The sequence below is a fragment of the Streptomyces sp. NPDC050485 genome (assembly GCF_044458185.1).
In the GTDB taxonomy this organism is placed as follows: Bacteria; Actinomycetota; Actinomycetes; order Streptomycetales; family Streptomycetaceae; genus Streptomyces.
This window is the reverse complement of record NZ_JBITHR010000011.1, coordinates 111,978-169,648: the sequence shown is the minus strand read 5'-3', so window position 1 is coordinate 169,648 and position 57,671 is coordinate 111,978. Positions and strand designations below refer to the sequence as shown.

General features: G+C 70.7%; 37 protein-coding genes and 1 pseudogene (2 of these 38 cut by a window edge). 20 read left to right on the top strand and 18 right to left on the bottom strand.

The genetic code is table 11. The features are described 5' to 3' along the window. From asnB to ACIBK6_RS23005, 16 genes are all read left to right on the top strand, one after another. A protein-coding gene (gene asnB, locus ACIBK6_RS23080; protein WP_399053189.1) for an asparagine synthase (glutamine-hydrolyzing) crosses the window boundary here: on the top strand, positions 1-1,504 show its 3' portion. Its footprint begins 431 nt before the window's first position; 1,504 of the gene's 1,935 nt are visible here — the last part of the coding sequence; the start codon falls outside the window, past its left edge; the stop codon is at positions 1,502-1,504. Positions 1,505-1,523: 19 nt separating this feature from the next. Further along, on the top strand, positions 1,524-3,740 hold the full coding sequence (locus ACIBK6_RS23075) for a bi-domain-containing oxidoreductase (protein ID WP_399053188.1): 2,217 nt from the start codon (positions 1,524-1,526) through the stop codon (positions 3,738-3,740). Beyond that, positions 3,737-5,704 carry an alginate lyase family protein gene (locus ACIBK6_RS23070; RefSeq protein WP_399053187.1) on the top strand — a complete coding sequence of 656 codons (1,968 nt, stop codon included), beginning with the start codon at positions 3,737-3,739 and terminating at the stop codon, positions 5,702-5,704. The genes ACIBK6_RS23075 and ACIBK6_RS23070 overlap by 4 nt, the downstream gene beginning before the upstream one ends. 8 nt (positions 5,705-5,712) lie before the next feature. Further along, on the top strand, positions 5,713-7,251 hold the full coding sequence (locus tag ACIBK6_RS23065) for a right-handed parallel beta-helix repeat-containing protein (protein ID WP_399053186.1): 1,539 nt from the start codon (positions 5,713-5,715) through the stop codon (positions 7,249-7,251). A 1-nt stretch (position 7,252) separates the two neighbouring features. Beyond that, positions 7,253-8,557, top strand: coding sequence for an O-antigen ligase domain-containing protein (locus ACIBK6_RS23060; protein WP_399053290.1), 1,305 nt, complete (start codon positions 7,253-7,255; stop codon positions 8,555-8,557). Between the two features lie 2 nt (positions 8,558-8,559). Then, positions 8,560-9,834 (top strand): glycosyltransferase, encoded by a 1,275-nt coding sequence (locus ACIBK6_RS23055; RefSeq protein ID WP_399053185.1) that lies wholly within the window; start codon positions 8,560-8,562, stop codon positions 9,832-9,834. Continuing rightward, positions 9,831-11,066, top strand: coding sequence for a class I SAM-dependent methyltransferase (locus tag ACIBK6_RS23050; RefSeq protein WP_399053184.1), 1,236 nt, complete (start codon positions 9,831-9,833; stop codon positions 11,064-11,066). The genes ACIBK6_RS23055 and ACIBK6_RS23050 overlap by 4 nt, the downstream gene beginning before the upstream one ends. A 13-nt stretch (positions 11,067-11,079) precedes the next feature. After that, positions 11,080-11,886, top strand: coding sequence for a glucose-1-phosphate cytidylyltransferase (locus ACIBK6_RS23045; protein WP_399053183.1), 807 nt, complete (start codon positions 11,080-11,082; stop codon positions 11,884-11,886). Then, positions 11,883-12,530, top strand: coding sequence for a PIG-L deacetylase family protein (locus ACIBK6_RS23040; RefSeq protein WP_399053182.1), 648 nt, complete (start codon positions 11,883-11,885; stop codon positions 12,528-12,530). The genes ACIBK6_RS23045 and ACIBK6_RS23040 overlap by 4 nt, the downstream gene beginning before the upstream one ends. Positions 12,531-12,533: 3 nt before the next feature. Beyond that, entirely contained in the window at positions 12,534-13,559 is a 1,026-nt protein-coding gene (locus ACIBK6_RS23035) for an NAD-dependent epimerase/dehydratase family protein (RefSeq protein WP_399053181.1), read from the top strand. After that, positions 13,547-14,830, top strand: a complete 1,284-nt coding sequence (locus ACIBK6_RS23030) for a DUF4910 domain-containing protein (RefSeq protein ID WP_399053180.1) — start codon at positions 13,547-13,549, stop codon at positions 14,828-14,830. The genes ACIBK6_RS23035 and ACIBK6_RS23030 overlap by 13 nt, the downstream gene beginning before the upstream one ends. Before the next feature lie 5 nt (positions 14,831-14,835). After that, entirely contained in the window at positions 14,836-16,146 is a 1,311-nt protein-coding gene (locus ACIBK6_RS23025) for a hypothetical protein (RefSeq protein ID WP_399053179.1), read from the top strand. Next, a complete protein-coding gene (locus ACIBK6_RS23020; RefSeq protein WP_399053178.1) occupies positions 16,143-17,084 on the top strand; it encodes a glycosyltransferase family 2 protein in 942 nt (313 codons plus the stop codon). The genes ACIBK6_RS23025 and ACIBK6_RS23020 overlap by 4 nt, the downstream gene beginning before the upstream one ends. Positions 17,085-17,086: 2 nt before the next feature. Then, positions 17,087-18,364, top strand: a complete 1,278-nt coding sequence (locus ACIBK6_RS23015; protein ID WP_399053177.1) for a polysaccharide pyruvyl transferase family protein — start codon at positions 17,087-17,089, stop codon at positions 18,362-18,364. After that, entirely contained in the window at positions 18,361-18,912 is a 552-nt protein-coding gene (gene rfbC, locus ACIBK6_RS23010; RefSeq protein ID WP_399053176.1) for a dTDP-4-dehydrorhamnose 3,5-epimerase, read from the top strand. Before ACIBK6_RS23015 ends, rfbC begins: the two co-directional genes overlap by 4 nt. A gap of 76 nt (positions 18,913-18,988) precedes the next feature. Then, positions 18,989-20,320, top strand: coding sequence for a glutamate-1-semialdehyde 2,1-aminomutase (locus ACIBK6_RS23005; protein WP_399053289.1), 1,332 nt, complete (start codon positions 18,989-18,991; stop codon positions 20,318-20,320). 7 nt (positions 20,321-20,327) lie between these two features. On the opposite strand, the gene ACIBK6_RS23000 is transcribed toward ACIBK6_RS23005, so the two are convergent. From ACIBK6_RS23000 to ACIBK6_RS22990, 3 genes are all read right to left on the bottom strand, one after another. Further along, positions 20,328-20,981, bottom strand: a complete 654-nt coding sequence (locus tag ACIBK6_RS23000) for a phosphatase PAP2 family protein (protein ID WP_399053175.1) — start codon at positions 20,979-20,981, stop codon at positions 20,328-20,330. A gap of 1,241 nt (positions 20,982-22,222) precedes the next feature. Continuing rightward, positions 22,223-23,359: a hypothetical protein gene (locus tag ACIBK6_RS22995; protein WP_399053174.1), complete on the bottom strand. Its 1,137-nt coding sequence runs from the start codon at positions 23,357-23,359 to the stop codon at positions 22,223-22,225. 403 nt (positions 23,360-23,762) lie between these two features. Further along, positions 23,763-23,987, bottom strand: coding sequence for a hypothetical protein (locus ACIBK6_RS22990; protein ID WP_399053173.1), 225 nt, complete (start codon positions 23,985-23,987; stop codon positions 23,763-23,765). Positions 23,988-24,429: 442 nt separating this feature from the next. Between ACIBK6_RS22990 and ACIBK6_RS22985 the strand changes: the two genes are divergently transcribed. Together ACIBK6_RS22985 and ACIBK6_RS22980 are read left to right on the top strand one after the other, a co-directional pair. After that, positions 24,430-26,439 carry a PIG-L family deacetylase gene (locus tag ACIBK6_RS22985; protein ID WP_399053172.1) on the top strand — a complete coding sequence of 670 codons (2,010 nt, stop codon included), beginning with the start codon at positions 24,430-24,432 and terminating at the stop codon, positions 26,437-26,439. Further along, complete coding sequence (locus ACIBK6_RS22980; protein ID WP_399053171.1) at positions 26,436-27,668, top strand: glycosyltransferase; 1,233 nt, start codon at positions 26,436-26,438, stop codon at positions 27,666-27,668. Before ACIBK6_RS22985 ends, ACIBK6_RS22980 begins: the two co-directional genes overlap by 4 nt. A 72-nt stretch (positions 27,669-27,740) precedes the next feature. On the opposite strand, the gene ACIBK6_RS22975 is transcribed toward ACIBK6_RS22980, so the two are convergent. The 10 genes from ACIBK6_RS22975 to ACIBK6_RS22930 form a co-directional block, all read right to left on the bottom strand. After that, complete coding sequence (locus tag ACIBK6_RS22975) at positions 27,741-29,030, bottom strand: tryptophan 2,3-dioxygenase (protein WP_399053170.1); 1,290 nt, start codon at positions 29,028-29,030, stop codon at positions 27,741-27,743. A gap of 2 nt (positions 29,031-29,032) precedes the next feature. Continuing rightward, a complete protein-coding gene (locus ACIBK6_RS22970) occupies positions 29,033-29,971 on the bottom strand; it encodes an LLM class F420-dependent oxidoreductase (protein ID WP_399053169.1) in 939 nt (312 codons plus the stop codon). Between the two features lie 25 nt (positions 29,972-29,996). After that, a complete protein-coding gene (locus tag ACIBK6_RS22965) occupies positions 29,997-31,184 on the bottom strand; it encodes a Gfo/Idh/MocA family protein (protein ID WP_399053168.1) in 1,188 nt (395 codons plus the stop codon). An 8-nt stretch (positions 31,185-31,192) separates the two neighbouring features. Next, positions 31,193-34,795 (bottom strand): amino acid adenylation domain-containing protein, encoded by a 3,603-nt coding sequence (locus tag ACIBK6_RS22960; RefSeq protein ID WP_399053167.1) that lies wholly within the window; start codon positions 34,793-34,795, stop codon positions 31,193-31,195. A 175-nt stretch (positions 34,796-34,970) separates the two neighbouring features. After that, positions 34,971-39,680, bottom strand: a complete 4,710-nt coding sequence (locus tag ACIBK6_RS22955) for an AMP-binding protein (RefSeq protein WP_399053166.1) — start codon at positions 39,678-39,680, stop codon at positions 34,971-34,973. Between the two features lie 106 nt (positions 39,681-39,786). Beyond that, positions 39,787-45,096, bottom strand: a complete 5,310-nt coding sequence (locus tag ACIBK6_RS22950) for an amino acid adenylation domain-containing protein (protein ID WP_399053165.1) — start codon at positions 45,094-45,096, stop codon at positions 39,787-39,789. 59 nt (positions 45,097-45,155) lie between these two features. After that, positions 45,156-46,190 (bottom strand): TauD/TfdA family dioxygenase, encoded by a 1,035-nt coding sequence (locus tag ACIBK6_RS22945; protein ID WP_399053164.1) that lies wholly within the window; start codon positions 46,188-46,190, stop codon positions 45,156-45,158. After that, positions 46,187-47,206, bottom strand: a complete 1,020-nt coding sequence (locus ACIBK6_RS22940) for a UDP-glucuronic acid decarboxylase family protein (RefSeq protein WP_399053288.1) — start codon at positions 47,204-47,206, stop codon at positions 46,187-46,189. Before ACIBK6_RS22940 ends, ACIBK6_RS22945 begins: the two co-directional genes overlap by 4 nt. 50 nt (positions 47,207-47,256) lie before the next feature. Continuing rightward, complete coding sequence (locus tag ACIBK6_RS22935) at positions 47,257-48,105, bottom strand: hypothetical protein (protein ID WP_399053163.1); 849 nt, start codon at positions 48,103-48,105, stop codon at positions 47,257-47,259. A 557-nt stretch (positions 48,106-48,662) separates the two neighbouring features. Continuing rightward, a complete protein-coding gene (locus tag ACIBK6_RS22930) occupies positions 48,663-49,163 on the bottom strand; it encodes a hypothetical protein (protein ID WP_399053162.1) in 501 nt (166 codons plus the stop codon). A 229-nt stretch (positions 49,164-49,392) separates the two neighbouring features. On the opposite strand from ACIBK6_RS22930, the gene ACIBK6_RS22925 reads away from it, so the two are divergent. After that, complete coding sequence (locus tag ACIBK6_RS22925; RefSeq protein WP_399053161.1) at positions 49,393-51,081, top strand: BTAD domain-containing putative transcriptional regulator; 1,689 nt, start codon at positions 49,393-49,395, stop codon at positions 51,079-51,081. Between the two features lie 93 nt (positions 51,082-51,174). Further along, complete coding sequence (locus ACIBK6_RS22920) at positions 51,175-51,717, top strand: ester cyclase (protein ID WP_399053160.1); 543 nt, start codon at positions 51,175-51,177, stop codon at positions 51,715-51,717. On the opposite strand, the gene ACIBK6_RS22915 is transcribed toward ACIBK6_RS22920, so the two are convergent. The 5 genes and pseudogenes from ACIBK6_RS22915 to ACIBK6_RS22895 all read right to left on the bottom strand — a co-directional run. Then, complete coding sequence (locus ACIBK6_RS22915) at positions 51,642-53,120, bottom strand: amino acid permease (protein ID WP_399053159.1); 1,479 nt, start codon at positions 53,118-53,120, stop codon at positions 51,642-51,644. The two genes, ACIBK6_RS22920 and ACIBK6_RS22915, sit on opposite strands and share 76 nt — an antisense overlap. Positions 53,121-53,244: 124 nt before the next feature. After that, positions 53,245-53,331, bottom strand: a pseudogene (locus ACIBK6_RS22910) (hypothetical protein); the annotation flags it as partial. A 348-nt stretch (positions 53,332-53,679) separates the two neighbouring features. Continuing rightward, entirely contained in the window at positions 53,680-54,912 is a 1,233-nt protein-coding gene (locus ACIBK6_RS22905) for an MFS transporter (protein ID WP_399053158.1), read from the bottom strand. Continuing rightward, on the bottom strand, positions 54,909-56,234 hold the full coding sequence (locus ACIBK6_RS22900) for an acetyl-CoA carboxylase biotin carboxylase subunit family protein (RefSeq protein WP_399053156.1): 1,326 nt from the start codon (positions 56,232-56,234) through the stop codon (positions 54,909-54,911). Before ACIBK6_RS22900 ends, ACIBK6_RS22905 begins: the two co-directional genes overlap by 4 nt. Beyond that, positions 56,227-57,671 carry the 3' portion of an amino acid adenylation domain-containing protein gene (locus tag ACIBK6_RS22895; RefSeq protein ID WP_399053155.1) on the bottom strand. The gene runs 82 nt beyond the window's last position, so the window shows 1,445 of its 1,527 coding nt (coding positions 83-1,527); the start codon falls outside the window, past its right edge; its stop codon occupies positions 56,227-56,229. Before ACIBK6_RS22895 ends, ACIBK6_RS22900 begins: the two co-directional genes overlap by 8 nt.

Here is a 57,671-nt window from a genome sequence, read left to right as displayed (position 1 = left end):
GCCGCTGTTCCTGCTCCGGCGCGGCGCGGGCCTGGTCTTCGCCTCCGAGCTCAAGGCGCTCGCCGCCGCCACCGGCGGGTCGCTCCAGGTGGACCATGCGGCGCTGGTGGCCTCGCTGCTGTACTACTGGGTGCCGGACTCACGGTGCGCGTTCCGCGAAGCGGAGAAACTGCCGCCGGGGAGCTGGCTGAGGTGCCGGCCCGACGGCCGGGTGGAGCGCGGCCGGTTCTGGCACCTGAAGGACGTCGCCGCCGAGGGCCGGGAGCGGGCCCGGGGCGGCGAGCGGCCGGACCTGGCCGCCATCGTCGAGGAGTCGACCCGGCAGCACCTGCTCTCCGACGTACCCGTGGCGACCTTCCTCTCCGGCGGCCTCGACTCCAGCTACCTGACCGCGCTGGCGGCCCGCCACCAACCCGGGATCTCCGCCTACACGATCGGGTTCCGCGCCGAGGACGCCAAGTTCGAGGCGATGCCGGACGACCTGCGCTATGCCCGGCGGGTTGCCGAGCGGTTCGGCGTCGACCTGCATGAGATCGAGATCGCTCCGAACGTGCTCGACCTGCTGCCGCGGATGACGTACCACCTGGACGAGCCGATCGGTGACCCCGCCGCGATCAACACGTTCCTGATCTGCGAGGCCGCCCGGGAGGCCGGGGTCAAGGTGATGCTCTCGGGGATGGGCGCCGACGAGCTGTTCGCCGGGTACCGCAAGCACCTGGCCAACCTGATCGCGCTGCGCTACCAGCGCATCCCGCGGCCCCTGCGGCGCGGCCTGTCCAGGGCCGTGGACCGGCTGCCGGTCGCCACGGCCCGCCGGGGGTACCGGTCGGTGCGCTTCGCGAAGCGGTTCCTCTCCTTCGCCGATCTGCCGGAGGAGACCGCGTTCCGGCGCAGCTACACGATGTACGACCAGGACGAGCTGCTCGCTTTGATCGATCCGGACCTGGCCGGGACGGTCGAGGACGTGCTGACCGAGCACGCGGACATCTACCAGGACAACGACCTCGACGACTTCGTCAACCGCATGTGCCTGGGCGACGCCCGGATGTTCCTGCCGGGCCTGAACCTCACGTACACGGACCGGGCGAGCATGGCCGCGTCGACCGAGGTGCGGGTGCCGTACGTGGACGTCGAGGTGGTCAAGGCGGCGTTCGCCGTGCCCGGCGATCGCAAGATCGTCGGACGACAGGGCAAGGCCGTCCTCAAGGAGGCGGCCACCTCGATCCTGCCCCGGGAGATCGTGTACCGGCCCAAGGGCTTGTTCAGCGCCCCGCTGCGCGCCTGGATGAGCCGGGATCTGGCACCGCTGGTGCGCGAGGTGGTGCACGACGGCGTGCTCGTCCGTTCCGGGTTCCTGCGCCGCGACGCGCTGGCGCGGATGGTCGCCGAGGACGCCGCCGGGCAGCGGGACTTCTCCAAGCATCTGTGGCATGTGCTGACCCTCGAGTACTGGTACCGCGACGCGACCTCCGGGTCCGGTCAGAGCACTCGGTCAACGGCTTAGGAATTTCAGAGGAGTTCGGGTGAAGCAGGTTGTGCAGAACTACAAGAGCGGCGAGCTGGCGGTGCTCGACGTGCCGGTGCCGGGATGCAAGCCGGGCGGTGTGCTGGTCCGCAGCGCCTACTCGCTGATATCCACCGGGACCGAGCTCATGAAGGTGTCCGAGGCCGGCATGTCGATGCTGGGCAAGGCCCGCTCCCGTCCGGACCAGGTGGCCAAGGTCATGCAGAGCGTGGCCACCAACGGAGTGCCCGCCACCTACCGCAAGGTGATGGGCAAGCTGGACTCGTACACGCCGCTGGGCTACTCGCTGTGCGGGGTGGTCGAGCAGGTCGGCACCGGGATCGACGATGTGAAGGTCGGCGACCTCGTGGCCTGCGCCGGCAATGAGCACGCGTTGCATGCCGAGTTGAACTGGGTGCCGAAGAACCTCTACGCCCGGGTGCCGGACGGCCTCGCGCCGCGGCACGCGGCCTTCGGCACCGTCGGGTCGATCGCGATGCAAGGCGTACGCCGCGGCGAGCCACAACTCGGCGACGTGGCGCTGGTCATCGGCCTCGGGCTGATCGGGCAGTTGGTGGTGCAACTGCTTGCCGCCTCAGGAATCCGCGTCGTCGGGGTCGACCCCGACCCGGTGCGCTGCGAGCTCGCCGAGCGCCTGGGTGCGGCGGCCTGCGGCGATCCCGCCTCCGCGGCCGTGGAGAGCTCGGTCGCCGAACTCACCGGCGGTCACGGCGTGGACCAGGTGTATTTGGCCGCCGGCGGCGGCAGCAACCAACCCGTCGAACTGGCCGCCAAGTTGAGCCGGGACCGCGGCCGGGTCGTCGACATCGGCAAGTGCCGCCTGGACCTGCCGTGGAACGCGTACTACGAGAAAGAGCTCGACGTCCGGTTCTCCCGCAGTTACGGCCCCGGGCGCTACGACCCGGAGTACGAGCTCGGGGGGCGGGATTACCCGATCGGCTACGTGCGCTGGACCGAGCGCCGCAACCTGGCGTGTTTCCTCGATCTCCTCGCCCGCGGCCGCGTCGACGTGGAGCCCCTGGTCTCCCACGTGGCCGACTTCGATGACGCCGTCGAGACGTACCAGCGCCTGAAGGAAGGCGACTTGAAGGCCGTGGCTGTGCTGTTCCGCTACCCCGGCCCCGTTGAACACACAGCGGAAGCGGGGGAAGAGGGGGGCCCGGCGATGGCCGTGCCCGCGGTGAAGCGACGCAGCGGCGGAGTGTCCATCCCGGCCCGGGCTGCCAAGGCGCCGGTGCGGGTGGCGTTCGTCGGCGCGGGTAACTACGCGACGTCGATGCTGCTGCCGCACCTGGCACGGCGCGACGGCGTCGAGTTGTCGACCGTCGTCACCACGACGTCACTGTCCGCGGCCAACGCGAAGCGGAAGTTCGGCTTCTCCGAGGCGACCACCGATCTCGACGCCGTGCTCGGCGACAAGTCCATCGACGCGGTGTTCGTGGTCACCCGGCACAGCTCGCACGCCGAACTGACCCGGAGGGCGCTGCTTGCCGGCAAGACGGTGTTCGTGGAGAAGCCCCTGGCCCTCACCGAGGACGAGCTGGCCGGCGTACTCGCGGCAGTGGAGGAGTCCGGCAACGACCGGCTGCAGGTGGGCTTCAACCGCCGGTTCGCGCCGCTACTGCGGGAGGCTCGGCAGCGGTTCGGCGCCCGGAGCGGTCCGGCGAGCCTCCGCTACCTGGTCAACGCGGGCCGGCTGCAGCACGGCAGCTGGTACCTCCAACAGGGCACCGAGGGCTCGCGGTTCGCCGGCGAGGGCGGACACTTCATCGACATCGCGAGCTGGCTGCTTGAGGCCGACCCGGTATCGGTGTACGCGGTCGGAACGTCCGGCAACGAGGACCTCCAGGTCGTGCTGCGCTACCCGGACGGGTCCACCGCCACCATCAGCTACGTCACCACCGGCCCGGCCACCTTCCCCAAGGAGACGTTGGACCTGGTCGCGGACGGCAAGGTGCTGCGGCTCGACGACTTCGTCCGCGCCTCCGTGTATTTCGAAAGCACAGCCGGCCGCAAGCGGTGGGTCAGTTCGCGACTGCCCAAGGCCCGGGACAAGGGCCAGTCCGCCGAGCTGGCCGCGTTCATCAAGGCAGTGCGGACCGGCGGGCCGATGCCGGTGCCGCTGGAGTCGCTGGTCGCCACCACGGCGGCCACCCTCGCCGTGCAGACCGGCCTGGCCGGCGGCGCGCCGGTGACCTTGGCGAGGGCGCGATGACTGTGATCTCGGGGAGTGCGGGCTGGTACCTGCGGCGACTGTCCCGGATGGGACCGCGGGAGGTCGGCGGCCGGATGGGCGACGCGGTGCGCAGGCGGCGGTGGCGGTCGGCGCGGCCGGACTGCCCGAGCGTGACCGGCACCCGGTTCACCGCGGTGCTGCCCGCAGGGACGATCGCCACGGTGCCGTCGGACGCCGCGAAACGTCTCATCGCCGAGGCGGACCGGCTGATGGCCGGGCACGCCGAGTATTTCGGGGTGGACCGCGACGACCTGGCCGACCCGGACTGGTGGTACGACCCGAAGACCGGGCGCCGGGCTCCGTGGGGCTACGCCTTCGACGTGCCGTACCGGAACGAGGACGCGGTCGGGGACATCAAGCAGATCTGGGAGCTGTCCCGGCATCAGTACCTCACCGTGCTCGCCGCCGCCTACGCGATCACCGGGGACGAACAGTACGCCGAGCGAGTGGCCGAGCACCTGCGGTCGTGGTGGGCGGCCAACGCGCCGCTGCGCGGAGTGCACTGGACCAGTGGCATCGAGCTGGGGATCCGGCTGCTTTCCTGGGTGTGGATCCGCCGGCTGCTCGACGGCTGGCCGGGCGTGGCCGGGCTGTTCGAGGACAACCCGGTGGCGCGGAACCAGATCTGGCACCACCAGCGCTGGCTGGCCGCCTTCCCCAGCCGGGGGTCTTCGGCGAACAACCACGTCATCGCCGAGGCCGCCGGGCAGTTCGCGGCGGCCTGCGCGTTCGGGTGGTTCCCCTCCTCGGCGCGTTGGCGAGCCGACGCGCTGCGGTCGCTGGAGCGGCATCTGCGAAGCAACACCTTCGACTCCGGCCTCAATCGCGAGCTGGCCACCGAGTATCACGGACTCGTGCTGGAGCTCGGCCTGGCCGCGGTGGCCGAGGCGGATGCCGCCGGTGTGCCGGTCCCCGCGTCGATCCGGCTGGTGCTGCTGCGGATGACCGACGCGCTCGCGGCCATCGTGGACAGCCGGTTACGGCCGCCGCGCCAGGGGGACGCGGACGACGGGCACGGTCTGGTCGTGGACGGCGCGGGCACCGACCGCTGGGCCTCGCTGCTGGCTACCGGGGACGCCGTGTTCGGTCGGCTCGCCTGGTGGCCGACGGTGACCGGCACCGATGTGCGCACCCCGCTCCTTGCCGCGCTCATCCGGCCGTACTCGAAAAATGGAACCGCACCGGCCGTGACCCGCCCGGCAAGCCGACCAGGCCACTTCGCGGACGCCGGCATGACCATCCTGCGCGGTCCGGCAGAGATCTGGTGCCGCTGCGACGGTGGTCCGCACGGCTTCCTGTCCATCGCCGCGCATGCCCACGCGGACGCGCTGTCCGTGGAGGTCCGGCACGACGGGGTCGACGTGCTCGCCGATCCGGGGACGTTCTGCTACCACGGGCAGCCCGAGTGGCGGCAGTACTTCCGGTCGACCCTCGGCCACAACACCCTGCGATTGGACGGCGGTGACCAGTCCGTCTCCGGCGGCCCGTTCCTCTGGACCCGGCATGCCCACAGCCGAGTCCTGGTCGCGGACGCATCCGACGAGGGCGTGGCCCGCTGGTGCGCCGAGCACGACGGATACCAGCGCTCCGTGCACCGCCGCCGGGTAGAACTCACCGCCACGAGCCGGGAGTTGAGGGTGGTCGACGAGGTGCGCGGCCCGCGCCGGGCCGTGCACCTGGCGTTCCACCTCGGCCCGGCGATCGCCGCGGACCTGGTGGGGAACCGGGCAGTGCTCACCTGGACCAAGGACGGCGAGGACCGCTCCGCGGCGCTCGACCTGCCCGGGCAGCTGTGCTGGCGGGCGCATCGCGGCGAGAGTGACCCGCCGCTGGGCTGGTACTCCGCCGGCTTCGGGCGCAAGGAACCCACCACAGCGCTGGTCGGCACCGGTGTCGCCGACAGCGTGGAGGGGTTCACCACCGTACTCAGGTTCCGCGGCTAGGGGGGCGGGTGGGAATCAAGAGGTGGCACTGGACGTTGGCGACGGCACCGCTGGCCCTTGCCCTGCTGGCGGCGACCGGCTGTACGAGCACGTCGGATGCCCCGGCGAAGCCGACCGATAGGCCATCCACGTCCGGGGCGCCCGCCACGTCCGTGGCCCGGGTGTGCGCCAAGCCCGCAGCCGGGCCGGAGAAGGCGCCGGCGGGCGCGGTGACGGTCGACCCCGCGGTGGTCGGTGACCTGGCTGCGAAGACCAAGAGCAGTCCCCCGAACACCACGTTCTGGCTTCGACCGGGGACGCACAGGCTCGAATCGGACCGTTACGCCCAGATCATCCCCAAGGAGGGGGACAGCTACCTCGGCGCGCCGGGCGCGGTGCTCGACGGCCGGAAGACCAACCAGTACGCGTTCGGCGGTACCGCCGGCAACGTCACCATCCGCTACCTGAGCGTGCAGGGCTTCGTCGCGCCGCAGAACGAGGGCGTGGTCAACCATGACTCGGCCGACGGGTGGGTGATCGAGCACGCGACGATCCAGAACAACTCCGGCGCCGGGCTGATGGCCGGTGCCCGCCAGCGGGTCCGCGCCAGCTGCCTGCGCGGCAACGGACAGTACGGTATGAACGCGTACAAGAACGGCGGCCCCATCAGCGACCTGGTGGTCGAGGGCAACGAGATCGCGGCCAACAACACCGACGACTGGGAGCGGCGGCAGTCGGGATGCGGCTGCACCGGAGGCGTCAAGTTCTGGGCCGTCAACGGCGCCGACGTACGCGGCAACTGGGTGCACGACAACCGCGGAACCGGGTTGTGGGCGGACACCAACAACAACGACTTCCGCATCGAGGACAACGTGCTCGAGGCCAACGACGGTGCCGCGCTGATCTACGAGACCAGCTACAACGCGGTCGTCCGGAACAACACGATCCGGCGGAACAACTGGGTCGAGGGCCGCAAGTACGCCGACCGCGGCGACAGCTTCCCGTTCGGGACCGTCTACCTTTCCGAGTCCGGCGGCGAACCACGGATCCGAGCCCGCACGGACAAGATCGAGATCTACCGGAACGTGCTGGAGAACAACTGGTCCGGGATCACCCTGTGGGAGAACGCCGACCGGTTCTGCAACAGCCCGGCCAACACCTCGTCCGGTGACTGCACGTTGCTGGTGAAGAACACCGCCCGCTGCGCACAGCCGGCGATAGCCACCGCACCGCTCTACGCCGACTGCCGGTGGAAGACCCAGCGGGTGGACATCCACGACAACCGCTTCGTGCTGGACAAGTCCGTCGTCGAGTGCACGGTGAAGTGCGACCGCATGGCGGTGCTTGCCAACTACGGCACCTATCCGGACTGGTCGCCGTACAAGGGCGAACCGGTGGCTCAGGCGATCACCGACAAGCAGCAGAACCGCTGGCACGACAACGTCTACCTCGGACCATGGAGCTTCGTCGCCCACGACCCGAGCCGGATGCTCGACTTCGGGCAGTGGCAGGGCACGCCGTACCAGCAGGACGCGGGCAGCACCTTCCAGCCACAGGCCGGTGGTTGAGATGGGCCGGGACCTGACGCGCGATGGGCTGCCGGTCGGACCGGATACCGCGGGCACGCAACCCGGCGCCGAACCGCGCCCTGCCGGCACACCGAAGACCGTCGGGATGGTCTGGGGGTCGCTGGTCCTCAACACGCTCGGCTCCGCCGGGGCGAACACCATCATCCCGCTGCCCCGCTCCCTCATCCAGATGGTCACCATGGGCGCGCTGGTCGCCGCGTTCGCGCTGGCGCTGGCACTCAATCTCCGGCTGCGCATCCAAGCCGGCGCCTTCTTGTTCCTGCTCACCCTGCTGCTGGTGCTGAGCGTGATCTCCAGTGCGCACCTGGAGTCCGGGTTCGGCGCGCTGTTCCGGTGCGGTCGGCTGGCTCTCTTCGTGGGCACGCTGTGGCTGCTCAGCCGCTGGTGGGACGGCGGCCTGACGTTCGTGCGGCACCACATCCGGATGTACTTCGCGGTGCTCGCGTCGGTGGCCGTCGGCCTGGTCGTCTCACCGGGCGCGGCCATGCCCGGGCTCTACGGCGGTCGGCTGGTCGGCGCGTTGTGGCCGCTCACTCCGCCGCAGATCGGACAGTACGCCGCGGTGATCATCGGGCTCACCGTGCTGCTCGTACTGGGCCGCCGGACCGACAGTGCCAGCGCGGCGGTGGTCATCGTGCCGTCACTCGTCCTGCTCGCGCTGACCCATACCCGGACGGCCACGCTCGGCCTGCTCATCGGCCTTGCACTGGCGATCGGCTCACTCATCCTGACCAGCGCCGCCGCCCGCCGGTTCTTCACCTGGACGGTGCTGTGCGCCACGGTGGCCGCGGTGGGGTTCAGCTCAGCGCTCCAGGCATGGTTCCTGCGCGGACAGAACAAGGAGAACTTCTCCAACCTCACCGGTCGAGCCAAGGTCTGGGACGCCCTGCTGGCAGCGCCCCGGACGACCTCGGAGCAGTTGTTCGGCGTGGGCCTGGGCGACAAGTCGTTCGGCGGGCTGCCGATCGACAACAGCTGGCTGGCCGTTTACAACGAGCAGGGTCTGACCGGCGCCGCCATCGTGGCGGCGATCATCATCGTGCTTGCCGGCGTCGCGTTGCTGCGGCCACCGTCGCTGTCGAGGGCCTGCGCGATCTTCCTGGTCAGCTACTGCGCGATCGCGTCGTACACCGAGGCCGGGCTTGGCGACGCCTCGCCGTATCTGCTGCATCTGACCGTGGCCGCCTCGCTGCTTGCGGCACCTGCCGCGGCCACTCCCCTCCCGACGCCCGAAGTCCCTGGACGACGCATACCGCGATGGGCCCGAAGACCGGAGGTGACCTGAGCATGCGCATCCTCGTGGTGCACAACCGCTACTCCTCGGCGCAGCCGAGCGGGGAGAACAAGGTCGTCGACCAGGAGGTGGAGCTGCTGCGCGCGGCCGGCCACCGGGTCGAGGTGTTCGAGCGGCGCAGCGACGACATCGCCGCCCGGTCGCTGCTTGCCAAGGCCGCGGTGCCGCTCCTTGTGCCGTGGAATCCGGCGGTCCGCACGGAGCTCGCCGCCCGGCTTCGCACCGAGCGGCCGGACGTGGTGCACGTCCACAACGTCTTCCCGCTCCTGTCGCCCGCGGTGCTTGCCGCCTGCGCCGACGCCGGCGTGCCCGCCGTCGCCACGCTGCACAACTACACCCAGGTCTGCCCGCCCGGCACGCTGCAGCGGGAAGGCCGGCCGTGCACCGAGTGCGTCGGCTCTGCACCACTGCCCGCCGTCCGGCACGGCTGCTACCGGAACTCCCGGCTTGCGACGGTGCCGCTCGCGGTCAGCCTGTCGGTCAACCGGCGGCGGTGGTGGTCCGGCGTGGAGCGGTTCTTCTGCATCTCCGCGGCGCAGCGCGACGTCCTGGCGCGGTCCGGCATGCCACCCGAGCGGCTGGCGGTGAAGCACAACTTCGTTCCAGACCCCGGCACTTGCCGAACAGGCGGCGGCGAGCATCTGCTCTATCTCGGCCGGCTCGCGGAGGCCAAGGGCGTGCGGCTGCTCATGGCCACGTGGGACGAGATCGCAGCGAGCGGCGGTGTGGGCGTGCCGCTCGTGATCGCCGGCGCGGGGCCACTGGAGCGCGAGGTGACCGCCTGGTCGGCGGGCCGGGAGGACGTGCGGTACGTCGGCCTGTACGACCCGGCCCAGTGCCAGGAGGCCATCGCGCGGTCGGTAGCCGTGGTGGCTCCCTCGACGTGGCTGGAGGCGTTCGGCCTGGTGGTAGTGGAAGCGATGGCGGCCGGGGTCCCGGCCGTCGCCGCCGGTCACGGCGCCTTCGTCGAACTCGTCGAGGACGGGGTGACCGGGCTGCTGCACCGGCCGGGCGAGCCCGCCTCGCTCGCGTCCTGCCTGCGCCGGATCACGGCGGAGCCGGCCGCCAACCAGGAGATGGGACAGGCGGCCCGGCGCCGTTACGAGCAGGGGTTCAGCCCGGCCGTCGGCCTTGAGCGCCTGGTGGAGGGGTACCGCACCGCGATCGCGGGTCGGTCCGGCGGCGGGGGCAGCCCGTCGCCGGTAGGGGACAAAAGCACTGGCTCGCGGCGGGGACACCCGCGCGAGCGGGATGGGGGCAGTAGATGACACGATGCCGACTCTGCGGCTCGGCGGCGCTGGCGAGCGTCGTCGATCTCGGGGCGACCCCGCCGTGTGAGAGTTTTCTCGCCGCGGACCAACTGGACAAGGCGGAGCCGGCGTACCCGCTGCACCTGCGGGTCTGCACCGACTGCTGGCTCGCGCAGATCCCGCCGCTGATCACGCCGGAGGAGACGTTCACGCAGTACGCGTACTTCTCCTCCTACTCGACCTCCTGGGTGGAGCACGCGCGCACGTTCGTCGCCGACGCCGTACAGCGCCTTGCTCTCGGCACCGACGCCTTCGTGGTCGAGGTCGCGAGCAACGACGGGTACCTGCTGAAGCACATGGTGGACCGCGGGATCCGCTGCCTCGGCATCGAGCCGTCGGTGAACGTCGGTGCCGCGGCGCGGGACGCGGGTGTGCCCACGCTCACGGAATTCCTGGACCCGGCCACCGGCTCGGCCGTCCGCGCCGAGCACGGCCCGGCGGACCTGGTCGTGGCCAACAACGTGTACGCGCACATCCCCGACGTGGTCGGGTTCACCCAGGGGCTGCGCGCCCTGGTCGCCGACGACGGCTGGGTCTCCATCGAGGTGCAGCACCTGCTGACCCTGATCGAGGAGAACCAGTACGACACGATCTACCACGAGCACTTCCAGTACTACACGGTCGCGTCCGCGAGCCGGGCGCTGGCGAGCGGCGGACTCGCGCTCGTGGACGTCGAGTTGCTGCCCACGCACGGCGGCTCCATCCGGCTGTGGGCCCGGCCGGCCGAGGTGGCCGGCGAGCCGACCCGCCGAGTGGCCGACGTGCTGGACCGGGAGAAGGCCGCCGGACTGCAGGAGCTGTCCGGGTACACCGAGTTCTCCTCCCGGGTGGCCAAGGTGCGCCGGGACCTCCTGCGGTTCCTCATCGAGGCGGCCGAGCGTGGCGAGACGGTGGTCGGCTACGGCGCCCCGGGCAAGGGCAACACCCTGCTCAACCACTGCGGCATCCGGCCCGACCTGCTCTCGTACACGGTCGACCGCAACCCCTACAAGCACGGCAGGTTCACCCCGGGCACCCGCATCCCGATCCTGCCGCCCGAGCAGATAGCCGCCGACAGGCCGGACTACGTCCTCGTCCTCCCGTGGAACCTGCGGGCCGAGCTGGTCGAGCAGTTGTCCTTCGTGCACGCCTGGGGCGGCCGGCTGGTCTTTCCCATCCCGGAACTGAGCATTGTCGAGGTCACGTCGTGAAAGAGGTAGCAGCATGAAGGTCGTTCTGTTCTGCGGCGGTTATGGGCTGCGTATGCGCAACGGAGCCTCCGACGACATGCCCAAGCCGATGGCGATGGTCGGCCCGCGGCCGCTGATCTGGCACGTCATGCGCTACTACGCGTACTTCGGGCACACGGAGTTCATCCTGTGTCTCGGGTACGGGGCCCACCACATCAAGAACTTCTTCCTCAACTACGAGGAGACGACGTCCAACGACTTCGTGCTGCGGGGCGGGCAGACCGAGCTGCTGTCCACCGACATCGCCTCCTGGACGATCACGTTCGTGCAGACCGGCATCGAGTCACCGATCGGAGAGAGGCTGCGCCGGGTGCGGCACCACCTGGACGGCGAGGAGATGTTCCTCGCCAACTACGCCGACGTGCTGACCGACGCCCCGCTGCCGCAGATGATCGACCGGTTCGCCCGGCGCGACGCCGGTGCGTCGATGATGGTGGTGCCGCCGCAGTCCTCGTTCCACTGCGTGGACCTGGGCGAGGACGGCCTGGTGGGGGGCATCACCGCGGTGAGCGAACTGCCGCTGTGGGAGAACGGCGGCTACTTCGTGCTCCGCCAGGAGGTCTTCGACCACATACCGGAGAACGGGGACCTGGTCGCCGACGGATGTGCCCAACTGGCCAAGCGCGGCCGGTTGTTGGCCCACCAGCACCGCGGCTTCTGGAAGCCGACCGACACCGTGAAGGAGCGGGCCGCGCTCGACGACGCGTACGCCCGGGGCGACCGCCCGTGGGCCGTGTGGGAACGGGACGGCGCGGGGGCGAACGCCGGAGTGAGGGCGTGATCCAGCTCGGGGCCGGGCGCTTGGACCGGATCGTCGCGGTGGGCGCGCACTGCGACGACATCGCCATCGGCGCGGGCGGCACGCTGTTGACGATGTGCCTCGCGCGGCCGGGCATCCGCATTGACGCGCTGGTGCTCTCCGGCGGTGGCAGCGAACGGGAGCAGGAGGAGCAGGCCGCGCTCGCCGCCTTCTGCCCGGGCGCCGAACTGCGGCTGACCGTCCTCAAGTTGCCGGACGGCCGGCTGCCCGCACACTGGGACGAGGCCAAGGCAGCGGTCGAGGAGCTGCGCGGGCAGACCGAGCCGGATCTCGTGCTGGCCCCGCGTACCGATGACGCGCACCAGGATCACCGCGGCCTGGCGAAGCTGGTGTCCACCGCATTCCGCGACCACCTGATGCTCGGCTACGAGATCGTCAAGTGGGACGGCGATCTCGGCCGTCCGGCGGCGTACCAGCCGCTGTCGCCGGAGATCGCCGAACAGAAGGTGCGGCTGCTGCAGGAGCACTACCCCTCGCAACGGCACCGGCCCTGGTACGACCGGGAGGCGTTCCTCGGTCTTGCGCGGATCCGCGGCATCGAATGCCACGCGCGCTATGCCGAGGCGTTCGCCGCCACCAAACTCACTCTCAATCTGGGGGAATGAACCTTGCGCGTACTGCTGACCGGACACCAGGGCTACCTGGGCACCGTGATGGCCCCGGTCCTCACGGCCGCCGGGCACGAGGTCGTCGGTCTTGACGCCGGCCTGTTCGCGGACTGCCTGCTCGGCCCGCCGCCCGCGGACCCGTCCGGGCACCGGGTGGACCTGCGCGACGTCACGGCCGACCACGTGGCCGGGGTGGACGCCGTGATCCACCTGGCCGCGCTGTCCAACGACCCGCTGGGATCGCTGGCGCCGGAGCTCACCTACGACATCAACCACCACGCGTCCGTGCGGCTGGCGCGGCTGGCCCGCGACGCCGGAGTGCGGCGCTTCCTGTACGCGTCGACCTGCTCGGTCTACGGCGCCGCCGGCGGCAGCGACCTGGTGGCCGAGGACGCCCCGCTGCGCCCGGTAACGCCGTACGCGGAGTCCAAGGTGCGGGTGGAGGACGACCTGCACGCGCTGTCGGACGGCGACTTCAGCCCGGTGTTCATGCGCAACGCCACCGCCTTCGGCTACTCGCCCCGGCTGCGCGCCGACATCGTGCTGAACAACCTGGTGGGCCACGCGCTCCTGTCCGGCGAGGTCCTTGTGCTCTCCGACGGCACCCCCTGGCGCCCGCTGGTGCACGCCGCCGACATCGCAAGCGCCTTCACGGCCGCGCTGACCGCGCCGCGCGAAGCGGTGCACGACCGGGCGTTCAACATCGGCAGCGAGGTCAACAACGTCACGGTCGCCGAGATCGCCGAGCAGGTCGCCGAGGCGGTATCCGGCTCGAAGGTGGTGATCACCGGGGAGAGCGGTGCCGATCCACGGTCGTACCGGGTGGACTTCTCCCGGTTCCGCGCCGCGATCCCCGGCTTCGACTGCGAGTGGACGGTGAAGCAGGGCGCGCTCGAACTCGCCGACGCCTACCGGAAGTTCGGGCTGACCCGGGAGGACTTCGAGCGACGCTTCACCCGCCTTGCCGTGCTGCGCGCGGCGTGCGACGCCGGCGCCGTCGACGACACCCTGCGGTGGCGCCGGTGAACGCGGCCGGTGAAGAGATGTACGCGCTGGTGGAGCGGCTGTACCCGCTGTGCCGGAGCATCACCGGCGACGGCGTGCGCGCCACCCTGGAGATCGTCGGCGAGTACGTTCCGCTGCAGGTGCACGAGGTGCCGACCGGGACGCAGGTGCTCGACTGGACGGTGCCGCAGGAGTGGAACATCCGGGACGCGTACATCGCCGACACCGCCGGCAACCGGGTCGTCGACTTCGCCGCGTCCAGCCTGCACGTGCTCGGCTACAGCGTGCCGGTGTCGGCGACCATGCCGCTGGCCGAGCTGCGTGGACACCTGCACACCCTGCCGGACCACCCGACCTGGGTGCCGTACCGCACCAGCTACTACCAGCCGGAATGGGGGTTCTGTCTGGCCCAGGAGACCTTGGACGCGCTGCCGGACGGCGACTACGAGGTACGCATCGACTCCGCGCTCACCGATGGCCACCTCACCTACGCCGAGCACATCGTCCCCGGGCAGGTCGCCGACGAGGTGATCGTCTCCTGCCACGTCTGCCACCCGTCGCTGGCCAACGACAACCTGGCCGGCATCGCGGTGGCGACATTCCTGGCCCGGGCGCTGGCGGAGCAAACGCCGCACTACACCTACCGGTTCATATACGCGCCCGGCACCATCGGGGCGATCACCTGGCTGGCCCGCAACGCCCAGCGGGTGGAACAAGTCAAGCACGGACTGGTGCTGGCCTGCGCCGGCGACCCGGGCCAACTCACGTACAAGCAGAGCAGGCGCGGCGACGCGGAGATCGACCGGGTGATGCGGCACGTCCTTGCCGCCTCCGAACGCCCGCACCACGTAACCGAGTTCACTCCGTACGGCTATGACGAGCGGCAGTACTGCTCGCCCGGGTTCGACCTCGGCGTGGGCTCGCTCAGCCGGACCCCGTACGCCGGCTACCCCGAGTACCACACCTCGGCGGACAACCTGGACTTCGTCTCCCCGGAGGCGATGGCGGACACGCTCGCCGTCTGCCGCGAGGCGTTCGCCGTCCTGGACCGCAACCGGCGGTACGTCAACCTCAGCCCCTACGGCGAACCACAGCTGGGCCGACGGGGGTTGTACGACGCGCTCGGCGGCCGCAGCGACACCAAGCAGGCCCAGATGGCCATGCTCTGGGTGCTCAGCCTCACCGACGGCGAGCACAGTCTGCTGGACGTCGCCGAGCGGTCCGGGCTGCCGTTCGACACCGTCGCCGCCGCGGCCGACGCCCTGCACGGCGCCGGGCTGATCAAGGCTTGACGCCGATGACCACCGAGGGGGAGAAGACGACGACACCGGCGGCCCCGGCCGGAGGCACCCGGCGGACCGCCAGGCGGGCCATCGTCGGCCGGCTGTCCTGGGGGCTGGCCGACCAGGCGGCCTCCAGCATGACCAACTTCGCGGTGGGGATCTACGTGGCACGCGCGCTGGGGCTGACCGCGTTCGGCGTGTTCAGCCTGGCCTGGCTGACCTATGGCGTGGTGCTCAACGTCGCCCGCGGCCTTGCCACCGACCCGCTCGTGGTGCGCTTCAGCGGCGTGCCGGACGCGTCCTGGCGCACGGCGGCGGCCCGGTCGTCGGGTGCCGCGCTCGGCATCGGTGCCGCCCTCGGCGCGGTGTGTCTGCTGGTCGGTCTTGGCCTCGGCGGCCGCGTGGGGCCCGCGTTCGCCTGCCTCGGCGTCGTACTGCCGGCGCTGTTGCTGCAGGACGCCTGGCGGTTCGCGTTCTTCGCCGCCGGGGCCGGGCAGAAGGCGTTCGCCAACGACCTCGTGTGGGGCGTCGCGCTCGTCCCGGCCATGGTCGTGGCGGCCCGCGTGGGCAACGTGGCCGCATTCGTGCTCGCCTGGGGCTCTTCCGCCGCGGTGGCCGCGGGGTACGGCTGCGTCCAGTCCGGCATCCGGCCCCGGATGACCCAAGCGCGCGGGTGGCTCCGCGAGCAGCGCGATCTCGGCTACCGCTACCTGGTCGAGAACGTCAGCCTCAGCGGCGCGAGCCAGCTGCGGGCGTACGGGCTCGGCGCGATCGCCGGGGTCGGCGCGGTGGGCGCGGTCCGGGGCGCGGAGCTCCTGCTCGGTCCGTTCCTCGCTCTGTTGATGGGTCTTTCGCTGGTCACCGTCGCGGAGGCGGCACGGGTGCTGCGGCGGGCCCCGCACCGCCTTGCGAGGTTCTGCCTCCTGCTGGGCGGCGGGCAGGCCGTCGCCGCGCTGCTCTGGGGTGCGGCGCTGCTGCTGATGCCGGACCGGGTCGGCGAACTCGTACTCGGCGGCGTCTGGCGCTCCGCCTCGGAGCTCATCGTGCCGGCCACGCTCGGTGTCGCGGGCGCCGGGCTCGGCAGCGGCGCGGCAGCCGGGCTGCGCGCGCTCGCCGCGGCCCGGCGCAGCCTGCGCAGCCAGTTGTTCGCCTCCGCCTGCTATGTCGGCGGCGGGCTCGGCGGGGCGGCCGTGGCCGGCACGGTCGGCTCGGCCTGGGGCGTCGCCGCCGCAACCGTCAGCGGCTCGGCCGTGTGGTGGCTGCAGCTGCGCTCCGCCCTGCGCGAGCACCACCACAACCCCACCCCCGAAGTGAGGACTTCATGACCGCCCAACCCAGGTTGAGCATCGGCCTGCCCGTGTACAACGGCGCGGAGTACCTTGCCGAGTCGCTCGACGCCCTGCTCGGCCAGACCTACGAGGACTTCGAGCTGGTCATCTCCGACAACGCCTCGACCGACGAGACTCAGGAGATCTGCCGCACGTACGCCGCGCAGGACGCGCGCATCCGGTACATCCGGCTGCCCCGGAACATAGGCGCAGCGCCGAACCACAATTACGTGTTCACCGAGTGCCGCGGCGAGCTGTTCAAATGGGCCTCGCACGACGACCTGTACGCCCGGGACCTGCTGCGGCGTTGTGTGGAGGCGCTGGACGAGCGGCCGGACGTGATCCTCGCGCACTCCGGCCAGGCGGTCATCGACGGCGACGGCCAGGTGAAGGTCCCGTACGAGTACGGGCTCGCCACCGACTCGCCCAACGCGCATGCGCGCTTCCGGAGTTTGCTGTTCGAGCCCGGTGGCGACGACTTCTACGGGGTGATGCGGGCCGACGTGCTGCGTCGGGTGAAGCCGCACGACAGCTACCACCACGCGGACCGCACGTTCGTCGCCGAGATCACCCTGCACGGGCCCTTCCACCAGGTGCCGGAGCTGCTGTACTTCCGCCGCGACCACCCCGCCCGCGCCGAGCGGGCGAACCCCGGCAAGCGCTCCCGGTGCGTCAACCTGGACCCGCGCCGGGCAGGCCCGCTGCACCCGACGCCCCGGCTGCTCGCCGAGTACGTCTGGGGCTTCGCCTCGGCGATCCGGCGGGCGCCGTTGTCCCCGGCCGACCGGCGCGCGTGCTACCGCCACCTGGCCTCATGGATGGCCAGCCGGGTCCGGCCGGGCGTCGGCGAGCGGGTCGAGGACCGCGCCCCGGTCGACCCGGCCCGGCTCACTGTCTCCGTCGCCGCCCTCGTCGCCGGCCGTGAGGGGAGGTAGGCATGAGGTCCGCGGACGAAACTCCGGTGCGTGTCGGGGTGTTCGGCCTGCTCGGCTCCGGCAACCTCGGCAACGACGGGTCGCTCGAGGCCGTGCTCGGGTACCTGCGTGCCGAGCACCCGGAGGCGGTCGTGGACGCGCTGTGCGGCGGACCCGAGGTCGTCGCGACCCGGTACCGGATCCCCGCGACGCGGCTGCACTGGTATCGCGGGGAGTACCGGACCGCGTCACGTGCGGGCGCGATCGCGGCGAAGGGCCTGGGCAAACTCGTCGACGCCGTCCGTACCGCTGCCTGGGTGCGCCGGCACGACGTGGTGATCGTGCCGGGCATGGGCGTCCTGGAGGCCACGCTGCCGCTGCGGCCGTGGGGCTTCCCGTACTCGCTGTTCCTGCTCTGCGCGACCAGCCGGCTGTTCGGCACCCGGGTCGCGCTGGTCAGCGTGGGCGCCGCCGCGATCGGCAACCGGCCGACCCGGGCCCTGGTGCGCTGGTCGGCGCGCCTTGCCACGTACCGGTCGTACCGGGACGCCCTGTCCCGCGACGCGATGCGGGCGATGGGCGTGGACACCGCGCGCGACGAGGTCTACCCGGACCTCGCATTCGCCCTGCCGACGCCGCCGGAATGGGGTATCCCCTGCTCGGAGCCTGTCGGAGAGCTTGGGGAAGCGCCCTCGGGTCCGCCGGGCCCGGTCTGCGTCGGCGTCATGGCCTTTTACGGCGGCGACGACGACCGCGCCCGGGCCGAAGAGATCCACCGACGCTACCTCGCGGGGACAACTCGCTTCGTCCGCGCACTGGTTGAGGACGGCAGGCCGGTCCGGCTGCTCACCGGTGACGAGGTCGACGGGCCAGTGGTCGCCGCGATCCTCGACGCGGTGGACTCACCGCTGGTCACCGCTGCCGAGACATCCTCGCTGGCCGACCTGATGAAGGAGATGGCGGCTGCCGACACCGTGGTGGCGACCCGCTACCACAACCTGATCTGCGCGCTGAAGGTCGGCACGCCGACGCTCGCACTCAGCTACGCGGCGAAGAGCGACGCGCTCATGGCTGAGATGGGTCTTGGCGGGTACTGCCACCCGGCCCGCGAGGTCGACGCCGACCGGCTGCTCGATCAGTTCCGATCGCTGGAGCAGCGATCGGCGGAGCTGCGGCGGACCCTCCGCGAGCGGAACCTGGTCGCCGCCCAGCAACTGGAGCACCAGTTCACCGCCTTGACCGCGGCCCTGTTCCCGGCGGCCGACCATGTCCACGCCCACGCCATGCGGGAGGTTTCATGAAGGCGACCGAAGTCCCGGCGATCGACGGCGCGTTCCTGTTCGAGCCGACGCCGTACGCCGACGAACGCGGCTTCTTCTGCCGCACCTTCGACGCCGACGTGGTCCGCTCGGTGGGCCTCGACCCGGACACCTTCATCCAGGACAGCGTGTCCCGTTCGGCCCGGGGCGTGCTGCGCGGCCTGCACCTGCGCTCCGGCGCCGGCGAGGCCAAGCTGGTGCGGTGCTCGTACGGGAGGATCTTCGACGTCGTCGTGGACCTGCGGACGGACTCGCCGACCTACCGCAACCGGGCCTCCTTCGAGCTGTCCGACCAGACGCAGGTGACCCTGTACATCCCGGCGGGGTGCGCACACGGCTTCCAGGCGCTGACCGAAACCGCTGACACCTCGTACCGGATCGACCGCCCGCACGATCCGGCCGAGGACGTGACGATCGCCTTCGACGACCCGGAGCTCGCCATTCCCTGGCCGCTGCCGGTCACATCGATGTCCCGGCGGGACCGGGAGGCGCCGAGCCTCGCCAAGGTCCTGCAGCAAATAGAGAGTTGAGGTTGGCGTGGACACCGAAGACGCTGAAGAGCTCCTCCTGCCCCGGTCGCAACTGGCGAACGAGCGGCTGCACGCCATGATCCCCGGGGGCGCACACACGTACGCCAAGGGCGACGACCAGTACCCCGACAAACTGGCCCCGGTCATCAGCCACGGCCGCGGTGCCCACGTGTGGGACATCGACGGCAACCGCTACATCGAGTACGGGTCCGGCCTGCGTTCGGTCAGCCTCGGCCACGCCCACCCACGCGTGCTCGAGGCGGTGCGGCGAGAACTCGACCGCGGCAGCAACTTCGTCCGGCCGTCCATCGTGGAGGTCGAGGCCGCGGAACGCTTCCTGGCCACGGTGCCGACCGCCGAGATGGTGAAGTTCGCGAAGAACGGCTCCGACGCCACCACCGCCGCGGTGCGCCTCGCCCGCGCCGTCACCGGGCGCCCGCGGGTGGCCATCTGCAGCGACCATCCGTTCTTCTCCGTCGACGACTGGTTCATCGGCACCACACCGATGTCCGCCGGCGTTCCGGCGGCGACCACCGAGCTCACCGTGGCGTTCCCGTACGGGGACCTGGCCGCCACGGAGGAACTGCTCACCCGGTACCAGGACGAGGTCGCCTGCCTGATCCTCGAACCTGTCGGCCACACCGAGCCTTCCCCAAGCTCTCAACTTCTCCCCCAGCCTTCGGCCGGGAGGGGCCCCCAGAGCAGGGCAGACCCCACTCCCGGCTACCTCGCAGGCCTGCGCGAGCTGGCCGACCGGCACGGCTGCGTACTGATCTTCGACGAGATGATCACCGGCTTCCGCTGGTCCGAGGCGGGCGCCCAGGGCCTGTACGGCGTCGTCCCCGACCTCTCCACGTTCGGCAAGGCGCTGGGCAATGGATTCGCCGTCTCGGCGCTGGCCGGGCGCCGCGACCTGATGGAGCGGGGCGGACTGCGTCACTCCGGCGACCGGGTGTTCCTGCTGTCCACCACGCACGGTGCGGAAACGCACTCGCTGGCCGCCGCGATGGCCGTACTCACCACCTACGTCGAGGAAGACATCACCGCGCGACTGCACGCCCTGGGCGAGCGGTTGGCCGCCGGTGTCCGCGACGCCGCGGCTAGCATGGGCGTCGGCGACCACATCGTCGTCCGGGGCCGGGCCAGCAATCTGGTCTTCGCCACCCTCGACGAGAACCGGCAGCCGTCGCAGCAGTACCGCACCCTGTTCCTGCGCCAGCTCCTCGCGGGCGGGGTGCTGGCCCCGTCGTTCGTGGTGAGCAGCGCACTCGGCGACGCCGACATCGACCGCACCGTCGACGTGGTGGCCCAGGCATGTGCGGTGTACCGGAAGGCACTGGACGCCGCTGACCCCACCCCCTGGCTGGCCGGGCGACCGGTGAAGCCCGTATTCCGCCGCTTGGCGTGACGTGACGTCAGTGACGCTCCTGCCGACCGGCATCGGCCATCCGGTCGACCAGCCACGCGGTCGCCGGTATCACCGCCAGCGCGGTGCACCAGCCGCCGAGGACGTCGGTCGGGTAGTGCGCGCCCAGGGCGACTTGCGCCCAGCCCATGGCCGCGCCGGCAAAAAGCGCCACGGCGAGCACCAGTAACGTGCCGGCCGTCCTGCCGAGGCCGAGTCGGCCGGTCGCGAGCAGCGCCACCACGAGGGCGAGCGCGGTGACGAAGGCGGTGTGCCCGCTCGGGTAGGACAGGTACCCGCCGTGGATGGTGCGTCCCACCAGGTGCTTGAGCAGTGTCGTCGCCCCCACGGTCATGCCGACGCCGACGACGAGCACCGCCGCGCGAGGACGCCGAAGCAGCAGGCAGCCCGTCACAGTGGCCACGACCAGCGTCGCCGCTCCGACGGGCTCCCCCCAGAAATCCATGGCCAGAGCGACGGACCGCCACGGCGGCCGCACACTGTCCACCGCCGGCTGGATCCACATGTCCACCATGCCAGGCTTGTCATGACCGGCGTACAGGACCCCGAGCACGACGACCACCAGCGCGGCGAGCGCCGCGATCAGCCCGAGCCACGCGCGCAGCGGTGGGGGCAGCACAGCGGGCACCGGCCGGCCGGTCATACGCCCACCGCCTCCGGTCGGCCTGCGGTAGCTTGCCGTGATCGGTAGATGGTGTTCCGGATCTTGGCTCCTTGAGGCAGGGTGAGGGAACCGCGCCGCGGCCCCCTACGTGGTGACGGTCGAGCCGAACACCCCGCTCATGACCGAGGCGGGGAAGCGCCCGCACACCGTCGCAGACCATCCGGCAGATGCGATGCACCTCCCCCCTCCCGTCGGGGCCGACTCCATGTCACCCGCCGCTACCGCGATGCCGCGCCCCCGAGAACTGCCCGCTGCCGCCCGCCGACATGGCCGGGATCCTCAGACGTACGGGCTGCGCGCGGCTGGACCGAGCAAGATTGCAAACATGTCAAGCGCGAACTGGGCTGGACCGACTTCCAGGACCGCTCCGGCCAAGCGATCCAACGCCACTGACGCTGGCCGACGTGACCTTCGGCTTCTGCTGGCGCCAACTCACCGCCTACGAGCCCCCCGTCGTGTCTGACTTGGCCCGCACCGGAGCCGTCAGCCTGTGCAGCCCTGAACTCGCCAGCCTGTCCATCACCTTGGCCAAGGGGACCAAAATCATTCGCCACTTGCCACCCTTACCAGCAATACGGTCGCGCAAACCGCCGTCGGACAGCCGCCGTTGTCAACACTCCGCGAATTTTGGTTCTGGATCGGCTTTCCGTGCCGGAGCCACGGAGTGCCACCGAAACCGCGATCGTGATGCGTCGTGGATGACGCCCTCCCGCGGGACTCTGGATGCACAGCGGCCGCTGCCTCGGCTTCAGGGACGCTACGAAACGGGATGCAGCTCAACCCTTACCGTCCCGACGCCAATACCCCGACGAGCACCGCGAGCGGGCGGTCCGCGAGGAGCTGAATCGTGAGCAAACCCCGCCCACGACAACAGGTCGCACGACTACCACACGTCGCGAAACCGCAGCTCAGGAACCTTTGTTCGCAGGTTCCAGGATGGCCACGCACTCCAAGATCCGGACCAGGCCCGGACCAACTTGGCTTCGCATCAGGAGCTGCGACCCATTGCCGCAAGCCAGAAGGGGACAAACCCTGTGTAGCACCAAGAGACGAAGAACGTTCTTTGTAGCTACTTCCCCAAGAAGCTCGGCTTCTTCCAGAGCCAGGAGGAAGGACCCACGGCCACACCCAACTGGCCATCGAGGACGGCCCCCTTCCGGCACATGCGCACCGAGTAAGGGGGCCTGCCCTGCAAGGGAATGAAGTTCGCCGAGCGACTGTCAGGCCTCGTTGGCCATGTGCGGTCTCAGCTTGCGCACCAGGACCGTTCCGGCCAGGACGGCGGCGAGGACCGCGCAGAGCACCGCGAGCCTGGTGGCGCCCGTGAACGTGCCGCCCAGGCTGTTCCTGAGCAGGTGGACGGAGTTGAGCCCCGCAACCAGTGAGTGAATCACCACGGTGCCGACGGCAGCGGCCGCGCCGGCCATCCACGCCCACAGCGGGTCGTACAGGGGCAGGAGGCACGCCAGCGTCAGACAGGCGGCTGCGATGATCATGGACACGCCTGCCGCCAGGTGGCCCGTGCGCAGGTCCATGAGGTGGGCCGGCAGATGGATCGCGCCGATCGCCAGCAGCACGACCGCTGCGGGCCAGCGCAGGACGGACCGTACGGGCAGCAGCACTCCGGCCAGTCCGCCGGCCACGCCCTTGACCCCGGCCACCGGCTCAGGAGCACGTGCCCCTTCGGCCACGGCCACCGGCTCAGGAACACGTGCCCCTTCGGCCACGGCCACCGGCTCAGGAACACGTGCCTCTTCGGCCACGGCTACGGGCTCGGGAGCGCGTGGCTCCTCGGCCACGGCCACCGGCTCAGGAGCGCGTGACCCTTCGGCCTCGGCCACCGGCTCGGGAGCCCGTGTCTCCTCGGCCACGGCTACGGGCTCAGGAGCACGTGCCTCCTCGGCCCAAGCCACCGGCTCGGGAGCGCGTGTCTCTTCGGCCTCGGCCCACTCCGGGGCACTTGGCTCGGTGGCCGTCGGCTCTTCGGGGGAGGCGGTCGGGAAAGGCTCTCCGCCATCCGGGCCGAAGCTGGCGATCAGGGCGGCCACGTCTTCGATGGGGCGGTCCGTCGCGGCCGCGCGCAGAATCGTCTGGGCGTCCTCGGCCCCGTTCGGGGGTTTATTCAGCAGGGAGATCAGTTGGTGGACTTCGTCCACGGAGCGGGCCACGGCGGCCAGGCGCAGCGCCTGATCGCCCGGCCGCGGGTATTCACCCGCCCTGTTGAGGAGGTGCACCAGGGAGACGACCTCGTGCATGGGCCGGGAGGCGGCCACCGTCCGGAGCAGTACGTACCGGGGGTCGTCACCCGTGCCTATGGAATTGTGGTCGCCCTGGGTGGGGCTGGGATCGGATGCCATGTCTCGGTTTCCTTTGCTGAGCTCGACGCGACGTCATCGCTTCTGGCCGTTACCGGGTGTGATGCGCTAAACGCGTACGGTTCCATATGAGCCCAAAAGGTGCATCCGGGCCATTCGGGCTGTCTCGGTGGGGCCGTGGGGCGGGGCGGGCGAGGTGTCGTACCGGGGCCGAACGGGTGGCGGCGGATTGTCGGGCCCCCGTTTCGCAGCGGCTGCTCCATTGGGGTTGGTGTCCACCGCTGGACGGGGGCAGCTCGGCTCATGCGGTTCTTTCGGGAAGGGCAAACCGGGCCCCGATGCGGAGGCGCCTGTTCCGCGCCCGGGAAGGAGTCGGGCCTGCCGTCGCGGACAACACGGCGGTACGGACTCCTTCCCACGCGCGGGAAGGAGTCCGTGTCCCGTCTCAGGACCCGTATCGACGCAATCCCGCCGTGCGCCATTGCCGGCCGTCCGGCAGGACGGCGAGTGCTTCGTAGCCGTCGAGGGCCTCGATCCAGTCCTGTGCGCCGTCGCCTCTCGCGAACGCCGCGGCGGCGTAGGTGTCGGCCAGCGCCAGGCGGGGCCAGACGAGGGTGTGGGAGGCGCTGCCAGCCGCGAGACCGGTCGCGCCTCCGCGTGAAGTCCGCACCGAGCAACGGAAGTTGCGAATCACCGCGTGAATCAACGGCAGACGCCTGTCCGACACACGCGAGGCCCTTGAGACCGAAGGACAGGACGCCGACGGACATCAGCGGGACGTGAGCGGGACGTTAGTGGCGGGCTCCAGTCTGGTGAGCAGTACATGTGGCGCCGCTTGGCACCGAAACGCCCTAGCTGGTTACCTGGCCGGGGAGGGGCGAGCGGTGAACATGCGCGTGGTCTGCCGCGCCGAGCCTCCGGGCCACCGTGGAAGCAGGAGGTGCTTGAGCCGTGCAGCAGACTGCCGCGAACGGACAGTGAAGAATGTCCTGCACAATCGGACCTCTCGCCTCCAACCGCCCAACCCGGCCCATGCGTTGCGTGCGGGCTCCATTTGAGGCCGTGCGCTGACAACAGCGGACAGCCCGGCTCAGCCGACGTCGGAGGGACGGATGAAGGCTTCCACAACACTGGTGCAGGTGGTCGCTCACCCGGACGACGACCTGTACTTCATGAATCCCGAAGTAGTGGCCACGCTCCGCGCGGGCCACCGAGTGGTAACGGTGTACATCACGGCCGGAGAGTCCGACGGCCGCAACAACATACCCGGCGCCGACACACCCGCCGAGCCCGACCGGCCGGCGTACGCAAGCGCCCGAATGCAGGGACTGCGCCAGGCGTACGGCTGGATGTCGGCCGGGGTGCCGGGAGCCCGCTGGTCGCGTTCGGCCCTGGCGATGCCGAACGGGGCGTGGGGTGAGACAGCACAACTCGGCGCGCAGGTCACGCTGGTGCACTTGGGCCTACGGGAAGAGGCGCTCCCGGACACGCCGTACGTGGGCCTCGCCGAGCTGTGGCACGGACCGGGTGGCACCGCGACGACGCTCCGCACACCGGGCAGCCCCGTGGCGGAGGAGTCCGGCTATACCCGGGGCGAGCTGATCGACGCCATCGCGTGGCTCCTTGAGCGCTATCGGCCCGGAGTCGTCCACTATCTGGATCCACTCCCCGATCACCAGAACCACGATGCCCCGCACCGGCGCCATTTCGACCAGCCCGGCTTCTCCGACCACCGGGACCACACCGTCGCCGCGAAGTTCGTCCTGGCCGCGCTGTCCCGGAACGACTCCTGGGCCCGGGGCCGTTCCTTCGTCCAGGCGTACCGCGGCTACTACAACGCGCGCTGGCCCGCCAATCTGAGCGCGGCGCAACTGGATCACAAGGTCGAGGCGCTGGACGTCTACGGGGGTCTTTCCACCTCGGACTGCGGCAACCCGGGGGGCTGCGGCGACTACGCGGTGGGGCAGGGCCGGTCCCGGATGACGGGGTGGGCCCATAGCGTCACCCCTCGGTGGGACGGCGCCGGTCCGGTTCTGACGACGGACGCTCATGGCCGGGTCACCGCGTTCTGGGTCCTGGGCGGCAGTGTGGTGATGTCTCGGCAGCAGAAGGCGGGTCAGCGGGCCTGGACCGAACTCCGGCAGGTGGGCGGGCACGGACTGCTGCCAGTACTCGCGGTGACCACCGGCCCTGGCGGAAGCCGCCGGATCCATGCGTCGCGGGTGGCGGAGCCGTCGGTGAGGGTCGGTGAGGACGTGCTGGAGACCGGGCTCATCGAGCAGTCGCCCCGAGGAGAGTTCCACGCATGGCGCGGTCTGTGGGCTCCCGACGACCCCCGTTCCGGACTGGACCGGCTCGGTGTGCCCGCGGTGGCCGTCGACGGTGGGGGCAACCAATTCGTATTCGCCCGGCAGGGGGATCTGTCGGTAGCCGTGCGAACGGGTACGAGTGGACAACCGAAACACTGGATCAAGCTCGCCGACTCGGACGTCAGGGAATCGCTCGCCGCGGTCACCGATGTCCGGGGCATCGTCCACCTCTTCGGTTCGGGACGGCGCGGACTTCGGCACTGGGCACAGTCCGCACCCGGAACTCTCCCCGTCGGGCAGGACACCTCCGCTCTGCCCGTCCCGGTGAGTCCCCCCGCCGCCGTGGTCACCGCGGAAGGCGCCCTGGTGCTTGCGTTCCGGTGTGCCGACGGCACTCCCTGGGCGTACCGGCGGCTGGACGACAGCGGCTGGGGGCCTGTCGCGTTCCCGGCGCCGGCCGAGGGAGGTCTCGGACCGGTGGCGCTCGCCGCCGGCGAAGGGCACCAGGTCCTGCTCGTACAGCGGACCGATCAGGGCGCGTTGCACGCGTGGACGATGGACGTGTCGCACGACAGCGGGGCCGTGCGGTGCACCGTGCCGGATGTGTTCACCGTCGGCACCCCCTCGGCGGCCATGGACGGCTCCGGCCGATTCGTCCTGGCGGGGCTCGGCATCGACGGCTCATTGCTCGCCTTCACCGAGACAGAGACCGGATCACGGGTCTTTGAACGCCGAACCAAGACCGAGCGTCCGGAGCAGGAAACCCCGCGGTCTCCTGCCCAGGGTGCTCCGCCACGAGGGGATGATCTTTGAAGATCACTTTTCTGCTCACCTGGGCGGATGTGATGGGAGGCACGGAGCAGGCGGTGTTCACCCAGGCCGCACAGCTCGCCGCCGCGCACGACGTCGAGATCGTCAGCGTTTTCAAGACCGCGGAAAGTCCCTTCTTCACCATCGGCCCGCAGGTCGAAGTGCGCTATCTGGTGGACCGGAGCCGCGGCGTCGAGCGCCCGGTGTCCCCGACGGGTCTCAGCGTGGCCGAGTGCGCGGCGCTGGCCGGACTGCCCACCGAGTTCAGTGCCCCGGCCTGGGAGAGGAATATCTTCACCCGGCTCTCCGACATGGAGCTCGGGCTCCTGCTGCCGAGCATCGATTGCGATCTGCTGGTCACTACGACGCCAGCGCTCACATCGGCCGCGGTACGTCTGACCAGGCCCGAAGTTCTGACGGTGCACCATGAGCACCGCATGGCCGGGGTTCCGCCGCTGCCGTCCGCACCGCTGCTCGACGCACTGGTGACGGTCAACGAGCGCAGCCGGGCCCAGTTCAAAGAGGCGCTGGGCGATGCCGCGCCGTTGCTGGCGACGATCCCCAACTCGCTGCCCGTCGCGCACCGTCCGCGTTCGACGCTCACCGGCAAGACCGTGGTGATCGCCGGACGGCTCGTTGCGGAGAAGCGGGTCGACCATGCGATTCGGGCATTCGCGAAGGCGTCTTCGGAGCACCCCGAGTGGGTGCTCAGCGTCTTCGGCGACGGCCCCGAGCGCAGTGCACTGCAGGCGCTGGCCCGGGAACTCGGAGTGTCGGGCAGTGTGCGGTTCCACGGCAGCAGCCCTCATATGGCCCAGGAGTGGGCCAAGGCCGATCTCGCCCTGCTGACCTCGCGCGCGGAATCATTCGGCCTCGTCATCCTGGAGGCCCTCGCGGCAGGGGTCCCCGTGGTGTCCTACGACTGCCCCAACGGTCCTTCCGAGATCATCCGGCACGGTGTGGACGGCTGGCTGGTGCCCAATGGTGACGTGGACGCCATCGCGGCCGTGCTCGCCGGGCTGATGGGCGACAGAGGGGCTCTGCATGCTCTGGGCACACACACCATCACCGGCGCCGAGCAGTTCTCCGCGGAGCGGGTGACCGAGCGCTGGGAGGCACTTTTCGCCGAACTGGAGGCGCAGCGAGGTGACTTCGCCCGTCGCCGCCACCGGGCCGAGCGGATGGCCTGCCGCTCGGCCCTGGACACGTCGGGGTCCGAGGCCCGGCCCTGACGGGAGGGTGCCGGGCCGTGTCCCGCCGACCCCCGAGACCGTGAGGTCGGCGGGACACGCGCCCTCTCCTCCTCAATCGCCGTGCAGCGGCACCGCGAAGGGCACGGCCACCGGGCACGTTCGGCCGGACTCGCTCGGCGCCTCCCGGAATACGGGGACAGAGCGCGCCTCCCGCAGATACGGCACACCTTCCGTGTAGCCGGTTCCCGAGCGCGCCTCGCCGAGCATGCGCACCGCCAGCCGGTAGTGGGTCTGTCGCCACTGGACCAATGCGGAGGAGAACCCCTCCATCGCCTGCCCGACGATCCCGCGCGTCTCCGGGGACAGCCGGCCGGCCGCGTCGGCACTCCGGAACGCGCTGTCGAGGCTGGGCATGCCCCTGAGCACCCGTGTGCGGACCTCTGGCACGGAGTGGAAGGCGGCGGACTCCACGCGGTCCGGGTCCGGTTTCCGGCACAGCGATTCCACGGTCTTGTAGCCGCGGGACTGGATGGCGCTGGCGCCCTCGGTGTAACAGCGGAAGGTCTGGAACGCCTCGATGCTCATCGTCGCAAGCAGTGAGAACAGCGGGGCCGCCTCGCGAAGTCCCGTGGTCGCCGCATCAAGGCGTTCGGCCGCGACGAGGGGCTGGTGGCCGTCAAGGCTCTCCACCGCGGCGGCCAAGTGCTCGGCGAGCAGGGCGAAGGTCGACTCGAAGCACTGGAGCACCCGAATGAACAGGTGCTCGTCGTGGACGGTGTAGGCGGGGAGCATGCTGAGCATGAGGCGGCGCCGTTCTTCGGGCCGGGTTTCCCCTCGGACGGTGCGGCAGAAGTCGCGGGCCTGTTCGCTCAGGCCGTCCTGGACGGTCCGCGCGACCGTGCCGGCCGGATCCGCCAGGCCGAGGCGGGTGAGCGCCGGACCCGCCGCCCGCATGCCCAGGCGGCAGCGCTTGGCCACGGTGCGCGCGTCGGGACGCATCAGCGGGAGCAGGTCGGTCCTGCCCTCCACGGCGTCCAGCTCGAACTCCACTATGTCGGCGATGAGTTGGACGGTCAGTCGGTCCCGCTGCTGTGGGGAGAAGTGTTCCTTACGGTCCGGTGGGTCCGCGGGACCGAGGAGCAGACCGAGCGCGAGATAGGTCTGGTAGTCGTAGCGCTCGTCCCACTTGTCGAGCGCGGTGTCCAGGAACCTCGTCAGCAGCTCTCGGTCCCGGGCCGCCCCGCGCAGTGTGGGCGGGGCGTCACGGAGCTCGGCGAGTGATGCGAGCAGTTCCCGCTCCACGAAATGTTTGCCCACGAGCTGGTACGCGTCGACGACGGAGGCGTAGGGAAAGACGCTCGGATCTCCGTCGGAGCGCCATTGCGCCAAGGCGCGCACCATCCTCAGCTCCCCGTGCCGACCTGGCGGAGCACTTCGTGGGCGAGCAGCTCCAACTGGTCGATGTCACCGAGGGTGTGAGTCCTGAGATAGACCCGGCTCGCGCCCAGCTCGCCGAGCTTCCCGATCTTGTCCACGACTTCGTCCGGAGTGCCCACGAGCCACTTCTCCCGCAGCGATTCCGGGGCACGCCCCGCGGGCGCGCGCCGGGCGATCTCCGCCGAGTCCCGCCCGCAGCACACGGCCTGCGACACGGAGAACGCCAGGGAACTCTCACTGCGGTCCACCTCGGCACAGACCCGGCGGACCCGGTCGAATGCCTCGGCGACCTGGCCGAAGCCCGGATAGGCCAGGTTGAATTCATCGGCGTACCGCGCGGCGAGGCGAGGGGTGCGGCGGGTGCCGTACCCGCCGATGAGCAGGGGCGGGCGGGGGCGTTGCAGGGGCTTGGGCAGTCCCGGTGAGTCGGTCAGCGTGTAGTACGTGCCGACGTGGTCGAAGGTCTCCCCTTCGGGCGTCTCCCACAGGCCGGTGATGATGGCGAGTTGCTCCTCGAACCGGTCGAACCGTTCGGCCACGTCCGGGAAGGGAATGCCGTAGGCGGTGTGTTCCGGCTCGTACCAGCCGGCGCCGAGCCCCAGTTCGATGCGCCCGCCGCTCATGTGGTCGGCTTGCGCGACGCTGATCGCGAGCGGTCCCGGCGCCCGGAACGTGGCGGAGGTCATCAGCGAGCCGAGCCGGATGGTGGAGGTCTCCCTGGCCAGACCGGCGAGGGTGATCCAGGTGTCGGTGGGCCCAGGCCTGCCGTCCCCGCCGCCTATCGGCACGTAGTGGTCCGCGCGGAAGAAGCCCTCGAATCCGAGGTCTTCGGCCGCCCGCGCGACGCGCAGCACGTCGTCGTAGCTCGCGCCGGATTGCGGCTCGGTCAGGATGCACAGTCGCATGGTGGTGCCTTTCGGTACGGGTGGGTCAGCGGATCTTCGCGAGGCGGGCGTCCTCGTCGGGGTCGGCGATGCCGGTCCACCCGTAGACCGACAGGTCGGTGGGCATCGGCTCGGTGCGTGTCGTGGTGCTGTGCACCTCGACCGTGGTGCGTCGCTCGGCGGCCAGGAACGCCGCGTGCATCACGTCGAGGACGTGCAGGGCCAGGGCCGGATCGGCCTTCGGGACACCGCCGGTGCGCAGCGCCAGGGCGAGGTCGGCGACGCCGATCCCGCGGTCGTACACGTAGCCCGGCAGCGCCGGGAGGTCCTGCACACCGCCTCCGCCGGGACGGGCGATCCGGACCGGGCCGTCGAAGAGGTTCGGGTCCGGTAGGACGAGCGACCCCGCTGTGCCGTGCAGCTCGATGTGCGGCGAGGTCGCAGCCCACGCGTCGAACGAGCAGACCAGGGTGGCGATCGCCCCCGACGCGAAGTCCAGGGAGGCGGCGGTGACGGTGGGTGTGCCGACCTCGATGCGTTCACCTGCGCGGGGGCCGCGGGCGATGACGCGCTCGCGGTCGCTGATCCGGTTCTGGGCGCTGACCGCGGTCACCGGACCCAGGAGGTGGACGAGCATGGACAGGTAGTACGGACCCATGTCGTGCAGCGGCCCGGCGCCCGGCCGGTAGAAGAAGTCCGCGTCGTGGTGCCATATTTCGGGCCCGGACCTGAGCATGGACGCGGAGGCGTGGACCGGGGTGCCGATCTCACCGGCGGCGACGGCGGCGATCGCGGTCTGCGGACCGCGTCCGAGCACGGTGTCGGGCGCACAGGCCAGGAGCAGCCCGGACTCACGGGCGAGCGCGAGCAGCCGTCGGGCGTCCTCGGGATCCGTGGCCAGCGGCTTCTCCACGTAGACGGACTTGCCCGCGCGCAGGGCCGCTTCCGTGGTCGCGAAGTGCTCGGAGGGAGGCGTCAGGTTGACGACGATCGACACGTCGGGGTCGTCGAGGACCTCCTGCCACGTGGACGGCCTGCCGAGGCCGAACTCCTCGACGCGCCGCTGGGCCCGTTCCGGGTCCAGATCGGCGCAGTGGAGAACTTCCAGGATGCTGAAGTGGCGCAGCATGCGCAGGTACCGCGCGCTGACCGAGCCGCAGCCGAGGATGGCCACGCCTGTGGGCCGGTTCGGCTGTTGTCGGGATGCGATGGGGGTGTCGGTGTCCACGTTCATGGGGGGTGTCACCTTCCGGTCGTGAGGCTGAGGCTGTGCTGGAGGTGTTCGCGAAGGGTCGGCAGATGTTCCGGCGCGAGCAGCGTGTGGTGCGAGCCGGGGATCACCGTGTGGTGGAAGGAGCCTGTGGTGTGCGCCCGCCATGACGTCATGCCTGCGGGGACGGGGTTTCCGGCTGCCTCGAGGGTCACCATGGGGCTCTCGACGACACCGTGTGTGGTGTGTCCCGCGGCAAGGGGAAGCAGCACGTCCAGTCGGGCGGCGACGTCGGTGTGTTCCGCCCCCTCGATGAGCGTCGTGCGCTCCGCCGAGGGAGCCGGCGGGTTGAGCATCCGGTCGATCAGGACCAGTGCGGGACGGCGTCCGCGCCGCTCCAGCAGACGCGCGAGGTCGAACGCGACAGCGGCTCCCAGCGAGTAGCCGACGAGGGGCACCACGGTGTGGTCGGTGTGGAGCAGCAGTTCCTCGGCGAGGGCTTCGGCCAGCTCGTGGAGAGTGGTTTCCACCGATCCGTCCGGGGTCAGGTAGTCAACTCCCCACGGGGCGTACGAGGTGGGCAGCTCGCGCACCAGATCCGTGAAGATGTAGGGGATGCCCGCGGCGGGCGGCAGGAAGAAGACGGGCAGCGCGTCGTGCCGCGCGGGTCGCAGCGGTACCACGCGGGTGGCGCTGCGAGAGCGGCTGTCACGGAGGTGCCGGGCGAGCGCGTCGGCGGTCGGATGGTCGTGAAGCGCCCGCAACGAGACGTCCCGGTCGAGCGCGCGCGACAGTGCGGAGACCGCCCGGAGCGCGAGGATGCTGTGCCCACCCGCTTCGAAGAAGTGCTCGTCGGGGCCGAGCAGAGGGTCGTCGAGGACCCCGCGCAGCGTGTCGAGGACCAGGTCGGCGAGCCCGTGGTCCGGCCCCTCGCCGCCCGGCCCCCCTCGGTGCAGCAGGGCGAGCAGGGTCTGGGTGTCCAGCTTTCCGCTGGCGGAGAGGGGGATTTCGGGCACCGAAGTGATCAGGCGGGGCACCATCACGGCGGGCAGCGACTGCCTGAGATGGGCGCGGATTTCGGCCCGCTTCGGCAGGGCCGCGCCCGCCACGAACGCGGCGGGCTCGATGTCACCGCCCGGCGTCCGGAAGGCGATGACGGCCGCGGAGTCGACGTCGGGGTGAGCGCCGAGGACGCGTTCGATCTCGCCGAGCTCCACCCGGTGGCCCCTGATCTTGACCTGCCCGTCGCGCCGTCCGGCGAAGTGCAGCGCGTCCGATTCATCCACCCACCCGCGGTCACCCGTGCGAAGGACACGCTCCCCCGGGCGCCCTGGACGCGGGCAAAAGCGCTCCTCGGTGAGCGTTTCGTCGTTGGTGTACCCCAACGCGACACAAGGCCCGGCGATACGGATCTCCCCCACGGCTCCTCGGGGTACCGGCCGACCCGAGCGATCCGTGACCCAAACCTCGCTGTTCGTCAGGGACTTGCCGATGGGCACGTCCTCACGCGCGGGGTGGAACCCGCCCGCGCCGCGCACGACCTGCGCGACGGAGTCGACGCCGCTCTCGGTCAGTCCGTACACGTTGACGACGACGGCGGACTCGGGAGCACCCAGCTCGTGGAAGCGGGCAACCGTGCCGGCCAGGAGCCGTTCGCCGCCGACGAGCAGGCGGCGCAGCGGCAGGCGGTGCAGCGACGGCGCCGCGTGGGCGGTGAGCAGCTGGAGCAGGCTGGGGGTGCAGTCGGCGACGTCGACACCGTGCTCGACAAGTTCGTGGCACAGCCGCACCGGGTCCCGCTTCACTTCGGGGTCGATCAGCACGAGCGTGTGCCCGCGCAGCAGCGCGCCGAAGATCTGCTGAACCGAGGCGTCGAAGGCCAGGGAGGCGAGGAGCGCCACGCGCAGACCGTCGCCGAGACCGTCGTAGACCGGGGCGGCCAGCGCGTCGACGAGGCTCGTCACCGCGCGCTCGGGGACCTGTACGCCTTTGGGCCGGCCGGTCGATCCGGAGGTGTACAGCACGTAGGCGAGCGGTTCCCGGCCGGTGTGGGAGGCGTCGGGCACGGAGCGGTCGGGGAAGGGTCCTTCGAGCCGGTCGATGCGCGTGGCCCCCTCGCCGTCCGGGTGTGCGAGGAACCGCGCGCCGCTGTCGCTCAGGATGTGCTGTGCCCGGTCCTCGGGCAGATCCGGATCGATGGGTACGTACGCGGCACCGGCGTGGAGCACTCCCAGCAATGTCGTGATGGCCTGCGGTGTCGCGGGCATGCGCACGGCCACCCGGTCTCCCGGCAGGGCGCCCAGCCGGGTCAGGCGAGCGGCTGTCTCATCGGCGCCTGCCGCGAGTTCGGCATAGGTCCGCACGACGCCGTGGTGGCGCAGCGCGGGCCGCCCCGGGGCCGAGGCCACGACGTCCGCCAGACGTCGGCGGATGCCGGGGCCGGGGTCCACGGGTGCCGGGGGCGGGTTCTCCTCCCGCGCGGCCCGGGGCGTGGGCCCGGCGGTGAGCGGAAGGTCACCGATCCGTGTCTCGGGCCGTTCGCACGCCGCGAGCAGGAAGTGCGGCAGACAATCCCGCAGTTCCTCGGCGAGCGGGGGCGCGACCAGGGTGCTGTCGTACGCCAGGTGCAGGTCGACGCCGTCCGGTGAGGTCCTCGCGTCCAGGCGGAGGGAGAAGGGTTCCACGAGGGAGTCGAGCGACACCACACGGCTGCGCGGTGCGGGCTCGTCCCCCATGTCCGGGTCGCGCCAGACGAACGCAAGCGGCAGACAACCAGAGGTGTCCGTCCCCGACGGCAGCACGAAGTAGTCCTGGAAGGCGGCCGCTTTGCGGCGTTCCTCGGCCACCTCACGGGCCAGTGCCGCGAAGTCGCGGTCGTGGTCACAGGCGAGGAACAGCGGCAGGGTGCGCTCCAACAGCCCTGGTACAGAGCCGAGTTCGTCCAGATCCCGGCCGTCTACGGTGTCGCCGAGCAGCAGTGTGTCGAGGTCGAACCAGCGGGCGAGGAGCGCTGACCACGCGGCGCACAGGACGTCCGCGGGAGAGGCCCCCAGTGCGGCCGCGCACCGGTGCAGGGCCTCGTGCTCGCGGTCGCCCCACGCGATGGGCGTGGCGGCGGGGCGCAGCTCCGCGGGGGCGGAGTCGCGGCCCCACGGAAGCGGCGGCAGGGCGGCGCAGCTCTGCTCGGCGCCGTCCCAGTGGGTCACCCCGTCCGCTTCGCGGGCGGCCAGTGTTTCCCAGGCCCAGGCCGCGAGGTCCGCTTGGGCCGGTCCTTCGTACGCGGCGTCCCCGATCAGGGTCGCGGCGAGGCGCGCCGCGGCGGTGGCGTCGAGCCGGTCGGCAGGGGCGCGGAGCTCGATCCGGTGGTCCCCTTCAGGACCGGATCCAAGCGCGCAGGTCACGACGCCCTCCGTCCAGGTGAGGGTCGCCGGGTCCGCCGGGCCTGTCGTGGCGGGGGCCGGTTCGGGGTGTGCACCGTCGGCTTGCAGGACTTCGTGACGGTCGACGGCGGACCGCAGCCGCTCGCGGATGTCGGCCTGGGCGACTTCCGCGTCGTGGGCGACGACGATCCGGGTCTCGGGCGTACGGGCACCCCAGACGTCGGTGAACCGCTGCTGGGTGGGCGAGGCGTGCATGGAAGGCTCTGGCTCCTTCTCCCGTGGTGGTGGGGCCGTTCGCGAGGTGGGCGGTGGGGCCGCCGGCAGACCGGGTCCGGCCGGTCTTCGAGTGGTGGGCGGCTGGTACGCCGTCGAGTCGTCTCCCGCGGCTATCGCCGGGGCGTACTCCGCACCGGCCTGCCGGACGGCGTGTTCACGTGGTCGGGCCGGGCGTGTGGCCGTGCGACATGGCCACCAGTACCTCGCGGCGCCCCTGGTAGGGCATCCGGCCGTGGGCGGCTGACATGTTGTCCACGATCAGCACATCTCCCCTTTGCCAGCGCACTGTGCGCAGCGTCGCGGAGTATGCGCGCCCGAGCTCCTCGATCACCGGGTCCTCGATCTCCTGCCCGTCGCCGTACAGCGTCCTGAACGGCAGGTCGTCCGCGTCGCAGTGGTCGAGCAGTTCGGCACGCAGGGCGGGGTCGAGGCTGCTGGGACTGAAGAAGTAGGCGTGGTTGAACCAGACTTCCCGTCCGGTGTGCGGATGGGTCCGCAGCGCGGGACGCCAGAAGGTCGTCCGCAGCCGGTCCTCGCCCCGCCATTCGTACGCGATGTCATGGCGGCGGCAGTAGTCCTCGACCTCCTCCCGGTCGTGGGTGCCGAAGACCGTGGGCCACTCCAGTCCGAGGCCACCGCCGAAGTTGCGGACGTAACGGACGCCTTCGTCACGGAACCTCGCAACGGTCTCGGGGCGCAGCCGCTGGGTGATCTCGGACAGGTCGGCCACGGTGGTCTCGCCGCCGGAGTCGGCCGGGCGCATGCAGCAGAACGTCAGGCGCAGGGGCCAGCTCTGCGCGTACGAGTGCTCGGTGTGCAGCTTGATCGGCTGGTCCGCGGGGTGTTCCGTCGAGGTGTAGAGCGACGGCGCCACTTCACGGCGGTCGGAGGAGCGCTCCTGGTAGGGCAACGGAGCGGAGCCGAGCAGGTCGAGCACCTCACGGAACCGCTCGGGCGAGTCGGCGCCGGTGTCACGGTAGAGCACGAAGCCGCCGTGGTCGGCCAGGCCGTCGAGCAACTCCCGGTCGCTCTCAAGGCGTTCCGCGATGGACTGGCCGGGCTCGGGAAGGCGCGCCGGTACATCGGCCGGGGCGCCGGCCCCGGAACCTCCGGACATGCGGCGCTTGAGCCGGGCGCGGCGGGCGGCCAGAGCGGTCGCCGCGCCACTCGCGTCACCCGCGGCGGAGGGCGCTGCCCGCAGCGCCGGGTCACGTCCGTCGACGGTGTCGGTCAGCAGCCGCGCAATGCGCGTGACGATGCCCTCGGCCGAGCTCTGCGTGTGAATCGCGGTGTCGTACAGCGCTTCGAGGCGCAGACCCTGCTCGTCCTCCGTGAACAGCAGGTCCCAGCCGAACTTGCGCGCCACCGCCGTACGCCGGGGCAGGCGTCGGCCGATGACGTCTCCCAGGGCCCACTCGGCGGGATCCGCCTTTACATCGGCGCCGCGGTAGTCGAGTTCGACGGGGAAGGCCGCGCCCGGAATCCCGAGGTCGGCGAGTACATCGGGGTACGGGCAGGTTCGCCGGTCCAGGCCCCAGTGAACGGTTTCCCGCACCCGGGCGACGATGTCGGCCATGGTGTGCGTGCCGTGTGTGGCGACCCGGTGCGGAAGCATGTTGAGGTGCATGCCGATCTGGTCGTCCAGGTCCGGCTCGCCCCGCAGGGACACGGGTGACACGACGACGACGTCCTCCTGCCCGGATGCCTCGCGCAACGCGAAGGACACGACAGCGAGGACCACCGCGAACGTGCTCATCTGCCGGCCGCGGGCGAACTCGTGGAGCCTGTCGCGTTCCAGCGAGGTGAAGCGGCGGGTGACGCAGCCGCCGGCCGCCGGGTCGGACGCGGGGCTGACACCGGTGGGGCCGGCAGCGGCCGGGAACGTCACCCCGCGGGCACCGGACAAGTGCTCTCGCCACTCGGCCCGTTGCCGCACCGCCCGCTCGGAGTGCGCCTGCGTGCTCTGCCGCTCGGCGACGACCTGGTAGGGCAGGGCGGGCGGGCGCGGAAGCGCGGTTCCCCGGGTGCGGGCTTCGTACAGCGCCGCGAGGTCACCGAGCAGCAGTCCCATCGACCACCCCTCGCACACGATGTGGTGAGCGATGACGACGAGTGTCCTGGACTGCTCCCCTTCGACGAGGACGACGCGCAGCAGCGGCCCCGTCTCCAGCGACAGCGGGGTGGCGCAGAGGGTGTCGATCACCGCCGTACGCTCCTCGGGGCCCGGGGGCGCCGGGAGGATCTCCAGGGACGTCAAGGGCTCCGCGTGGACGCGTTGTACCGGCGTGCCCCGCAGGGAGGTGAAGGTCGTCCGCAGCGCCCCGTGCCGGCGCCCGAGGTCGGACACCACGGCGCGCAGGGCGTCGACATCGAGCGCACCCGTCAGCTCGAAGCACCGGGGAACGTTGTACGCGGCACCTGCCTCGCCGCGAGCGCACGCCAGCCACACACCGAGTTGCCCAGGCGACAGCGGAAGAGGCTGGTCGTGGTCCTCGTGGCGGCCGGATTCCGGGGTGGCCGCGGTTTCCGGGGCTGCAGCGGGCGCCGGGGCGGGCCGCGCGAGGACCTCGGCGCAGCGGGCCGCCAGGGCCCGTACCGTCGGAGCCTCGAAGAAGACGGAGACGGCAACGGATGCGCCCGTCTCCAGCTCCAGCCGGGACAGCATCCGCAACGCCGTCAGACTGGTGCCCCCCAGGCCGAAGAAGTTGTCGGTCACTCCGGCGGGAGCCTGCTCCAGGAGTTCCCGCCACAGGTGGAACAGGCGCTCCTCCCACGGTCCTTCGGGGCCCGCGGACTCGCCGTGCTCCTCGTCCGCCGCCAGCCGGGCGAGGGCCTCCAGATCGGTCTTGCCACCGGGGGTTTCCGGCAGCCGCGCCAGCAGCACCACGCGGTCCGGCAGTGCGTGGGCGGGCAGCACCTCGGACAGCTCGGCCGCCAGCACGCGCGGGTCCAGGACGTCGTCCCCGGCCACGAACGCGCACAGGCGCCCCTGCGAGACGACGACACCCGCGGCGTCGACACCGGGATGGTTCAGCAACGCGGCCTCGACCTCGGCGGGTTCGACGCGGTGGCCGCCGATCTGCACCTGACGGTCACGGCGCCCGATCAGTTCCAGGCGCCCGTCGGAACACCATCGCCCGAGATCGCCCGTACGATAGCGGCGCACCCCCAAGAGCCCTGGCACAGGCTGCGCCAGCGGCGGGGCATCAGCGTGCAGGTAGTCCTGTGCCACGGCCACGCCCTCCACGCAGATCTCTCCGACGGCCCCGACCGGCATCAGCTCGCCCCCGGTGCCCAGCACGCGGATACTCGTGTTGGCGATCGGTGTGCCGATCGTGATCTCCCCGCCGAGCACCACGTCACTGGCGCTGGTGCAGCAGGTCGTCTCCGTGGCGCCGTAGGAGTTGATCAGGCGTCGGCCCGCCCCGCACCACCGCCGCACGTCCGGCTCCCGCAAGGGCTCACCGCCACTGATGACCGTGCCGGCGTCGGGCAGATCCTCGGGCGTCAGTGAGCGGAGCAGCGTGGGTACGAGAAATGCGACCGTGACTCCGCTCCCGCGTACGTCCGCCGCGAAGTCGTCCGTGGAGTGCCGCATGCGCCCCGGTACGACGGCGGCTCCCGCGACCAGTGCCGCTCCCGTGGCGAGCATGGTGACGTCGAAGGAGGGTGAGAACGGCTGAAGCACCCTGTCGTCCTGCGTCACACCGACGTACGCGCTCTGGTCCCGCAGCATGTTGGCGAGACTTCCGTGGCCGACGAGTACGCCCTTGGGAAGGCCGGTCGACCCGGAGGTGTACAGCAGATACGCGGTGTCATCGGGACGCACCCGCGGCAGCTTCCCGGCCGGACCGGCGGACGGGGCGCCGATCGCGAGGCAGGGGATCGAGCCCAGCGATGCCGAAGGCGGACCCGCGTCGGTGACAACGACACGCGCGTCGGCGTCCGCGCACAGGGCGCGGAGCCGCTCCTCGGGCCAGGTCGGGTCGAGCCACAGGAGCACTCCGCGGGCCTTCAGGACGCCGAGCATGGCCCGGATGCCGTCGATCCCGTTGTCCAGGGCGACGGCCACGACCTGTCCGGGTTCCAGCGCGTGCCCGGTGAGCAGGTCGTGCGCGATACGGTCGCTGTCGGCGTCGAGTTCCGCGTAGTCGATGTCACGCTCGCCGTCGATCACGGCGGTCCGGTGCGGGAAGGCGAGGGCGCTCGCGCGGAACAGCTCGACCAGGGAGGTGTGCGTCCACTCGGGCATCGGCCGCCCGGTCCCGAAGCGGAGGACCTGCGCGCGCTCATCGTCATCGAGCAGGGCGATCCGCTCCAGGGGCGCCTCGGGTTCGTCGAGGCCGAGCAGGAACCGGCCGATCGCCGAGGCGGCTGCCTCCGGGCTTCTCTGGCCTCCCGGCATCCATACGCGCATCCGGCCCTCACCCGAGTAGCGCACGCGCACCCCGCCCTGCTCCGGCGGTTCTTCGGAGCCCGACACATCGGCGTACACGTCGCACCCGTCGCAGCCGTCTGCGTCCTGCGTCCCGCGGCGCCCGCGCAGTGCGGCGGTCAGCTGCTCCTTGACCGTGCCCACGTGGGCACGGAGCGAGGCGGTGCGGTCCACCGGCACGCGGAAGAACCGCGCCGCGCCGTCCGGTCCCGGGACCGTGACACGCACGGGCCGGTCTTCGCCCGTGCCCGCCGTGTACCAGGTCAGAGCCGAGAGCAGGAGTGTCAGTTCACTCCACCGATCGTGACGTGCGGCCCGGTCGAAGGCGGCCAACGCCTCGGATTCCAGGCGGACTTCGGCCTGCCGTATTCGCTGGTCGACGAATCCCGGTTGCGACGGTCGGAGTTGGGACAGTGCGCTGTGGATCAACGTGCCCTCCGGCGGGGAGCGAGTGTGGTGATGTGGGGAACGGCGGTGTGCGGAGGCGAATGGGGAGGTGACGGCGCGACCGGGGCCGGCGCGCGGGTGCCGGGCGCTACAGGTACACCTCGAAGTCCGGTCCGGCGGGCCCGACCCGCAGACCGGGGTCGCGGGCCGCCTGCCGAAGCAGCTCCGACAGGTCCTGGGCGACCGCGGCCACCGTCTCCTCGCGGAACAGCGCGGTGTCGTAGATGATCTGCCACCGCAGCGCGTCTCCGGGAAGGACGAAGAACCACAGGTCCGCGCGGGACGCGTGTTCATCCATCTCGATGGGTTCGCAGCTGAATCCACACCGCTCGGCGACGCCCGCCACCTCGGCGTCCCGGTCGATGCTGTGCCAGGTGATGCCCACGGAAGGAGCGCTCGACAGTCCGCCGTGGCGCTGTGTCCCGATGCGGGCGACCACATCGGACAGGGCGAGGTACTGATGGCGCAGCGCCTCCTCCACCTCGGCGCCGGTGCTCCGCACCACCTGTGCGAAGTGGTCGCCCGGGACCACCTCGCCGCGCAGCAGCACCGTGTTGGCGAAGAGGCCCACCTGGTCGCGTATGCCGGGCAGATCGCGACCGGCGAGGCTGGCGGCGAGAACCTGCCGGCGCTCCCCCGTCCACTGGGCGAGCACCGCGTGGATCGCCGCGACGCATACGGCGAACGGCGTCACACCATGGGTCCGGGCCAGGTCCCGTAGTCCTTCGTACACATCGGGCGCGCATTCCAGATGGAGGCTGCGGGCCTGGAAGGACGGTACGGGCGGCCGTGGGGCGTCGGTGGGCAACGGCCCGACCGACACCGCGGGGTCGGCCCAGCGCTCCAGGTAGTCGGTGGCTTCCTCCCTGGCCCGGCAGGCCAGCTCGTCCAGGGCGTGGACATAGTCGCGGTGCCGTCTGGGCAGCGGCGCGGCGAAGGGGGCCTCGCCGGCGCGCAGACGCCCGTACGCCTCGAAGAAATCGGCCACCAGGACCTCGACGGACCATCCGTCGGCGACGATGTGATGGGTGGTCAGGATCAGCAGGTGCCCGCCGTCCGCGAACGTCGTCACCGCACCGCGGAGCAGGACGTCTCGCGCGAGGTCGAAGGGGCGCCGCGCCTGTGCTCTCGCCCGCTCGGCGGCCGCCGCCGGGCTCCACGGGCCGTTGGCGCTCTCGACGGTCAGCGGTGGACGGCACTCACGGGGGGCCCGTACCCGCTGGCCGAATTCCGACTGCCGTATGACAGTGCGCAACGATTCGTGCCGGTCGACGACGGCGGCGAGTGCCTGCTCAAGGAGGTCCGGTCGTACCTCGCCGGTCAGGTAGAAGGCCCGGGTGAGGTTGAACGCCTGGTTCCCGCCCTCCAGGCGGCTCAGCAGCCAGATGCGCTCCTGGAGATGTGACAGCGGATGGGTGTCGCCCCAGGAGGAGGACGCGATCGAGTCCACCGCGGTGGACTTGCCCATCAGGAGCTTCAGGAAGTCCTCGAAGCGGGGGGTCCGCAGGATCTCCGTCATGGTCACGTGCGTACCGAGCTCGTCCCGGATGCGGGTGGCGAGCCGAGCGGAACGCAGGCTGTCCCCGCCCTCTTCGATGAAGTGGCTTTCCATCCCGATCTCGTCCACGCCGAGCGCGGTCCGCCACAGCGCGGCCAGTCGTTGTCCCATGGCGGTGGTGGGCTCGGTGGGGCGCCGTTCGATGTCCAGCGGGTGCGCCGTCGCGCGCAGGGCCGCGTGGTCGGCCTTGCGGTTACGGGTCAGCGGGATGCCGGGAACCAGCACGACGCGTGCCGGGACCGCGTGCTCCGGGAGTTCCGTGGCGAGGTGTTCCCGCAGGTCCGCGACGAAGCGGCGGGGAGAGCTCCAGCTCGTCGGTGGCCGCCTCGTCGGTGCCTGCGTCGCCCCTTCGGGCCGCGGGTTCGCAGCGGTGCGTGTCGCGTACATCAGGACATGGCCGACGGCGCCGGTGTGGTCCTGCCCTTCGGCCGTCACCCGGAACCCGCGATCTGCGAGAGCGTCGCGTATCCGTCCGAGATGCGAGGCGTCGCCCTGGGCCTCCAGGACGATCTGCCCGATGAGCGGCCAGTGCTCGTCGTCGATGCCCCGCAGGATGTCCCACTCGGCCCGCTGCGCATCGATCTTCAGGAGGTCCACCCGCGCGAGGCCGTGGTCGCGGATCACCTGGGAGAGGGTGGTGAGTTCGCAGTCGACGGCGGTCGGGGCGAGCTGTTCGTCGAGCAGTTCGTCCAGGTGGTCGCTCTCGGTCCGGTCGAGGCCCCGCCCCAGGCGCTGCTCCGCGAGTGCCTTGAGCAGGTGCCGGTCCTCGTCCGCCGCGGGGTGCAGCGTGGCGAGCATGCTGTGATCGGCGTAGGACGTCAGGGTGCCGCGGCCCGCCGCGGCCGAGAGCGCGGCGGCCACCGGTGTCCAGGCGTCGCCGTACAGGGCGCTGTTGGCCCGCAGCCGGGCGAAGGCCGCCGGCGCGGGTTCGATCGCGATGATGCGCGCCCCCGGCGCTTCGGTTGCCACCTGGAGGCTGAACAGGCCGACGTTGGCGCCTACGTCGATGACGACGCTGCCGGGTGTGACCCGGATCCCGTCGCGCAAGTAGGCGCGTTCGACGAAGAGTTCCTGGTAGGCGAAGGACGTCTCGGCCGGGTTGAGCGAGAGAACCGGACGCCCGTCGGGCAACTCCGTCCATCCGCGGGCGACTTCGGGCGCGCTGTCGAGGAGGGCGCACAAGCGGGCGACCGGACCGGTTCGGTCCGTGGACGGCACGCAGTAGGCGAGGAGTCGGTTCTGCCCGGACGGGTCGGTGTCGACGACGACGGCCGCGTCGTCGACACCGGGGTGCTCACGGAGGATCTGCGCGACTCCGTCGAGTTCGACGCGGTGACCGCGTACCTTGTGCCGGCTGTCGGCACGTCCCGAGAAGGCGATGCGCCCGTCGGGGAACCGCAGGCCCAGGTCGCCGGTGCGGTGCACACGACCCGTCCGGGGTGTGTCGACGAAGCGCACGGCGGTCAGGTCCGGATCGCCCAGATACCCGTCGCTGAGTCCGTCACCGGCGACGCAGATCTCGCCGATGACACCGGGGGCCACGGGGCGCAGCTTCTCGTCGAGGATGTGCACGGTGGTGTTGGCGATCGGCGTTCCGAGCACGGGCCGCCGCAGGAAGTCCGCGAGCCCGGTCGGCGGGACGCGCTCCGCGACGCAGCCCACCGTCGTCTCGGTCGGACCGTAGTGGTTGACGATCACCGTCGCCGGACTGGCCTTGTGCAGCCGTTCGAGGTCGGCCGGGCGCACGGCCTCCCCGCCGACGACCAGCAGACGCGGTGCGAGCCGGGAGAGCTGTCCGGTGTCGGTGTCCAGGAGCAGCCACAGGAGGGACGGGGTCAGCTTGAGCGCGGTGACGCGCTCCCGTACCAGTTCGTCCAGGAGGCGGTGCGGGTCGCCGAGCGTGTCCTGCGAGGGCAGGACGAGTGTGCCACCGTGCAGCAGCGCGCCCCACAGTGCCGTATGGCCCAGATCGAACGCGGCCGAGGTGAGGAGCGCCGGGCGGTCGCGGTCACCGAACCCCAGGTCCTCGCCCAGCCACAGGGCGTAGTTGACCAGTGCCCGCTGGGGGACGACGACCCCTTTGGGCCGGCCGGTCGTGCCGGAGGTGTAGATGACGTAGGCGGGGCCGGTCCGTCCGGCGGGCACCGGAGCGGCGACGGCTCCTTCCCCGAAGCGTTCCTCTTCCGCGGAGAATGCCGCCACGTCCCAGTCACCGACACGCTCGGCGTACGGATGCCCGGTGATCAGCACGCCCATGCCGCTGTCGTCGCGGATGTGGTCCAGCACTCTGTCCGGATGGTCGGGATCCATCAGGACCATGGTCTTCCCGGAGTAGAGGCAGCCGAGCATCGCGGCGATGAGCGGGGCACCCGGGCCAAGGAGAAGACCCACGAAATCCGCGTCGTGGCCGGCGAGGCGTCCGGCGATCCGGCCCGCCCAGGCGTCGAGTTGGGCGTACGTCACGGTCTGTGCCCCGTCGACGAGCGCGGGACGACCGGGCGCGCGCAGCACGTGCCTGCGGAACAGTTCGGCGGCGCCGCTGTCCGGGCGGGCCCGGGACGGTCCGGCGAAGGCGGACACGGTTCGGTGGAAGTCGCCCTCGGGCAGCAGTCGTTCGGGCAGCGGGGCTTCCGGCTCCTGGGCGGCGTGCCGCAACAGGACCTGGAGCTGACCGGCCAGGGACCGTACGGCCGCCGGGTCGTGGACCCCCGGGTCGAAGTCCAGCTGGAGCTGGAGCCGGCTGCCGGAGCGCAGCACGGAGCAGAACAGCGTGGCCGCGTTGTCCGCGTCCACGAGGCCTGCCACCTGGGCGCCGCCGGGGAGACCGGACGACGGCCCGGTGGGCACCGTGAGAGCGCGGAAGCCCGCGGGGAAGACGACCGGGTCGTCGGGCGCGAGGCCCCAGTCGAAGCACTCCTGCCACTCGGCCAGTTCGGCACGCGACTCCCGTACGGCACGGGTCGCCTCGCGCAGGCTCGGGCTGCTGGTGAACCCCATCGGCAGTGTCCTGGCCAGCGGGCCGCGGAGTGTGCGGAAGCTTTCGGCGTCCCGACCGGTGAAGGTGACGCCGAGGCAGATGTCGGTGACGCCCGCGTTCTGCGCCACGAGAAAGCCCCAGCAGGCCAGCAGCAGGTCTTCCGGCTCCGCGTCCAACTTCTCGGCGGTGCGCAGGAGTTCGTCCAGGTCCGGGTCGGTGGTCTCGACCGGGAGCGTCTCCCATCCGCCGCCGGGCTCCGGGCGTGCGGTCGTGCTCAGGGGCGACGCGCACCGTGTCAGATCGTCCCGCTTCGCCTGCCAGTACGCGCGCTCGTCCGGGTCCATGTCCGCAAGCACCGCGTCCTGCCAGCGCGTGTAGAGCTGGTAGTCGGGTGCGGCCGCGGGGCCGGCGAGGCGGTCGCCGTCCGGGTCGGCCAGCGCTGCCGTGAGGTCGCGCGCCCACAGCAGAAGCGATGTGGCGTCGTGGGTCAGGGTGGGTGCGGACACGACGAGCCGATGCCCGCCGCCGGATATCCGGACGGTGATGCTCCACTCTTCGACCGGAACCCGGGATCCCCCAGGGCTGTCCGCGCCTTCGACGGCCGCCCGCCCGTGCCCGTCCTCCTCGGTCGTCACCGTGGGGACCTGCGGCTCCTCGGTCAGCCGGACCGGGACCATCCGGTCCGGCTGCCGGGCGAATCGCCGAGCGGCCCCCTCACGCACGGCAGACGTGGTGAGGGCCCGGCGCACCTCGTCGACGCCGACGGCGTACGGAAGCGATATGACGCACTCGCCCATCCGGAGCGTGTCCGGATCGCGGAGCCAGCTGCGGCGTTGCTGGGCGGAGAGCCCGTGTAGAGGCACCTCGGTCTCCATCTTCGGGTTGTGATGTCTGCGATCAACAGGGCAGGTGACGTGCAGGGCTACGACGAGACCGGTCCGCCCATCATCACGAGCAGCCTGCGAGCTCCCTGGTAGGGAAGGCGGCCATGCGCCATCAGCATGTTGTCGAGCAGGAGGATGTCGCCGGTGACCCACGGCCGGACCACGAGCGCCCGCTCATAAGCGCTCCGGATCTCCGTCGCGACCTCTCCCGTGATGGGCGAGCCATCGCCGAAGGCGGTGGTGAACGGCGACATCTCAGCCGCCTCCAGAGCGTCGGCGAGGCCCGGTTCCACCGAATCCACGTGAAAGAAAGCGGCGTGGTTGAACCACACCTGTTCTCCGGTGATGTGGTGCTGCCGTACGGCGGGCCGGGTCCATTCCACCCGAAGGCCGTCCTCGATCCACTCGTAACGCATTCCGAGTTCGCGGCAGGTCAACTCGGCCTCGTCCCTCGACTGAGTTCCGAGAACTTCCTGCCAGGAAAGGCCGACACCGGTGCGCAACTCGCGCCGATAGCGGACGCCCAGTCGCATGAAGCGCTCGCGCGTCGGGGCGGACAGGTTCTGCAACACGACCCGGGTGTCGGCGATCGGCGTTTCGCCGCCGGCGTCAGCAGCCTTGTCGGAGTAGAAAGCCAGCAAGGCGGGCCAACTCGCGGAGTACGACAGTTCGCTGTGCATCACGATGGTCTGGTCCGCCGGATGATCGGTCGATGTATAGAGCCGGTCACCGACGACGGACCGGGGTGAGGAGCGGTCCTGGTAATCCATGGAGTCCGGGCAGACGGCGGTGAAGAACCGTTGAAAGAGTTCACTTCCGGGCGGCCGGAACCCCCGGAACAGGATTCCCCCGTGCGTATTCAGAAGGGATCTGATGGATTCGGTTTCCGTCGCACACCAACCGGCCAGGTCGACGTCGTCGACCGCAGGCTCGACGATGGCAGGACCCGGACCTTGGCACGATAGGGAAACCGGGTCGGGAGGCAGCCCGGGGACAGGGTCCGGAGCGTCTTGGTCGAAGTTGCTGAACTCTTGGAGCTGGCGTGCCCGGCGTTCTCTGCGGCTCTCGCTCATGATTGGCCGCTTTTCTCTTTCGGACCCCGCGGAGAGCTCGTGACTGCCGGTTCGAAGTCGGGCACTTCCTGATTGTTCGAGAACCAGGCGATCGTCCGGAGGAGTCCGTCGTCCAACGTGACGGACGGTTTCCAGCCGAGAAGGGTGTCGGCCAGGGAAATATCGGGGCATCGCACCTTCGGGTCGTCCGCCGGCAGGCCCAGGTGGCGCAGCGGCGAGGCGGATCCGATCAGCCCGCGTATCCGGTGGGCCAATTCCGCAACGGTGAGTTCCTCGGGGTTGCCGATGTTGACGGGGCCGAGGTGCGGGCTTGCCGCGAGGCGGAGGATTCCCTCCACGGTGTCGTCGACGTAGCACAGCGACCGGGTCTGGGTACCGTCCCCGTGAACGGTCATGGGGTCGTCCGCGAGCGCCTGCCGGATGAAGTTCGGAATGACGCGCCCGTCTCCCGACTGCAGGCGCGGACCATAGGTGTTGAAGATCCGCACGATTCCGGCATCCACGCCGCGGCGCGTAGCGTGGGCGATGGTGAGCGCCTCGGCGAATCGCTTGGCCTCGTCGTACATCGAACGCTCGCCGACGGGGTTGACGTTGCCCCAGTAGCTCTCGGACTGTGGATGTTGGAGCGGATCTCCGTACACCTCGGACGTGGAGGTGAGGATGAAGCGGGCACCCTTCTCGCCCGCCAGTTCCAAGGCGTTGGACGTCCCCTGACTGCCGACCCGGAGTGTCTCGATCGCCAGCCGGGTGTAAGCGACGGGTGAGGCCGGTGAGGCCAGGTGCAGTACGAGATCGACGGGACCGTCCACGTGGAGTGCGGCACTGACGTCCGACCGGACGAAGGTGAACCGCGGGTGGCCGAGCAGGTGGCCGATGTTCTCCCGGGACCCGGTACAGAGGTTGTCCACACAGACCACCTCGCACCCCGAGGCAAGCAGGGCATCACTCAGGTGCGATCCGAGAAACCCCGCTCCCCCGGTGACGACCGCGCGCTGGAAGGTTCTCTTGGGCGACATGGTTCCCCCGGTGCGAGCGGCGTGGCGGGTCTGCGGCGGATGGCTGGACATCAACGACCGGCGGCCTGGTGGCGCCGGCGCATCTCCTGGACGAACGGCGCCCTGGCCACCAACTGCTCAAAGATCCGTTCGTCGAGCTCCCGGTCCCTGTCCTTGGTCGCGGGATGGATCAGCGGCCACGTCAGCTCATCGCAAGGCAGCGCCGCGAACTCATGGCCCGGGTCCGAGGTGTGCGTCGCGTCCGACCGGAAGCCGAGGTTGGTGACCAGATTCGCCGTCGGGATGATCGCCTTGCCGCGGAGGAGGCAGCAGAGGAACCACTGATAGTCCCAGTCGTCCTGCCCCTTGCCCTCATGGATGCGGCCCCAACGCCCTTCCCACAGTTCACGTTCCGTGGGATCGGGGAAGTGCTCTGCGAGCACCCCGCTCTTCACGACCTCGGGCCAGTCGGAGATCCACATGTCGTAGTGCTGCCAAGCACGCCGCCAAGTGGCCCAACCCCAAATGGTGTTGTACTTCGAGAAGTAGTAGGACTCGGGCCGGAGATGAGGCTCAAGGTAGTGAGTGCCACCGATGTGCATCACCTCGCTGTCGTCCGCGTAGCGGTTCAACAGCTCCTCGGCGAAGGAGAAGAAGGACACATCCGCAAGAGTGTCGTCCTCGATGATGATGCCGGCTTCGACGTGCTCGAAGAACCAGTCGATCGCACCTGCCACGTTTATCTTGCAGCCCTGGTTCTGATCCGCGTACCTGCGCTGGACTTCGCAAGGCCAGTCGATCTTTTCCTCGATGATCCGACGTACTTCGGCGACCGCGAGGTCATCGCCCGGAACATCGGACTTCGGCCCGTCCACGGCGATGAACAGTTTGGTCGGCCGAACCTCCCGGATCCGATCCATCAGGACTGGAGTCAGGTCCGTACGGTGATAGGCGGCGAAAAGTACTGGCGTCTGAAAGCCCTCTGACATGAAGCTCCTCGATCTCTTCAAGGACAGTCACAGCTGAGCGGCCGCCCAAATCCGGGGCGGGCCGATTCGGAGCGGGCGAGAACCAGCTCCAAGGCAATTCGTGAGCGAATGGTGCGATGCTATTTGCGGCCCTCGAATCGCCGCGAGAGCCTCCGGGGCAGCATCCGGTGCCCGAACAGACGGCGGGTGCGCCGCCCGGGGGCACGGTGTTTCGCCCTGCCGGACGGCGCGGCCCGCTGCATCGTGCGGTGATAGGCCGGCGAGCCCTCTACAACCGGGCTTGCCGGCGGGGCAGTTGACCTGCCGAACGGCTGAAGCCCCTGATGGATGAGTTTTCGACCAAGGGAACCCGTCTCTGTCCAGCAGAGGCTTCTCGCGCCTGTCCGGCGTCGACGTGTCCGGCTTCCCCTTCCTCCTGCGGTGGGCGCAGCAGTGGGGGCCGACGGCGTCTGCCGTCGGCCCCATGTCGCCGGGGTTGCTCAGTGGTGTCAGCCCAGTCCGCTGACGTTGCCGCCGAAGATCCCGTTGCTCATGGACAGGGCGTAGCCGTCGCCGTTGCTCAGGTACCAGTGGGCGAAGGAGCCGTAGGAGCTGCCGAACCGCAGTACGACCTGGTTCGAGGACCAGGAGACGACGGTGACGCCTATGCAGTTGGCGCCGTTGCCGTCGCTGTAACCGGCCCCGAAGTTGTTGTCGTCGATGAAGTAGAGCTGGTTGCCGTAGGCGTTGCCGTTGTTGGTGTACGTCCCGCAGCTCGTGACGTTGTTGTTGGTCCCCGCGGGCGAGGTGTCCCCGAAGCCGGACCCGTTGACGGTGATCGCCGGCGAGGCCACTCCGGGGCCGTGGGTCCCGCTGAAGGAGACCGAGGTGATCGAGGGCGGCGCGGCGGCAGTGGCGGTAGCGGCTTCGGCGGGTGCGGCGGTCGCCGCCAGGCCCGCGGTGAGCGTCAACGCCGATGCGGTCAGCGCGAGTCTGTGTGCCATGCTCATCTTTGCGTTCTCCTTTGGAGGGTGGGACAGGGTGCGCGTGCCGTGCCCAGGCTGAGGGGATGTGCGTCTCAGTGGTGCTGTGCAGGGCGTTCCTCACGGTGGCGGGGCGGGATTTCAACCGGCTTACAACTTTTCCGGATTTCAACCGGCTGATGGCCCTCGTGCCGTCGGGCCCGGGAGATGCGCGAAGGGAGCCGCTGATGTTCCGGCCCACGGGGGCGGTGAGACGGTGATCTTCTGCCGGGTCCTCGGCCCGATCCAGGTCGAGATCGACGGTGCGGCGGCGCAACTCGGCGGTCCGATTCCCCGCAGGCTGCTGGCGGCGCTCGCAGCCGGCACGGGGTCACCGGTGTCACTGTCGACGCTGGCCGAACTGGTCTGGGACGCCGAGTTGACCGCCGAGGTCACGAACGCGATCCGGGTCACGGTGCATCGGCTGCGCAGCGCGCTGGGCCCGGGGGAACGCCGGTTCCTGGAATCGACCCCGCAGGGCTATCGGCTCTCGCTGGCGCCGGAGGCGACCGACCACGGCCTGTTCGAGCAGCAGGTGGAGCGCTGCGTGGGGGCGCTCACCGATGCCGACCCGTCCGATGCCGTACGGGCCCTGGAGTCCGCCCTGGCCTTGTGGCGCGGCCGTCCGTGGGCGGAGCTGGGCGAGTCGCTGCACGTGTGCGGACTGCGGGCGCGGATGGCGGAGCTGAGGGAGGTCGCGGTGGAGGAGCTCCAGGCCGCGCGGCTGGCGCTTGGGGACACCGCTCGCGCGGTCGCGGCGCTGAGTCAGTCGGTGATCGAGGCGCCGTACCGTGAGAGGCGCTGGGAACTGCTCGCGCTGGGCCTGTACCGCAGCGGCCGGCAAGGGCACGCCCTGGCGGAGTTACGGCGCGTGCGCGGCCTGCTGGTCGAGGAGCTGGGGGCCGAACCGGGCCCGGCGTTACGGGCGTTGGAGCAGCGCATGCTCGCACACGACCCGGGCCTGCTGATGGTGCCGGGACCGGCACGACCGGACGAACCGCCGTCCGCCGACCCGGAATCCCGGCCCCCGGTGATTCCCCGTCCCCTGACCCGGCTGATCGGCCGAGCGCGCGAGCTGGCCCTGCTGGACGCGGCACTCGCCGAATCCCGGCTGGTGGCGATCACCGGCCCGGCCGGAGTCGGCAAGACCCGCCTCGCCGTCGAGTATGTCGCCGACCGCGCCGACGCCCGGCTGGTACGGCTGGCCAACCTCCGCAGCCCGGAAGTCGTCGCACCCACGATCGCCGTAGCCGTAGGTGGGACACCCACCGCCGCCGATCCGCTCGCCGCGGCCACCCGTGTGCTCGCCGGTCGGCACGAGGTGCTGGTGCTGGACAACTGCGAGCACCTCACCGACGCACTCGCCGATGTCGTACTGCCCCTGCTGGCGCGGTGTCCCGGGCTGCGGATCCTGGCGACCAGCCGTCGGGCACTGGGCCTGGACGGCGAGCATGTGCTCACGCTGGCGCCGCTGCCGATCGACGGCGAGGACGGCACGGCGGTGGAGCTGCAACTGGCCCGGTACGTGCTGGCCGATGACCAGGAAGCCGAGGCAGGGGCGGGGGCACGCCGGGCGTTGGATCTGCTGGTGCGCGCGGTGGCCGTGTTCGAACAGCAACCCAATGGGTCCGACGAACTCGGGGCCCTGTACGCGGGCGTCTTCGCCCTCGCCCTCCTCGGTGCTCCGCAGTCGGCGGCCAAGCTGTACGCGGCGGTCGTCGACCACGGCGAACGCAACGGCACCGACCCGGGCCGCTATATGCGGTTCGGCGGACCGAGTCTGGAGGACCGGGTGACACGGCTGGTCGCGTCACTCCCGCCGGTGGAAAGCGGCGGCCCCATGGCCTGGGAGGAGATTGTCGCGCGGTTCACCGGCGCGGCCGAGGCGCTGTCCGCCCGGCCGTGACGCGCCTCCCGCAGAGCGCGCGTTGCGTGTAAGCAGCGTGAAATGCCGACCGGTCAGAGTGAACGACATGCGCCCCAGGAACAGGACGAGAGCATGACCGATGCCCAGCTCACCACACGCGACATCGCGATCCGCTGTGTGCGGATGATGGCCGAGGGCAGCCTCGCCGATTTCGAGACGTTCATCCACCCCGATGCGGTCAACCGCGAGAGCCGAGCGGAGCCGGCGGCGGCCCGCGGCCGTGGACCGCGCGCCTTCCACGCCGGGGCACTCTGGCTGCGGGCCGCCTACTGCGACATGGGGTGGACGATCGACGAGGGGGTGACCGAGGGAGACCTGGTGGTCCTGCACACCACCATGTCGGGTCGCCACACCGGCACGTTCGTGACGTACGACGAGAACGCCCGCCCCTCGGGGGCGTTCCCCGCGACCGGGAAGAGCTTCTCGGTCACACAGACTCACTGGTGCCGCATCGCCGACGGGCAGCTGATCGAGCACTGGGCCAACCGCGACGACCTGGGCCAGGCCCTCCAGCTGGGCTGGGTACCGCCCACGCCCCGCTACATCCTCCGCTCAGGGGCATTTCGCTCGCGGGCTTTGTTCTCCTCCGAGTGCCGGAAGCCGAAAAGGAAGTAGAGGATCAGGCCGAGCGCCATCCACACCACGAAGCGCACCCAGGTGACCCAGTCCAGGTTGCTGATCAGCCATACCGAGAAGGCGACACCGACGGCCGGGATCAGCGGCACCAGCGGCGTGCGGAAGGAGCGTGGCAGGTCGGGCCGGGTCCGGCGCATGACGACGACAGCGATCGCCACCACGATGAACGCCATCAGGATGCCGATGTTCGTGAGATCCGCGGCCTCCCTGATGGGCAGGAACCCGGCGATGAGTGCCGAGCCGACGCCGACCGGCCAGATCACCCTGGTGGGGACGTGCCGGGTGGGGTGGTTGCGGGCGAAGGAGCGAGGCAGCAGACCGTCGCGGCTCATCGAGAACCAGATACGGGAGACCGCCAGCATGTTGGCGAACGCGGAGGTGGTGATGCCGACGATGGCGCCGATCGCGACCACCATGCCGAGACCGCCCAGGCCCACCGAGGCGAGCGCGCTGGAGAACGGACTCGAAACGTCGATGTCCTTGTAGTTCTGCATGCCCAGCAGCACCACGCAGACCAGCAGGTAGATGACCGCGGCGATGCCCAGCGACACCATGATCGCCTTGGGCAGCACCTTCTTGGCGTCGGCGCTCTCCTCCGCCGCCGCGCTCATCGCGTCGTAACCGTAGACGGCGAAGAACGTCGTCGCGGCGCCGGTGAACGCCCCGCCCAGGCCGAACGGCAGGAAGGGACTGTAGTTGCCGGCCGAGATGTGGAAGGCCCCGGCGACGATCACTATGGCGACGATGACGAGCTTCACGACCACCAGCACGGTCTCGAAGCGGGCGGATTCCTTCGTGCCCCGGGAGAGCACGAACGCCAGCAGGAGACACAGCAGGGCGGCGAACAGGTCGACTCGGTGGCCGGCTCCGGTGCCCGGCGCGCCGAGCGCCCAGGACGGCAGGTCGACCCCGGCGTGCTCCAGGATGTAGGAGAAGTAGCCGGACACCGCGATGGCCACCACCGCCACAATGGCGGTGTACTCAAGCAGCAGGTCCCAGCCGATCGCCCAGCCGACGATCTCGCCGAGCGCCGCGTAGGTGTAGGTGTAGGCGGAGCCGGCCTTGGGGATCGTGCCGGCGAACTCCGCGTAGCACAGTGCCGCGGCACCGCTGGCGATGATCGCGACGAGGAAGGAGATCATCACGCCGGGCCCGGCGTCCTGGTGGGCAACCACCCCGGCCAGCGAGAACACTCCCGCGCCGACCAGGCCGCCCAGGCTGAGCGCGACCAGCTGCCACAGCCCCATGGTGCGCTTCAGCCCACCGCTGGTCTCCTCTTCGCCGGTGTCCACCGGCTTGAGGCGGAAGATTCCTTCCCGGGAGAACAGTCCCGCACTGGGGGCGCTTCTCTCGCGGGGTATTACTGGAGTTGAACGGGACATGCTGGCCCCTCCGGTGCATACGTACGGGTTGTCTGACGGGGTTGTCCATCGGATCGTCCTGAGGACGTATCGGCGCTGGAGCACGAGTCCGTGCGGGAACGGGCCGCTCGGGTCCCCTCATCGCCGAGTGCCCGCGCGGCTCGGCGACCAGGAACCGGCGCAGGTCGTCCAGGTGCTCCACGGCGTACCGGCGGCGCTCGGCCATCGTGTCGCCGGGGACCGGTCCCCGCCGAACCGGCCGGCCTGGCCTCGTTCATGAACTCTGCTCCTCGATAAGGGAATCAGGGGGTGGGGAATGGCTCAGCGGAGGCGGCCGGTTCGCCGGGCCTGAGGGGCTGGGCTGTCGGCCGGCGGTGCGGGGCTGCCGCCTGCAGGCCGCCCATCGGCCGGTCGGCGGGCTCGCCGTCAGCCGCACGCCGGGCTCACCTGCTCGCCCACGACCCGAGGAGACACCGGATTCCCGCGCCGGCACCCCGCCATGCCCCCGCAACGAAAACGTCCCGGTCACCCACGAGTTGACGACCCAGCGCACCTCGTCCCCTCAACCGAAACGGCGAGGCTAGGTGAAGTCTGGTTCGCGGGCTGGAGCCTTGGAGGTGGGGGTTGGGCGGGAGACGTGGGTCATTAAGGAGTGGCAGACCAGACCTGTGGCCAGGAGGAGGGCGGCGAGGGCCAGCCAGCCGGGGAGGCCCAGGGCCAGCGGGAGGGCGCTCATGACTGCTGGTGACGCTCCCTCGGCCAGTCCGTGGCCCAGGCCGAAGACTCCGGCGTACTGGCCTTGCGCGTCGGCTGGGGCGAGGCCGAAGGAGTACTCGGCCGAGGCAGCGGTGTGCCAGATCTCGCCGAGAGTGTAGGCGACCACTCCTGCCGCCAGGGGGAGGATGGCCAGCCGGCCCGGGGGTTTCTCGGCCAGCGCCATCAGGACGAGGCCTGCCGACAGGGCCATGCCGGCCCAGCGCATCGCGCGTCCCGCGGACGGCACGTCGCCGACGTTCCGGCTGAAGCGGACCTGAAGGACGACCACCAGGATCGTGTTGAGGACGAGCATCGCGGAGATCGTCCACCGGGGAGCGGAGGTGTGTTCCGCGATCCACAGCGGAAGCAGGAACGTGGGAACCGCGAAGTGCAGGGACATCACCGCGTTGACCGCCGTCGCGGCCAGATAGGTGCGGTCGCGCAGGGCCGCCCAGCCGCGGTCGGTGCTACCGGCGTCTGCGAGGGTGAAGGACGGAAGCCACAGGAGGATCAGGCCGGAGACCAGGTACGTCAGGGACCGGCCGATCATGACGGTGAGGAAGGCCGCCCTGGTGTCCAGCTGGATGGCGAAGCCCGCTGCCACGGCGCCGAGCGCTATCGCGAGATTGCCCACCGATCGCAGATAGCCGCGGAAGACGACCGGCGTCGGCCCGCCGAAGCCGCGGACGAGCGGGGCCAGTGTGGACCAGCTCGCCGCAACCACGGCACCGGACAACATGGAGACCAGGAGATAGGTCCAGAACGTGTGGACCAGCAGCAGACCGGTGTTCACCACCGTGCCGCACACCGCGACCGCGATCTGGACGCGCTTCGGCCCCCACCGGTCCGCCAAGCGGCCGACATACACACCCGCGCCCAAGCCCGTCATCGCCGCGGCGAACAGACCGCCGGCGACCTGGGAGGCGGGCAGACCGACGATCCGCGTGAAGAAGAGCGCACCAGCCGCGACCGACAGTCCTGTGCCGAAGCTGTGCACGAAGGATGTCAGCGCGACCACACGCTGGCCCCTGCCGACCGGCAGCAGGGCTGTCGTCACCGCCACAAGGTGTCTCCGAAGTCGGCGTCAGGCCGCCATTCCCGTTGGAACTCCCGCCTGCCTCTGGTGGTAAGGCCGTCGGGAAGCACCCACAGGCGCTCGTCGAACCATCGCCTGACCTCGTCGAAGCGTCCGGTGAGCTGCTCGACCGACTCCGCCATGACCATGAACTGTCCCACCCGCTGGCTGGTGTGGGCCGGCCCGGCCGGGAAGTGGGTGCCGACGGGGTGCTCGATCCGGGCGAACTCCACCTGCGGCAGGGCCAGTAGATCGGCCGCCGTCGGGCAGTCGAGCAGCGTCCCCGGACGTACGGGCAGGTAGCAGCCTCCGAAGACGTCCGGTCTGACCTTGGCATCGATCGCGGGGCGACGTCCGAGCGCGATCTGGACAGCGCATTCGGCGATGTTCACCCCGAACTTCGCCTGGATCTGCTCGTGGATCAGCGCACCACCACGACGGGCGGCGCATTCGCCGAACGTCAGCGTTCCGGAAGGCCCGTCGTGGAAGAGCTCCATGTGGAACGACCCGTCCCGAAGCCCGAGCGCATCGAGCGCGGATCCCACCAGGCCCCGCGCCTTCTCGTAGGCCCAGCCTTCCTCGGCCGGGTCGAAGTGCCGCAGCCACAGAGGCTGCCCGCTCTCGATGGCGGTGAGGCACGGATCCCCATAGGCGCCCACGGCGAGGAACAGCAGTTCCCCGTCGAAGACGATGCCGTCCACGAACCATTCGTCGCCGACGACGTGCTCCTCCAGCACGAACGTGCGCTGACCGGTCTGCTTGCGCCGGTACTCCTCGCCCCGCGCCCGGAGGTCATCGACGCTCTTGACCGACGTGGTGAGGGCCGTGGCGGCACCGGCTACCGGCTTGAGCACGGCGGGCGCGAAGGGCAACTCCTGGATGTCGGAGACCGAGAAGACGTCCTCGACGACCACGCACTGTGCGGCAGGCAGCCCGGCACCGCGCACCACGGCCTTCTGAATGGACTTGTCGCGGAAGCGCACCGCCGTCTCCGGATCGAGCCCTGGCACGCCGAGGTGACGGGCAAGCATCCCTGCCGTGACCATGGAGTACTCGTCGGAGGTGTGTACCGCGTCGAAGTCGTCGGCGCCCAGCCCGGCCCGCCGCAGCGCCATCAGCACGGCCTCGACGCTGACTTGGTCGTCCACCCTGATCACGGTGAGCTCGGGAGGGATGCTCATGAGCCCGTCGTCCCAGGCGGCCGCGCCGCAGACGACGGCGGCCTCCACGCCCAGCCGGACGCACGCGTCGAGGGTGTATCGGTCCAGACCCACGAGCAGCAGGCGAGGTTGGCTCTCAGCCATGATTGTTCCTCCTGTGATGCGTGCTCCCCCAGTCCTCCAGGGCGGCACGGTCCAACTTTCCGTTCGGTGTCAGCGGCAGGGCGTCGACAGCCACGGCACGGGCGGGCACCAGGTATTCGGGGAGCACCGCAGCCAGGGCTGAGCGCACTCCGAGCGGGTCCGGGGAGTCGGCCTCGCGGTTCGGTCGCATCGTGTAGGCCAGCACCATCGACTGATAGCCGCCGTCGGCTTCGCGGATCGGGACCGCGGCGCAGTTGAGGACTCCCGGCACCGAGCGACCGGCGTGCTCCACCTCGGCGGGTTCGACGCGGAAGCCGCGGAGCTTCACCTGGCGGTCCTTGCGGCCGAGGTAGCGCAGGTTGCCGTCGTCGTCCAGGCGCCCCTGGTCGCCGGTGCGGTACACCCTGGTCGGAACGCCTTCGATCCCCGCGGTGCGGAACCTTTCCGCGGTCAGCTCGTCCTGTTCCAGGTAGCCCGCGGCCAGTCCTTCGCCGGCCACGCAGATCTCGCCTTCCCGCCCGGGAGGGCACACCTCGTCGTCGGCCATCACGAAGATCCGCGTCCCCGGCGCGGCCGTTCCCAGCGGGACGCCCTCGGGCTCGTGGCAATCCCGCAGGGAGACGCGGTGGGCGGAGACGAACATGCAGCATTCGACGGGTCCGTAGCAGTTCACCAGCGGGGTCGCCGGATGGGCCCGTACGAACCTGGCCGCGTGGGCCCCGGACATCGCCTCGCCGCTGACGAAGACCGTCCGCAGGGCGGTGAAGCAGCCGGGGTCCACATCGACGAACAGGTTGAACAGGGCGGTCGGCAGGTGCACCGCGTTCGCGCCGTGCTCGGTGACGGCCGCGCGCAGGGACTCCGGGAGGAAGAACTGGTCGTCCGGGAGGAGACAGGTCCCACCCGCGACCAGAGTTCCCCAGACCTCCAGCGCGTACATGTCCCATGCCGCGTTCGACACCTGCGGCATGACGTGATCGGAGCCGAAGGACACCGGCCCGTCGCCGCGGAACAGCCGCAGCGCCGCCCGGTGCGGCAGGACCACCGCTTTGGGTACGCCGGTGGTTCCCGAGGTGAAGATCACCATCGCGGGCGAGGAGCCGTCGGCGTCCGCTCGTACTGGTGCGGCCGCCCGGTCCGCGGATTCCCGCAGTGATTCCCGGGGCGGAGTCCAGACCGGGAAGCCGTATGCCTTCGAGTCCGCGACGGCCAGCGGCGCCCGCAGGCGCCCGCGCAGCGACTCCAGCCGCTGGGCGGGCCAGCCCGGATCGAACACGGAATAGGCGGCCCCGCACTTCAGCAGCGCGAGTTGGACGACGACCAGGCGGGTGGACCGGGGAAGGATGACGGGAACCAGGCTCCCCGGACCGATGCCGAGGTCCGTGAGAACCGACGCGAAGTGATCGGCCGCCCGGTCGAGGGTGCGATAACTGACAG

What these genes read in the sequence shown, in the direction of transcription:
- ACIBK6_RS23070 (WP_399053187.1), top strand. Translation starts at nt 3,737, where the DNA reads ATGACTGTGATCTCGGGGAGTGCGGGCTGGTACCTGCGGCGACTGTCC.
- ACIBK6_RS23060 (WP_399053290.1), top strand. Translation starts at nt 7,253, where the DNA reads ATGGGCCGGGACCTGACGCGCGATGGGCTGCCGGTCGGACCGGATACC.
- ACIBK6_RS23055 (WP_399053185.1), top strand. Translation starts at nt 8,560, where the DNA reads ATGCGCATCCTCGTGGTGCACAACCGCTACTCCTCGGCGCAGCCGAGC.
- ACIBK6_RS23050 (WP_399053184.1), top strand. Translation starts at nt 9,831, where the DNA reads ATGACACGATGCCGACTCTGCGGCTCGGCGGCGCTGGCGAGCGTCGTC.
- ACIBK6_RS23045 (WP_399053183.1), top strand. Translation starts at nt 11,080, where the DNA reads ATGAAGGTCGTTCTGTTCTGCGGCGGTTATGGGCTGCGTATGCGCAAC.
- ACIBK6_RS23025 (WP_399053179.1), top strand. Translation starts at nt 14,836, where the DNA reads ATGACCACCGAGGGGGAGAAGACGACGACACCGGCGGCCCCGGCCGGA.
- ACIBK6_RS23020 (WP_399053178.1), top strand. Translation starts at nt 16,143, where the DNA reads ATGACCGCCCAACCCAGGTTGAGCATCGGCCTGCCCGTGTACAACGGC.
- ACIBK6_RS23015 (WP_399053177.1), top strand. Translation starts at nt 17,087, where the DNA reads ATGAGGTCCGCGGACGAAACTCCGGTGCGTGTCGGGGTGTTCGGCCTG.
- rfbC (WP_399053176.1), top strand. Translation starts at nt 18,361, where the DNA reads ATGAAGGCGACCGAAGTCCCGGCGATCGACGGCGCGTTCCTGTTCGAG.
- ACIBK6_RS23005 (WP_399053289.1), top strand. Translation starts at nt 18,989, where the DNA reads ATGATCCCCGGGGGCGCACACACGTACGCCAAGGGCGACGACCAGTAC.
- ACIBK6_RS23000 (WP_399053175.1), bottom strand. Translation starts at nt 20,981, where the DNA reads ATGACCGGCCGGCCGGTGCCCGCTGTGCTGCCCCCACCGCTGCGCGCG.
- ACIBK6_RS22995 (WP_399053174.1), bottom strand. Translation starts at nt 23,359, where the DNA reads ATGGCATCCGATCCCAGCCCCACCCAGGGCGACCACAATTCCATAGGC.
- ACIBK6_RS22985 (WP_399053172.1), top strand. Translation starts at nt 24,430, where the DNA reads ATGAAGGCTTCCACAACACTGGTGCAGGTGGTCGCTCACCCGGACGAC.
- ACIBK6_RS22975 (WP_399053170.1), bottom strand. Translation starts at nt 29,030, where the DNA reads ATGGTGCGCGCCTTGGCGCAATGGCGCTCCGACGGAGATCCGAGCGTC.
- ACIBK6_RS22970 (WP_399053169.1), bottom strand. Translation starts at nt 29,971, where the DNA reads ATGCGACTGTGCATCCTGACCGAGCCGCAATCCGGCGCGAGCTACGAC.
- ACIBK6_RS22965 (WP_399053168.1), bottom strand. Translation starts at nt 31,184, where the DNA reads ATGAACGTGGACACCGACACCCCCATCGCATCCCGACAACAGCCGAAC.
- ACIBK6_RS22960 (WP_399053167.1), bottom strand. Translation starts at nt 34,795, where the DNA reads ATGCACGCCTCGCCCACCCAGCAGCGGTTCACCGACGTCTGGGGTGCC.
- ACIBK6_RS22945 (WP_399053164.1), bottom strand. Translation starts at nt 46,190, where the DNA reads ATGAGCGAGAGCCGCAGAGAACGCCGGGCACGCCAGCTCCAAGAGTTC.
- ACIBK6_RS22940 (WP_399053288.1), bottom strand. Translation starts at nt 47,206, where the DNA reads ATGTCGCCCAAGAGAACCTTCCAGCGCGCGGTCGTCACCGGGGGAGCG.
- ACIBK6_RS22935 (WP_399053163.1), bottom strand. Translation starts at nt 48,105, where the DNA reads ATGGATCGGATCCGGGAGGTTCGGCCGACCAAACTGTTCATCGCCGTG.
- ACIBK6_RS22930 (WP_399053162.1), bottom strand. Translation starts at nt 49,163, where the DNA reads ATGAGCATGGCACACAGACTCGCGCTGACCGCATCGGCGTTGACGCTC.
- ACIBK6_RS22920 (WP_399053160.1), top strand. Translation starts at nt 51,175, where the DNA reads ATGACCGATGCCCAGCTCACCACACGCGACATCGCGATCCGCTGTGTG.
- ACIBK6_RS22915 (WP_399053159.1), bottom strand. Translation starts at nt 53,120, where the DNA reads ATGTCCCGTTCAACTCCAGTAATACCCCGCGAGAGAAGCGCCCCCAGT.
- ACIBK6_RS22900 (WP_399053156.1), bottom strand. Translation starts at nt 56,234, where the DNA reads ATGGCTGAGAGCCAACCTCGCCTGCTGCTCGTGGGTCTGGACCGATAC.